Here is a 55,541-nt window from a genome sequence, read left to right on the forward strand (position 1 = left end):
GCCGCAGGCTGGATCTCATAACGGGTGATGACAGGGCCTGGGTGGATGGAGTCGACAGTGACCTCCACGCCAAATTCCTTGAGCTTGACTTCCAGCAAGTTGCCGACGCCGGCCAGGGATTCAGGCGAATACTCGATTTTCTTCTCTTCGGCCGGATCGAGAATCGAGATCGGCGGCAGCGTGCCTTGGACGGCGCTGTCGACGAACTGCTGAGCAGGCTTCTCCGCTACGTGCCGCTTGACCGGTTCAGGCGTCCTGGCCGGCTCTTTGGCGGCGGGCGGCATGATGACCGGCGCTGGCCGGGTTTCGCGCGGTGCGCTGGGTTCGGGCAAGACAACGGGCCTGGCAGGCGCGGCAAGCGGCGCGGGTGCGGCAACTGGCGCAGGTGCGGCGGATGCAGCGGCAGGCGCTGGCGCCGCAGGCGGCGAAACCAGTGCCGGCTCGCGCTCGACCACGCGCTCGCGGGCCTTCACCGGCTCGCGTTTGACCGGCGCGGCGGTCAGTACAGGTTCGTCGACTTCGCGCAACTGCGCGACCAGGCGTTTGCGCTCGTTGCGCGCCTCCCACCAGCTGCTGGCAGCGCCTTGCACCAGCTCGAAGAGGTCGAGGGTGAGCTTGCCAGTCATGTCCATCACCTTGAACCACGACAGGTCGGTGAACACGGTCAGGCCGAACAGGAACAGGGCGATGAACACCAAGGTGCTGCCCTGCACGTTAAGCAGGCTACGTGCCAGTTCGCCCAAGCCTTCGCCCAGCGCACCCCCGGCTGCGAACGGCAGGTTGGCCGAAGGATGGAAGTGGATGTGCGCGAGCGCCGCGCCCGACAGCACGAGAAACACCAAGCCGATCAGACGCCAGGACACCAGCCAGCCGCTCCACTGCCAGGGCTGGTGGCGCTCGCGGAAAATCTGCCAGGTCTTGATGGCCAGCAACAAGGGGAAGATGTAGGCGAAGTAGCCCAGAACCATGAACATCACGTCGGCCAGATACGCCCCGGCTCGGCCGGCGGCGTTCTGCACTTGATCGACGGTGCTGGTATGGGTGAAGCCCGGATCGGCCGCATCGAAGGTCAGCAGCGCCATCCATAGATAGAGGCACAGCGCGCCGACGGCGATCAGCGCACCTTCCTTGAGCCGGTAATGCATTTGCTGGCGCCACTCGGGCACGGGCAAGGGGGTCGGGGTTGCGGTGGTCTTTTTCAAAACGCCTGTATCCTGCGCGTACTGCGCGTCCGATAGTGTTCAGCCGGACACTGGCCAAGGGTCACTACGTTTAACGTTCAACATTACCGATCCGTGTCTGCCGTGGCAGGTGCCCCGGGAGCAGGCACGTGGGAACGGTTTCCAATGCGCCAATTTGAGCACGCATTGTCTTGCGTGACAAAGGCTTATGCTGTGTTTTTGCACAGGTGTGACAGCAAATGTGCCCAATGGTGCCAGTTGCCCCTGCTGTGTAGGAAAAAACCGCGTCACAGAGCCTTGCGCACAACCGTTGACCGCTTCGTCCGACCTCGCCATGCTGGGCTTTCCTCCCCTCCCCTGCCGTTGCGACCCCCATGCTGACCTGGCTCAACCGCGACACCCTGACCTTCCCAGCGCTGCCCAAGGCGCTGCGCGAACCCAACGGTTTATTGGCCGCCGGCGGCGATCTCAGCCCCGAGCGCCTTATCGCCGCCTACCGCCACGGCTGCTTCCCCTGGTACCAGGACGGTCAACCGATCCTCTGGTGGTCGCCGGACCCGCGCACCGTGCTGCTGCCCGATGAGTTACGGGTTTCGCGCTCGCTGGCCAAGCTGATGCGCCAGGGCCGCTACCGGGTCTCGTTCGACACCGACTTCGCTGCCGTCATCAGCGCGTGCGCCGCGCCCCGCACCTATGCCGACGGCACTTGGATCACCGAACCGATGCAAGCCGCCTACCGCGAGCTGCACGCGCGCGGCATCGCCCATTCAGTGGAAGTACGCGCAGAGGGCGAGCTGGTGGGCGGGCTTTATGGCCTGGCGATCGGCAAGCTGTTTTTTGGCGAATCGATGTTCAGCCGCGCCGACAATGCTTCCAAAGTAGGCTTCGCCACCTTGGTGCAGCAGTTGCGCGCAGCCGGTTTCGTGCTGATCGACTGCCAGATGCCGTCACAACACCTGCACAGCTTTGGCGCCCGCGCCATCACTCGGCAGCGATTCGCCGAATACCTCGAGCAATACCTCGACCAGCCCAACGGGATGCGCTGGCTTGACGCTGCGCAGGCTTGACGGCTGGCGTACACTTACAGGCAATACGCCATAACCGCAAGGGGTTGATCATGACCGAGCTGGCACGCCTGAGGTTCTATGCCACTCAGCCGCACACCTGCAGCTACCTGCCGGACGAACAGGCCACGACGCTGTTTCTCGACCCCAGCCAGCCGATGGACCTGGACGTCTACGCCGACCTTTCCGAGATGGGCTTCAGGCGCAGCGGCGATCACCTCTACCGCCCCCATTGCCAGCAGTGCAGCGCTTGCGTGCCAGCGCGCATTCCCGTGGCCCGCTTCATTCCCAACCGTCAGCAGCGCCGCATCCTGACGCGCAATCAGGATCTGCGTGTCACCGCCGTACGGCCTACCTTTAGCGAAGAATATTTCGATCTCTACCGGCGCTATATCGAACAGCGTCATGCCGATGGCGACATGTTCCCTCCCAGCCGCGAGCAGTTTTCCACGTTCCTGGTCCGCGACTTGCCGTTCTGCCGCTTCTACGAATTCCGCCTCGACGATCGCTTGCTGGCCATCGCCGTCTGCGACCTGCTGCCCAATGGCCTATCGGCCGTCTATACCTTTTACGAACCGAACGAAGAACGGCGCAGCCTGGGCCGCTACGCCATTCTTTGGCAAGTCGGCGAAACGCTGCGCCAGGGACTGGAGGCGGTTTACCTGGGCTACTGGATCAAGAACTGCAAGAAAATGAACTACAAGACGCAGTATCGGCCCATTGAACTGTTGATCAATCAGCGCTGGGTCACGCTGAATTGAAAGCAGTGGCCGCACCCACACTTTTCCGGCATAATCCACGCCACTTTTTTGCCCGCCGCCTGTGTGCGTCGAGCGTTTCACTGAATACCGAGGGCTTTACTGAATGTCGAAAGAAGACAGCTTCGAAATGGAAGGTACTGTCGTCGACACCCTGCCCAACACCATGTTCCGCGTGGAGTTGGAAAACGGGCACGTCGTGACCGCGCACATCTCCGGAAAGATGCGCAAAAACTACATCCGCATTCTGACGGGTGACAAAGTACGGGTCGAGCTGACCCCGTACGACCTGAGCAAGGGCCGCATCACCTACCGCGCCCGCTAAGCTTCAGGTAAAAAAAGCCCGGCCATTGCGCCGGGCTTTTTCGTACCTGGGCACCTGGGATCGAACTTCCGACCCCAGGTGACGACCTTACGCGACTTCCGCCGTGGTCTCGAAATCGAAGACCAATTCGCCGTCGCGCAGCTCGACATGCACCACACCCCCGTGCTCGGACAGCTCGCCGAACAGGATCTCCTCGGCCAACGGCCGCTTGATCTTGTCCTGAATGAGGCGGGCCATGGGGCGCGCACCCATTTGCACGTCGTAACCGGAGCTGGCCAGCCACCCGCGCGCCTCGTCGCTGACTTCCAGCAACACGCGCTTGTCTTCCAGTTGCGCCTGAAGCTCGATGAGGAACTTGTCGACGATGCTCTTGATCGTCTCGTGGGAGAGACGACCGAACTGGATGATGGTGTCCAGACGGTTGCGGAACTCGGGCGTGAAGCTCTTGCGGATCACTTCCATGGCATCCGAGGCGTGGTCCTGATGGGTGAAGCCGATCGAGGCACGCGCCGCCGTTTCGGCGCCAGCGTTGGTGGTCATGATCAGGATCACGTTGCGGAAATCCGCCTTACGCCCGTTGTTATCGGTCAAGGTGCCATGGTCCATGACCTGCAACAGCAGGTTGAAGACTTCCGGGTGCGCCTTTTCGATTTCGTCGAGGAGCAGTACACAATGCGGCTGCTTGGTGATGGCCTCGGTCAACAGGCCGCCCTGATCGAAGCCGACGTACCCTGGAGGCGCACCGATCAAGCGCGAGACGGTATGCCGCTCCATGTATTCGGACATGTCGAAGCGCACCAGGTCGACCCCGAGCGCTTTGGACAACTGGCGCGCCGCTTCGGTCTTGCCGACGCCGGTAGGACCGGCGAACAGGAAGGAACCGACCGGTTTGTCGGGCGCCTTGAGCCCCGCACGGGACAACTTGATCGCCGTTGCCAAGGCATCGATGGCCGCGTCCTGACCGAATACGGTGAGTTTGAGGTCGCGCTCCAGGTTACGCAGCAGCTCCTTGTCGGAACTGGTGACGTGTTTTGGCGGAATCCGCGCGATCTTGGCCACGATGTCTTCGACCTGCGGCACATCGATGCGCTTGACGCGATTGCCCTCAGGTTGCAGGCGCTGATAGGCACCTGCCTCGTCGATCACGTCGATGGCTTTGTCCGGCATGTGCCGATCGTTGATGTAACGAGCGGCCAGCTCGGCGGCGGCACGCAATGCCTCGTCGCTGTACTCGATGTTGTGATGACTTTCAAAACGCCCTTTCAAGCCGCGCAAGATGCCGACCGTGTCCTCGACCGAGGGCTCGGAGACATCGACCTTCTGAAAGCGTCGCGCCAAGGCACGGTCTTTCTCGAAGATGCCGCGAAACTCCTGGAACGTGGTCGAGCCGATGCAGCGGATCTCTCCCGAAGACAGTAACGGCTTGAGCAGGTTGGAGGCATCCATTACACCGCCAGACGCCGCACCGGCGCCGATGATGGTATGAATCTCGTCAATGAACAGGATCGCCTGCGGGCGCTTTTTCAACTCGCCCAGCAACGCCTTGAAGCGTTTTTCGAAGTCGCCACGGTACTTGGTGCCGGCCAGCAGCGCGCCCAGGTCGAGCGAGTACACCACGCTTTGCGCCAGCAGATCAGGCACCTGGCCGTCGACGATGCGCTTGGCCAGGCCTTCGGCGATGGCGGTCTTGCCGACACCCGCCTCACCCACCAGCAACGGGTTGTTCTTGCGTCTGCGCGCTAGGATCTGCGCCACGCGCTCGACTTCCGATTCGCGCCCGACCAGGGGGTCGATACGGCCCTGACGGGCTTGCTCGTTCAAGTTGCTGGCATAGGCGTCGAGCGGATTGCTCGAGCCACTGGTTTCGCCGCCCTCTTCGTCCGACATGTCTTGCTCGCCCTCGGTGCTCGGACCATGGCCCGGTACTTTGGAAATGCCATGGGCAATGAAGTTGACGACATCGATGCGCGCCACGCTTTGTTGCTTGAGCAGGAACACGGCTTGGCTTTCCTGCTCGCTGAAGATCGCGACCAGCACATTGGCGCCAGTGACTTCACGCTTGCCGGAGCTCTGCACGTGGAACACCGCGCGCTGCAGCACGCGCTGGAAACCCAGCGTCGGTTGCGTCTCGCGATCCTCATCGTGCACGGGAATCAGTGGGGTGGTGGAATCGATGAACTCTTGCAGGTCGTGCTTGAGTTTGTCGAGATTGGCGCCGCAGGCGCGCAGAACGGTTGCAGCGGCTTCATTGTCAAGCAACGCCAACAACAGGTGCTCGACGGTCATGAACTCATGACGCTTCGAACGAGCCTCCTTGAAGGCGAGGTTGAGGGTGACTTCGAGCTCGCGGTTTAACATAGCTTCACCTCATACCCAAGTGGTCGGCGATTAACCGTCCTTCTCGATTTCACAGAGTAGCGGATGCTGGCTTTCCCGAGCGTACTGGTTGACCTGCATGGCCTTGGTTTCGGCAATGTCGCGGGTAAACAGGCCGCAGACTGCCCGCCCTTCGGTGTGGACGGTCAGCATGATCTTGGTCGCCAACTCTCGGTTCAGATTGAAAAACGTCTCGAGCACCTCGACGACGAAATCCATGGGCGTGTAGTCATCGTTGAACAAAACCACCTTGTACATCGGTGGCGCCTGCAGAGCGGGCTTGGCTTCCTCGACGGCGACACCGGAAGCGTGGTCCTCCTGCTCGTGTGGGGGATCCTGATTGAATGTTAGACGAATCTGACTGTGTGCATGCATGGAAAGAAATTCATCACATCTGCAGGTTTAAATGGAGGGTCGACCGCCCGAACAGCCCGCTCGCGCGCCGCTGAAGCGTCCTTGACTAACGGCTAAACGGTGTTACAACCAATAGAGACCACCGTGTTCGATAAAGCTCCGCGCAGTCAACCAGATTTTTTCGCAAGATTTGGATGCGGATACCAGGAATGATACTCCAGTGATGGGGTCTTTGCAGAGGGACGTAGGTATGGCGACCGGGAAAGTCAAGTGGTTCAACAACGAAAAGGGCTACGGCTTCATCAATGAAGACGGCCGTGCCGAAGACCTGTTCGTTCACTACTCGAAGATTCAGATGGACGGTTTCAAGACGTTACGGGCAGGCCAGCAAGTAGTGTTCGACATCATTCAAGGCCCCAAGGGGCTGCATGCCGAAAACATTCGCCCAAGCGTCAGCGACGCCGGCGCAGCCGAGCGCTCGAACGCATCCATCCGGTTACATTTCCTCGAGGTGTGATGCCTTTTCGCCCTGCCTGATGGCAGGGCCGCCTCCGGCGATACGTTCGTGCCGCCCTCCCCTAGAGCCTTTTGCCCCATGCGGCAATCAACCACATTGCTCCTACGTCTTTGGTCTTATATGCGGGCTGATAACGCTCAGCCTTGCTGATTAGGTCGAAGGGTTTGGTATACTCCGGCGCTGACCGTAGGGTCACCGGGGCGAACCCTAGGAATATGCGGCTCGCTCCACCTCCAGGATCGGCCTGCAACGGCTGCGAACCTGGCACAAGCCTGGCGTGTTACCGCCCGCCAGCATTGACACTCGAATGATGCATCCACCATCACCGCTCGCAGCCGCTCGACCACGCCCTTGCAGGGCGCTGCGCCTACCCAGCGCATTTCGAGACACGGGCTCGCGCAGCAACACAGAGAGTTAACCCGCATGCCCACCCGTTCCAAGATCATCTATACCTTCACCGACGAAGCGCCAGCCTTGGCCACCTATTCCTTGCTGCCGGTCATCGAAGCGTTCACCGCTTGCGCCGACATCGCCGTCGAAACCCGCGACATCTCCCTGGCAGGCCGTATCCTCGCGGCATTCCCGGAGCAGTTGGGCGCCGAGAAACAGGTAGGCGATCACCTAGCGGAACTGGGCCAACTGGCGACCACTCCCGAAGCCAACATCATCAAGCTGCCGAACATCTCTGCTTCGGTGCCGCAGCTCAAGGCTGCGATCAAGGAATTGCAAACCCAGGGCTACGACATTCCCGACTATGCCGACGAGCCTGCCACCGACGCCGAGCAGGAATCGCGTGCGCGTTACGACCGCATCAAGGGCAGCGCCGTGAACCCGGTGCTGCGCGAAGGCAACTCCGACCGTCGCGCCCCGCTGTCGGTCAAGAACTACGCCCGCAAGCACCCGCACAAGATGGGCGCCTGGGCCGCCGACTCGAAATCCCACGTGGCCCACATGAGCACCGGCGATTTCTACGGCAGTGAAAAAGCCGCACTGATCGAGGCCGACGGCAGCCTGCGCATCGAGCTGGTGGGCAAAGACGGCAACACCACCGTGCTCAAGGACAAGACTTCGGTCAAAGCCAAGGAAGTGATCGACTGCGCCACCATGAGCCGCAAGGCGCTGCAGGCCTTCGTCGTCGAGCAGATCGCCGATGCCAAGGCCGCTGGCGTGCTGTTCTCGGTGCACCTCAAAGCCACCATGATGAAAGTCTCCGACCCGATCATGTTCGGCATCATCGTCGAAGCCTTCTACGGCGAAGTCCTGAAGAAGTACGCCTCGGCCTTGAGCGAAGCCGGTTTCAACCCGAACAACGGTATCGGCGACCTGTACGCCCGTATCAAGGACCTGCCGGCCGACCTGCAAGCGCAGATCGAAGCCGACATCCAGGCCCTGTACGCCGAGCGCCCGGCGCTGGCTATGGTCAATTCCGACAAAGGCATCACCAACCTGCACGTGCCGAGCGACGTCATCGTCGACGCCTCGATGCCGGCGATGATCCGTGACTCGGGCAAGATGTGGAACGCCGCTGGCGAGCTGCAAGACGCCAAGGCGATCATCCCGGACCGCTGCTACGCCGGCATCTACCAAGCCACCATCGACGACTGCAAGGCCAATGGCGCCTTCGACCCCACCACCATGGGCAGCGTGCCGAACGTCGGCCTGATGGCGCAGAAAGCCGAAGAGTACGGTTCCCACGACAAGACCTTCCAGATCAAGGCCGACGGCGTGGTCCGCGTGACCGACGGCAATGGCCAGGTGATCCTGGAGCAGAACGTCGAAGCCGGCGACATCTTCCGCATGTGCCAAACCAAAGACGCGCCGATTCAGGACTGGGTCAAGCTGGCCGTCAACCGTGCCCGCCTGAGCGACACCCCTGCGGTGTTCTGGCTCGATCCGGCCCGCGCCCACGACGCGGTGATGATCGAGAAGGTCGAGCAGTACCTGAAAGACCATGACACCAACGGCCTGGACATCCGCATCCTCGCCCCGGTCGACGCCATCAAGTTCTCTCTGGCCCGCATCCGCGAAGGCAAGGACACCATTTCGGTGACTGGCAACGTGCTGCGCGACTACCTGACCGACCTGTTCCCGATCATGGAGCTGGGCACCAGCGCCAAGATGCTGTCGATCGTGCCGCTGATGAGCGGTGGCGGCCTGTTCGAAACCGGTGCTGGCGGCTCGGCGCCCAAGCACGTGCAACAACTGGTGGAAGAAAACTTCCTGCGCTGGGATTCGCTGGGTGAGTTCCTCGCCCTCGCCGCCTCCCTGGAGCACCTGGGCAACACCTACGACAACGCCCAGGCCAAGGTACTGGCCGACACCCTCGACCAGGCGACCGGCAAGTTCCTCGACACCAACAAGTCGCCTTCGCGCAAGGTCGGCGGTATCGACAACCGCGGCAGCCACTTCTACCTGACCCTGTACTGGGCCGAAGCTCTGGCGGCGCAAACCCAGGACGCAGCGCTGCAAGCGCGCTTCGCGCCGCTGGCCAAGACCCTGGCCGACAACGAGGCGACCATCGTCGCCGAATTGAACGCCGTGCAGGGTAAACCGGCCGACATCGGCGGCTACTACGCGCCGAGCCCGGAGCTAACCGCCAAGGTGATGCGCCCGAGCCAGACCTTCAACGGCGCCATCGCCGCCCTGTAAGGTTTAGCGCAAGCGTTACCACGAACCCCGGCCACGCACCGGGGTTCGTGCTTTCCGGACGCCGCCGAGCGCCCGCGACGCCCCTTTACCGAGGAATGGAACATGACCTGGCAACCCCATATCACCGTCGCCACCGTCGTCGAACACGCTGGCAAGTTCCTGTTCGTCGAGGAATTCAAGGCCGGCAAGCACGTGTTCAATCAGCCTGCCGGCCACCTGGAGCCTAACGAGAGCCTGCGCCAAGCAGCGCTGCGCGAAACACTGGAAGAAACTGCCTGGGACGTGGAGCTGACCGGGGTGGTGGGCATCTACCTGTACACGGCTCCCAGCAACGGCGTGACCTACCAGCGCATCTGCTTCGCCGCCCGTCCGCTGCGCCACCACGCCGAGCGCCCACTGGACAGCGACATCCAGCGGGCATTGTGGCTCAGCCGTGACGAACTGCTGGCCGATCCTGCACGCTGGCGCAGCGAGCTGGTACCGCGCTGCCTCGACGATTATCTGGCCGGTCCTCTGCACAGCCTGGACCTGCTGCGCGACTGACGTGCGGCCGACAGCCTGATAGAATCGGCGTTTTTTCCCTGATACACGCCGGTAATCATGACCAACCCAGCACGTAAAGACCCCGCCCAGACCCGCGTCATCGTCGGCATGTCCGGCGGCGTGGACTCGTCCGTTTCCGCCGTCCTGCTCATGCAGCAGGGCTACCAGGTGGAAGGGCTGTTCATGAAGAACTGGGAAGAGGACGACGGCACCGAGTACTGCACCGCCCGCGAAGACCTGGCCGACGCCCAGGCCGTGTGCGACCGCATCGGCATCAAGCTGCACACCGCCAACTTCGCCGCCGAGTATTGGGACAATGTGTTCGAGCATTTCCTCGAAGAGTACAAGGCCGGGCGCACGCCTAACCCGGACATCCTCTGCAACCGGGAAATCAAGTTCAAGGCCTTCCTCGACTACGCACTGTCGCTGGGCGCCGACCTGATCGCCACCGGCCATTACGTACGCCGCCGCGACACCGGGGCCGCGACCGAGCTGCTCAAGGGCCTGGACCCGAACAAGGACCAGAGCTACTTCCTGCACGCGGTCGGCGGTAGCGAAATCGCCCGCACGCTGTTCCCGGTCGGTGAGCTGGAAAAGCCGGCGGTACGCACCATTGCCGAGGAGCATGGCCTGGCCACGGCAAAGAAAAAGGACTCCACTGGCATCTGCTTCATCGGCGAGCGACGTTTCAGCGATTTCCTGAAGCAATACCTGCCCGCCCAACCGGGAGAGATTCAGACCACCGAGGGCGAGGTGATCGGCCGCCACCATGGCTTGATGTACCACACCATCGGTCAGCGTCAGGGCCTGGGCATCGGCGGTCTGAAAGACGCCGGCGACGAACCCTGGTACGTGCTGGAAAAAGACTTGGCGCGCAACGTGCTGGTGGTCGGCCAAGGCAACGAGCATCCATGGCTCTTCTCCCGCGCGCTGTTGGCCTCGGAGATATTCTGGGTCAACCCGGTCGACCTCGCCGCGCCGCGCCGCTTGACGGCCAAGGTGCGCTACCGACAGGGCGACCAGAGCTGCACCCTCGAGCGCAGCGAAACCGGCTACCGCGCCGTGTTCGACGAACCGCAACGCGCCGTCACGCCTGGCCAGTCGGTGGTGTTCTACGACGGCGAAGTGTGTTTGGGCGGCGGCGTGATCGAAGCGGCCGAGCCGTGGAGCCCGCGCCCATGAGCACGCTCAAGGAGCAGTTGATCGCCTTGGGCGGTGTGTTCCAAGCGGCCGTCCTGGTCGACCAACTGGCCCGCACCGGTCAGGTGAGCGAAGCGAACCTGGGCTGCATGCTGGGCAGCCTGCTGGTGCGCGACCCCAAGGATACCCTGGAGGTGTTCGGGGGCGACGACCTCAACCTGCGCGAGGGGTACCGTGCGCTGGTCGGCGCCCTGGAGCGCGACCCGGCCATCCTGCAGCGTGAGCCGCTGCGCTACGCGCTGTCGATGCTGGGCCTGGAGCGGCAGTTGGCCAAGCGCGGCGACATGCTCGAACTGATCGGCAAGCGCTTGCCGCAGATCCAGTCACAAGCCGACCACTTCGGGCTGGTGCACGACAACGTCATCGCCTCAAGCGGTGCGCTATACCAGGACACCCTCAGTACTTTGCGCCAGCGCATCCAGGTGCAGGGCGACTCGCGCTTCCTGCAACAGGCCAACAATGCTTCGAAGATCCGCGCACTGCTGCTGGCCGGCATCCGCGCCGCGCGCTTGTGGCGGCAACTGGGCGGGCATCGCTGGCAGCTGGTGTTCAGCCGGCGCAAGCTGCTCAATGAGCTATACGACCTGATGCGCGCCTGAGTCGCCCCTCTGTCTTCAATGCCCTAGCGCTGTAGGTAGCCCTGCCCATCGCGGATCGCCCACAGCGCGGCTGCCTGCTTGCGTTCAGCCATTCACCTCCAGCGCCTCATAGGCCGCATCCGCGACCTTCGGTCCGCCACGAGACGCGAGGAGCAAATTCGTGTACGATGTGCGCCCTCCAAAAGCCCGACTGTCCGAGAACACCCCATGCAGCTCTCCTCGCTCACTGCGGTTTCCCCTGTAGACGGCCGCTACGCCGGCAAAACCCAGGCCTTGCGCCCCATCTTCAGCGAGTACGGCCTGATCCGTTTCCGCGCCCTGGTCGAGGTGCGCTGGCTTCAGCGCCTGGCCGCCCACCCGCAGATCGCTGAAGTCCCGGCTTTCTCCGCCGAAGCCAACGCCGTGCTCGACGCACTGGCCGACGATTTCCAGCTGGAGCACGCCGAGCGCGTCAAAGACATCGAGCGCACCACCAACCATGACGTCAAGGCCATCGAGTACCTGCTCAAGGAGCAGGCCGCGAAATTGCCGGAACTGGCCAAGGTCAGCGAGTTCATCCACTTCGCCTGCACCAGCGAAGACATCAACAACCTCTCCCATGCCCTGATGCTTCGCGCGGGCCGGGACGAGGTGCTGCTGCCGCTGATGCGCCAGATCGCCGACGCCATCCGCGCCCAGGCCCACGCCCACGCCGAAGTGCCGATGTTGTCGCGCACCCACGGCCAACCGGCCTCGCCCACTACCTTGGGCAAAGAGCTGGCCAACGTCGTCTACCGCCTGGAGCGACAGATCGCACAAGTGGCCGCCGTGCCGCTGCTGGGTAAGATCAACGGCGCCGTGGGCAACTACAACGCCCACCTCTCGGCCTACTCGCAGATCGACTGGGAAGCCAACGCCCGCGCCTTCATCGAGGACGAGCTGGGGCTGCAGTTCAACCCATATACCACGCAGATCGAGCCGCACGACTACATCGCCGAGCTGTTCGACGCCATCGCGCGCTTCAACACCATCCTCATCGACTTCGACCGTGACGTCTGGGGTTACATCTCGCTGGGCTACTTCAAGCAGAAGACCGTAGCCGGCGAAATCGGCTCCTCGACCATGCCGCACAAGGTCAACCCGATCGACTTCGAGAACTCCGAAGGCAACCTGGGCATCGCCAACGCGTTGTTCCAGCACCTGGCCAGCAAGCTGCCGATCTCGCGCTGGCAGCGCGACCTGACCGACTCCACCGTGCTGCGCAACCTGGGCGTGGGCTTCGCCCACAGCGTCATCGCCTACGAAGCCAGCCTCAAGGGCATCGGCAAGCTGGAAATCAACACCGCGCGCATCGCCGCCGACCTGGACGCCTGCTGGGAAGTGCTGGCCGAGCCGATCCAGACGGTCATGCGCCGCTTCAACATCGAAAACCCCTACGAGAAGCTCAAAGAGCTGACCCGTGGCAAAGGCATCACCCCCGAGGCCCTGCTGAACTTCATCGACGGGCTGGACATGCCTGCCGAAGCCAAGGCCGAGCTCAAGCAACTGACCCCGGCCAGCTATATCGGCAACGCCGTGGCCCAGGCCAAACGCATCTAAGCGACCCGTCGCGCCTAACGCCCGGCCTTGCCGGGCGTTTTTATTGGCGAGCGAAAATCTTCTTTTTTCAATAGGTTGAACATGAATTCTGATACTCCACTGCAGCTGCTGGGCGGCCTGACGGCGCGTGAATTTCTGCGTGATTACTGGCAGAAGAAGCCTCTGCTGGTGCGCCAGGCCTTCAGCGATTTCGAAAGCCCGATCGACCCGGACGAGTTGGCCGGCCTGGCGCTGGAAGAGGAAGTCGAATCGCGCCTGGTGCTCGAACACGGCGAGCGCCCCTGGGAATTGCGCCGCGGCCCGTTCGCCGAAGACGCCTTCGCCGATCTGCCCGAGCGCGACTGGACGCTGCTGGTGCAGGCAGTGGACCAGTTCGTGCCGGAAGTGGCCGAGCTGCTGGAGCACTTCCGCTTCCTGCCGAGCTGGCGCATCGACGACGTGATGATCAGCTATGCCGCCCCTGGCGGCAGCGTCGGCCCGCACTTCGACAATTACGATGTGTTCCTGCTGCAAGGCCATGGTAAGCGCAACTGGAAACTGGGGCAGATGTGCGACAGCGACAGCGCCCTGCTCGACCATGCCGACTTGCGCATCCTGGCCGATTTCGAACAGTCCGAAGAGATGGTGCTCGAACCGGGCGACATGCTCTACCTGCCGCCGCGCCTGGCCCACTACGGCGTGGCCGAAGACGCTTGCCTGACCTACTCGGTCGGCTTCCGCGCGCCGAGCGCCGCCGAAGTGCTGACCCATTTCACCGACTTCCTCAGCCAGTTCCTGCCTGATGAGGCGCGCTACAGTGACGCCGACGCACAGCCGGTGAGCGATCCGCACCAGATCCAGCACGATGCGCTGGACCGCCTCAAAGCGCTGCTGGCCGAGCACATGGGCGACGAGCGTCTGCTGCTGACCTGGTTCGGCCAGTTCATGACCGAGCCGCGCTACCCCGAGCAGGTCAGCGGTGAGGCGCTGAGCGATACCGACCTGTTCGCTGCTCTGGAGCAAGGCGCGCTATTGATCCGCAACCCCAGCGCCCGCATGGCCTGGTCGGAAATGGACGCCGACCTGGTGCTGTTCGCCAGCGGCCAGAGCCGACTGCTGTCGGGCCACCTGCGCGAACTGCTCAAGCTGATCTGCGCCGCCGATGCCCTGCACAGCGACAACCTGGAGCCATGGCTGCAAGACGAAGAAGCCACGCAGCTGCTGTGCCAGCTCGTCCAGCAAGGCAGCTTGGGGTTCGCCGATGAATAAGATCCGTGTGCGCACAGCCGACTGGCAACAGGACAACGCCGAGCTGCGCCGCATCCGTGAAGCGGTGTTCGTCGCCGAGCAACAGGTGCCGCCGGAGCTCGAATGGGACGCCGACGACCAGAGCGCCGTGCATTTCCTGGCGCTCGAAGGCGACTACCCAGTGGGCACGGCCCGCCTGCTGGCCGACGGCACCATCGGCCGCGTCGCGGTGCTCAAGGACTGGCGCGGCCTGAAGGTCGGCGACGCGCTGATGCAGGCGGTGATCCGGGAAGCCGAGACGCGCCAGCTGACGCCCCAGAAGCTCAGCGCCCAGGTACATGCCACGGCGTTCTACGAACGTTTGGGCTTTCGCGTGGTGAGCGAGGAGTTCCTCGAGGCCGGCATCCCGCATGTGGACATGATCCGCGAGGCAGCCGAGCAACTCGGCTGAACGACTCCAGGGGTGAGGGGCCGCCAAGCGGCCCCCTATTCACATGCACCCCATATTCCTGCCGCAACAAAAAGCTGTACATCCATCCAGATAAAACTTGCCTATGCGCTCTACCTTGCGCATCCTAGCAGCCATGATTTCCTGACGAAGCGTTTCCGGTCATGCGCGTGTTTCTGTGTGAAAAACCCTCCCAGGCCAAGGACATCGCCAAGGTTCTCGGCGCCCATCGTCGTGGCGATGGCTGCTGGCAAGGCACCGACGTGTGCGTCACCTGGTGCATTGGCCACCTGCTCGAAACCGCGCCGCCCGACACCTACGACGCCCGCTACAAACGCTGGGTGCTCGAAGACCTGCCGATCATCCCCGAACAATGGAAGATGCTGGTCAAGCCCAAGACCGCCAGCCAGTTCAAAGTGGTCAAGCAATTGCTCAAGCAGGCCCGGGAGCTGGTGATCGCGACCGACGCCGACCGCGAAGGCGAAATGATCGCCCGCGAACTGGTAGAGCACTGTCGCTACCGCGGTCCGATCAAGCGCCTGTGGCTGTCGGCGCTGGACGACGCCTCGATCCGCAAGGCCCTGGAGCGCCTGCTGCCCGGCGAGGAGACCTTCAACCTCTACCACTCGGCGCTGGGCCGCTCGCGCGCCGACTGGCTGATCGGCATGAACATGAGCCGCCTGTTCACGTTGCTGGGTCGCCAATCCGGTTACCAAGGCGTGCTTCCGGTGGGCCGGGTGCAAACCCCGACGCTGCGCATGGTGGTCGACCGCGACCGCAGCATTACGCAGTTCGTACCGGTGGAGTTCTGGGCCATCGAGGTGCAGCTGGGCCATGCCGGCCAGTTCTTCACCGCCCAGTGGCGTGCGCCGGAAGAGACCAGCGACGACCAGGGCCGCTGCCTGAACAAGGCAGTCGCCCAAGCCGCCGCGCACGCCATGCAAGCCGCCGGGATCGCCCATGTCAGCAAGATCGACACCGAACGGGTGCGCGAAGTGGCGCCCCTGCCCTTCGACCTCGGCACCTTGCAGGAGGTGTGCTCGAAAAAGCTCGGCCTCGGCGCCCAGGAAACCCTCGACATCGCCCAGGCACTGTACGAAACCCACAAGCTGATCACCTACCCGCGCAGCGACTGCGGCTACCTGCCACTCAGCCAGCACAGCGAAGCGGCCGGCATTCTCGCTGCACTGCAACGCGCCGACACCAGCCTCGCACCGCTGCGGCCATACCTGGACGCCACGCGGCGCTCGCGGGCTTGGAACGACGGCAAGGTCACCGCGCACCATGGCATCATCCCTACGGCGGTGGCCAGCGACCCTTCGCGCCTGCCGAGCAAGCACAAAGCGGTGTACACGCTGGTACGCGCCCGTTACCTGGCGCAGTTCCTGCCCAATCACGAATTCGACCGCACCCAGGCCGATTTCGATTGCGCAGGCCATTGCCTACGCGCGGTGGGCAAGCAGATCGTAGAGCTGGGCTGGCGTCGCGCCTTGCCCGAGGCGCTGACGCCGAGCAAAGGCCGCGAGCCGGCGCCTACCCAGGTGCTGCCGGTACTGCGCCAGGGGCAGGCGTGCAGCGTCGAGCAGGTGCAACTGAAGAACCTCTGGACGCAACCGCCCAAGCCCCTGACCGAAGGCGACCTGATCAAGGCGATGAAGAACGTCGCCAAGCTGGTCAGCGACCCTTTGCTCAAACAGAAGCTCAAGGACACCACCGGCATCGGCACCGAAGCGACGCGCGCCAGCATCATCCAGGGCCTGATCGACCGCGGCTATCTGAGCAAGCAAGGCAAGTCGCTGGCCGCCACACCCGCCGCCTATGGCCTGATCGATGCGGTTCCGCGCGCGATCGCCGACCCTGGCACCACCGCCATTTGGGAGCAGGCGCTGGAGATGGTGCAAAACGGCGAGATGACCCTGGATGCGTTCGTCGAACGGCAGTCGGCCTGGATGACCAAGTTGGTGCAGCGTTGCGCGGGGTTGCGCGTGGTGATCAACGGCCCGCCCCTGGGGGCGGCCGGTCAGAGCCCGCCGTGGAAGAAGAAGCGCGGCGCGAAGAGCAAAGGCGCTTCGACCGCCTCGCGCGGCGCCACGACACCTTCGCGACCGCGCAAGCGCAAGTCCAATGGCGACGCGTGAGGGCTGGAACCTTACAACCCAAGCTCTTCTGGGGTGAGCATGTCGCATTCGAAGGCGATCCAGCCGCCTTCCAATTCGGCATGGCCATTGACGATAGGGCCGTAATAGGCCAAGCCGTTTTCCAGCGTCACGCAGATGTGCGTCGGCGTTTCGGGAGCGGCCAGCGTATCGACGAAATGCACCTTTTTCAGAGTTTCGGTGACCGCTTCCAACCCTACGCGGACATTGGGGTTTTCCGAAGCCTCGACGTCACCGGCGTAGTTTTCGGTGCTGACGGTGATGGTGGCGATGTGGGGGTAGGTGCTCAAGCGGGTCGACCTCGGTGGCAATGGGAAAGCGCTACAGGGCGCGTAGGGTACGGCAGCGCCGCGCACTTGTCTCTAGCCCTCCGATGGTCTCGCCTGCCGCGATCTGGTAGGGTGCCCGCCGATCGATGCACCACCTACGAGGACACCCGAGTGAGTACCGAACAACCCATGACCGCCGACTTGTTCGAGACCGACAAGCGCCTGACGCTCAAGCCCGTGGTGGAATTCAACGGCTACCTGCGCAGTGCCTTCGGCGATGGCCCCTGCACCTGCCACCGCTGCGCCGAGAACGGCGGCGAGCAGCCCGATTTTATCCATCTGCACACCTTTACCTTCGACGGCAAGGCCGTGCACCGACGCTTCGCCAGCACGGCGGCCAGCGATGTACTCAATCGCCTGAAGAAAGCCTGGCTGTCCTATACCCAGAACGACCTGCAACCCTTGGGCGTGCTGGACTTGGACATACTCAAGACCTTCACGGAAAGCGAACTGCACGAGCGTTTGCTGACCCTGCTCAGCGCCAGCGGCCTGGCAATCGAAGCGCAAGGCCAGTGGCACTTGCAGGCCTTGGCGGACTGAGCCGTTCGCCTGCAGGGCGCCTTGTAGCGCGCCCTGCACCACAGTGATCAGTGTCGCTCGCCCGCACGGTGCAGCAGTTTTTTGCAGCGTTCGGACAAATGCACCACGCGCAAATGCTTACCGGCCTTGTCGTAGCGCTGGCGCAGGGTCTGCAATGCCGCCACGGCCGAATAGTCGACGAAACTCAGGTGCTGGCAGTCCAGCGTCACCTGGGCCGGATCGCCGGCCGGATCGAACTGATTGAGAAACGGCGTGGTGGAAGCGAAGAACAGCGTGCCCCGCACCTGGTAACGCTTGCTGCCGTCGGCCTCGACCTGGCTATCGGCGTACAACTCGCGCGCATGTTGCCAGGCGAAGTTGATGGCGGCGATGACGATGCCGAACAAGACGGCGGCGGCAAGGTCGGTCAGCACGGTCACCACCGTCACCGCAACGATGGCCAGCACATCGCTGGCCGGCACCTTGTGCAGGACGCGCAGCGAGGCCCAGGCGAAGGTCTGCTGGGCCACCACGAACATCACGCCGACCAAGGCCGCCAGCGGAATGCGCTCGATCAGTGGCGACAGGAACAGCACGAACAGCAGAATCATCACGCCCGCCACGACCCCGGACAGCCGTCCTCGCCCTCCCGAGCTCAAATTGATCACCGTTTGCCCGATCATGGCGCAGCCGCCCATGCCGCCAAAGAGCCCAGAGACCATGTTGGCCGCACCGAGCGCCATGCACTCGCGGTCCGGAAAGCCGCGGCTCTCGGTGATTTCGTCGGTCAGGTTGAGGGTCAGCAGGGTTTCCAGCAGGCCGACCATGGCCATCAATAGCGCATAAGGCGCGATGATCTGCAGCGTCGCCAGGCTCCACGGCACCTGCGGCCAGGCCAGCGCGGGCAGGCCGCCAGCGATCTGCGCCATGTCGCCCAGGGTGCGTGTGGGCAAGTCCAGCAGGTAGACCAGCAGGCCAACGCCAAGGATCGCCACCAATGCCGGCGGCACAGTGCGGGTCAGCTTGGGCAGTACGTATACCACCAGCATGGTCAGGGCGACCAGGCCGACCATCAGGTACAGCGGCGTACCCCTGAGCCACTGCTCGCCCGTCTTGAAATGCTCCAGCTGGGCCATGGCGATGACGATTGCCAGGCCATTGACGAAGCCGAGCATGACCGGATACGGCACCAGACGGATCAGCTTGCCCAGGCGCAGCAGGCCGAACAGCACCATCAGCGCGCCGCCCAGCAACACGGTGGCCAGGAAATACTGCACACCATGCTGCACCACCAAGGCGATGATCACCACCGCCATGGAGCCGGCGGCGCCCGAGATCATGCCCGGACGCCCGCCGAACAAGGCGGTCAGCGTACAGATGATGAACGCGCCATACAGGCCCATCAGAGGATTGAGGTGAGCCACCAGGGCGAAGGCGATGCACTCGGGCACCAGGGCGAAAGCAGTGGTCAAGCCGGCCAGCAGGTCGGCGCGAAGTCGGGCGGGTTTCATGTAGGTCCTGTAAGGGTGCGATGGCGGTCGATAGGCCTGAATGCCTAGACGCGAGTGCAACGAAGCGCCGCGATGTTACGGAATTTGTCAGCTGACCACCACCATACGCCGCCTTCAGGCGGGCGATGAGGGGTCGCGCACGCTGCCGATAAGTTTGCCATCATGCAGCATCGCTCCTGGAGACTTGCACCATGCCGCCACTGCCTCGCTTCGCCCTTCTGCTTCTGGCCGTCAGCCTGCCAAGCCAGGCCGCCACCGAAGTCGTACCGCTGCAATACCGCACCAGCGCGCAACTGCTGCCGACGGCGCAGGCCTTCATCGGCAACGAAGGCAGCGTCAGCGCTTTCGAAAACAAACTGGTGGTCAACGCCAGCCAGACTCGCATCGACGAACTGCGCGCCTTGCTGCAACAGCTGGACACCGCCCCCAAGCGCTTGCTGATCAGCGTCGACACCGACGACAGCAACTACCAGGACAATCGCGGCAACGGCCAGGTCATTCGCCATGCCACGCACAACCGCGAAGGTGGCCTGCAACAGATCCGCGCCAGCGAAGGGCAGCCGGCGCTGATCCAGGTAGGTCAGAGCATTCCGGTCACCAGCACCTCCAGCGACGCCTACGGGCGTGTGCAGAGCGACACCGAGTACCGCAACGTCACCCAGGGTTTCTACGTCACGCCTAACATCAGCGGTAACAGCGTTCATCTGCAAATCAGCAACAATCATGACCGCATCAGCCAGGAACGTGCCGATGTAGTGAAGGTGCAGAGCAGCGACACGACGGTCACCGGCAACTTGGGCGAATGGATCACGCTGGCCGGTTTCAATCAACAGAGCCAGGCCGACCAGCGTACTTCGTCGCGTACCTACAGCACCCAGCGGGGCGAAAACACGACGGTGCGGGTCAAGGTCGACTTGGTTGACTGAGTAGGGCGCTGCCTACACTCGACCGAAGGCCCTGAAACTGACCGACAAGTCGTATTAGACCAAAGATGTAGTGCCAACAAAAAACCACTACAAAATCGTTGACAGTGGGTTTTTGCCCTAGGCATGATGGCCCCGCTCCCGCTGATCAGGGGCCCCTCACCGGGCCCTCGCGGCGTGCTTCCAGCATCCGGAAGGCGTCGCGTGTCCATCCAGCCCACAAGGCGGTTCGACGAGATTGTGACTGCACCGAGGAAGTTGTCCCGAGGGACGGAAGCGCACCACCGCAGCCACTGGCACCCGCGTCGCGACCGCAGCACGGCATCCACGAGCCAACCTGCCCAGCACGCCCGCCAGCCGACCTGCCCTCCTTCCCGACCTCCGCTCAGTCAGCACAATGCCGCGAACGATGCGACCGCCACGCCCCTGAAATGCGCGCCGAGCCCAGCACCTATTTCACATGACCGATGCGACGAGGTTTTTTCCATGGCACTGACACGCGAACAGCAAATTGCAGCCCTCGAGAAAGACTGGGCCGAGAACCCGCGCTGGAAAGGCGTGACCCGTACCTACACCGCCGCCGATGTCGTGCGCTTGCGCGGTTCGCTGCAACCCGAACACACCCTGGCCCGCGCTGGCGCGGAAAAGCTCTGGAAACTGGTCACCCAAGGCGCCCACCCGTCCTTCCGCCCCGAGAAGGACTTCGTCAACTGCATGGGCGCGCTCACCGGCGGTCAAGCCGTGCAGCAGGTCAAGGCCGGCATCCAGGCCATCTACCTGTCGGGCTGGCAAGTGGCCGCCGACAACAACTCCGCCGAATCCATGTACCCAGACCAGTCGCTGTACCCAGTCGACTCGGTACCCACCGTGGTCAAGCGCATCAACAACTCGTTCCGCCGCGCCGACCAGATCCAGTGGAAGGCTGGCAAGAACCCAGGCGACGACGGCTACATCGACTACTTCGCGCCGATCGTCGCCGACGCCGAGGCCGGCTTCGGTGGTGTGCTCAACGCCTACGAGCTGATGAAGAGCATGATCGAAGCCGGCGCTGCCGGCGTGCACTTCGAAGACCAACTGGCTTCGGTGAAAAAATGCGGCCACATGGGCGGCAAAGTCCTGGTGCCCACCCAGGAAGCGGTACAGAAACTGGTGGCAGCGCGCCTGGCAGCGGACGTGGCCGGTGTGCCGACCATCATCCTGGCGCGTACCGACGCCAACGCCGCCGACTTGCTGACCAGCGATTGCGACCCCTACGACCAGCCTTTCGTGGTCGGCGAGCGGACCCGCGAAGGCTTCTATAAGGTGCGTGCCGGTCTCGACCAGGCCATTGCCCGTGGCCTGGCCTACGCGCCCTATGCCGATCTGATCTGGTGCGAGACGGCCAAGCCGGACCTGGACGAAGCCCGTCGCTTCGCCGAGGCGATCAAGAAGGAATACCCGGACCAACTGCTGTCGTACAACTGCTCGCCATCTTTCAACTGGAAGAAGAACCTCGACGACGCCACCATCGCCAAATTCCAGCGCGAGCTGTCGGCCATGGGCTACAAGCACCAGTTCATCACCCTGGCTGGCATCCACAACATGTGGCACGGCATGTTCAACCTGGCCCACGACTACGCCCGCAACGACATGACCGCATACGTCAAGCTGCAGGAGCAGGAGTTCGCCGACGCCAGCAAGGGCTACACCTTCGTAGCGCACCAGCAGGAAGTGGGCACCGGCTACTTCGATGACGTGACCACCGTGATCCAAGGTGGAGCCTCGTCGGTCACCGCCCTCACCGGCTCCACCGAGGAAGAGCAATTCCACTGAGCGCCTGCTCGACACAAGGCCCGGACCGCGCAAGCGCTCCGGGCTTTTCCATGTCTGAGCTGAGCGCGGCGTTGAAGGGCGAACCTGCAAACCCGTGCATGCGTGCCTTGGCAGGGCAGGCTTGCCAATAGCAGCTATGCTTGGCACAAGCCTGTCGGGCGCAACCGGTCGCCTTGGAAATGATCGGTTGATCGAGGCCTTGCGCTTCGACACCGTTTTGCAGCTCGTTTATTGATCTGAGGCGGGGTGCCACCGAGCGTTTTCCGCTAAAACGTGCGGTCGTTACACGAAACTGGGTTATTCGATGAAACGAACTTACCCCGGTAAAGACCAACTAAAACAATCAGGCTTGCGCAGATGATATTAATTATCATTACAAGTTAGAGAACATTACTAGCCCCAAGAAAGATAATTAACGAAAACGCGGCTAATGCCCGCCACACAAGGGCTGCAGCCAATCAAGAGCGATTTTTGTTCTTAATCCTACGAATAAATTTGCCGGGGTAAATTTACTTGCATGGGGTTTACCCATAAAATCAGCCGAATTGATCCAGCTGCGACATTTCGTCACTGCTTACGCGACACTAATTCGCCGCTCAACCGGTCGCCGCTCACACTATTTTCAGTTTGCAGGGCCAAGGGCTCTGTATAAGGATTCTCAGCATGCCCGATTCGACAGGACTGATCGCCCACAACTGGGGCCTGGCCATCTTCCTTCTCGGTGTCGTCGGTCTATGCGCCTTCATGCTGGGTCTGTCCAGCCTGCTGGGCAGCAAAGCCTGGGGCCGCGCCAAGAACGAGCCGTTCGAATCCGGCATGCTGCCCACCGGCAGCGCACGCCTGCGCCTGTCGGCGAAATTCTATCTGGTCGCGATGCTCTTCGTGATCTTCGACATCGAAGCCCTCTTTCTCTTTGCCTGGTCTGTGTCCGTCCGCGAAAGCGGCTGGACCGGATTCGTCGAAGCACTCGTTTTCATAGCAATTCTGTTGGCAGGCCTTGTCTACCTTTGGCGTGTGGGGGCTCTTGACTGGGCACCGGAAGCGCGCCGCAAGCGGCAAGCGAAGCTGAAACAATGAGGCTTTGGCAATGCAATACAATCTCACCAGAATCGACCCGGATGCGCCCAACGAGCAGTATCCGGTCGGCGATCGGGCAACCGTCACCGACCAACTGCTAGAGGACCAGGTCCACAAGAACATCTACATGGGGAAACTCGAAGATGTGCTGCGTGGTGCCGTCAACTGGGGTCGCAAGAACTCCCTCTGGCCGTACAACTTCGGCCTGTCCTGCTGCTACGTGGAAATGACCACGGCTTTCACGGCACCCCACGACATCGCCCGCTTCGGCGCCGAAGTCATCCGGGCCTCGCCGCGTCAGGCCGACTTCATGGTCATCGCCGGTACCTGCTTCATCAAGATGGCGCCGATCATCCAGCGCCTGTATGAGCAGATGCTCGAACCCAAGTGGGTCATCTCCATGGGTTCGTGCGCCAACTCCGGCGGCATGTATGACATCTACTCGGTCGTTCAGGGGGTCGACAAGTTCCTCCCCGTGGACGTCTACGTGCCGGGCTGCCCGCCTCGCCCCGAAGCGTTCCTGCAAGGCTTGATGCTGTTGCAGGAGTCGATCGGCCAGGAGCGACGCCCGCTGTCCTGGGTCGTGGGCGACCAAGGTATCTACCGTGCCGAGATGCCGGCGCAGAAAGACCTGCGCCGCGAGCAGCGTATCGCGGTAACCAACCTGCGCAGCCCCGACGAAGTCTGATCCAGCGACCTGCCGCCCGCTCCCCCGAGCAGGCGGCCTGGCTTCATTCTCTACGTTGAACCAAAGCGACCGAGACCATGACAGCGGACACCGCTATTTTCATTCCGCCTTACAAGGCTGACGACCAAGATGTGGTCGTCGAACTGCACAACCGTTTCGGCGCCGACGCCTTCGTCGCCCAGGAAACGCGCACCGGCATGCCGGTGCTCTGGGTCAAGCGCGCCCAGCTCAAGGAAATCCTGAGCTTCCTGCGCGGCGTGGCCAAGCCCTACAGCATGCTCTACGACCTGCACGGCGTGGACGAGCGCCTGCGCACCCAGCGCCGCGGCCTGCCCGCGGCCGACTTCAGCGTGTTCTACCACCTGCTGTCGATCGAGCGTAACAGCGACGTGATGATCAAGGTCTCGCTCAGCGAGGGCGATCTGAACTTGCCGTCGATCACCAGCATCTGGCCCAACGCCAACTGGTACGAGCGCGAAGTGTGGGACATGTTCGGCATCGACTTCGCCGGCCACCCGCACCTGAGCCGCATCATGATGCCGCCCACCTGGGAAGGTCACCCGCTGCGCAAGGACTACCCGGCCCGCGCCACCGAGTTCGATCCCTACAGCCTGACCCTCGCCAAGCAGCAGCTCGAAGAAGAGTCGGCGCGCTTCAACCCCGAAGCCTGGGGCATGAAGCGCCAAGGCGCCAACGAGGACTACATGTTTCTCAACTTGGGCCCGAACCACCCTTCGGCCCACGGCGCGTTCCGCATCGTGCTGCAACTGGACGGCGAAGAGATCGTCGACTGCGTGCCCGACATCGGCTACCACCACCGTGGCGCCGAGAAGATGGCCGAGCGCCAGTCGTGGCACAGCTTCATCCCCTACACCGACCGCATCGACTACCTGGGCGGGGTGATGAACAACCTGCCTTATGTGCTGGCGGTGGAGAAGCTGGCCGGCATCCAGGTGCCGCAGAAGGTCGACGTGATCCGCATCATGCTCGCCGAGTTCTTCCGCATCACCAGCCACCTGCTGTTCCTGGGCACCTACATCCAGGACGTCGGCGCCATGACCCCGGTGTTCTTCACCTTCACCGACCGCCAGCGCGCCTACACCGTGATCGAAGCCATCACCGGTTTCCGCCTGCACCCGGCCTGGTACCGCATCGGCGGCGTTGCGCACGACCTGCCGCGCGGCTGGGACAAGCTGGTCAAGGACTTCGTCGAGTGGCTGCCCAAGCGCCTCGACGAGTACACCAAGGCCGCGCTGCAGAACAGCATCCTCAAGGGCCGCACCATTGGCGTCGCGGCCTACAACACCAAGGAAGCGCTGGAGTGGGGCACCACCGGTGCCGGCCTGCGTTCCACCGGTTGCGACTTCGACCTGCGCAAGGCGCGCCCCTACTCGGGCTACGAGAACTTCGAGTTCGAAGTGCCGCTGGCGCACAACGGCGATGCCTACGACCGCTGCATGGTGCGTGTGGAAGAGATGCGCCAGAGCATCCGCATCATCGACCAGTGCCTGCGCAACATGCCGGAAGGCCCGTACAAGGCGGACCACCCGCTGACCACGCCGCCGCCCAAAGAGCGCACCCTGCAGCACATCGAGACCCTGATCACGCACTTCCTGCAAGTGTCGTGGGGCCCGGTCATGCCGGCCAACGAGTCGTTCCAGATGATCGAAGCGACCAAGGGCATCAACAGTTACTACCTGACGAGCGACGGCGGCACCATGAGCTACCGCACCCGTATCCGCACCCCGAGCTACCCGCACCTGCAGCAGATCCCTTCGGTGATCAAAGGCAGCATGGTCGCCGACCTCATCGCGTATCTGGGCAGTATCGACTTCGTTATGGCTGACGTGGACCGCTAAGCATGAACAGCACGCTTATCCAGACTGACCGCTTCGCCCTGAGCGAAGCCGAGCGCTCGGCCATCGAGCACGAGATGCACCACTACGAGGACTCGCGCGCGGCGTCCATCGAAGCCTTGAAGATCGTGCAGAAGGCCCGTGGCTGGGTGCCCGACGGCGCCATCTACGCCATCGGCGAGGTGCTCGGCATTCCGGCCAGCGACGTCGAGGGTGTGGCCACCTTCTACAGCCAGATCTTCCGCCAGCCGGTCGGCCGCCACATCATCCGCGTCTGCGACAGCATGGTCTGCTACATCGGCGGCCATGAATCGGTCGTCAGCCAGATCCAGAGCGAACTGGGCATCGGCCTGGGCCAGACCACCGAGGACGGGCGTTTCACCCTGCTGCCGGTGTGCTGCCTGGGCAACTGCGACAAGGCCCCGGCGCTGATGATCGACGACGACACCTTTGGCGACGTGCAGCCTGCTGGCGTTTCCAAGCTGCTGGAGGGTTACGCATGACCATCACTTCCTTCGGCCCGGCCAACCGCATCGCGCGCAGTGCCGAGACCCATCCGCTGACCTGGCGCCTGCGCGAAGACGGCGAGCCGGTCTGGCTCAGCGAATATCAGAGCAAGAACGGCTATGCCGCCGCGCGTACTGCGCTGGCGCAGCTGTCGCCCGACGAGATCGTGCAGAACGTCAAGGACTCGGGCCTCAAGGGCCGCGGCGGCGCCGGCTTCCCCACCGGGGTGAAGTGGGGCCTGATGCCCAAAGACGAATCCATGAACATCCGCTACCTGCTGTGCAACGCGGATGAGATGGAACCCAACACCTGGAAAGACCGCATGCTGATGGAGCAACAGCCCCATCTGCTGATCGAAGGCATGCTGATCAGTGCCCGCGCGCTCAAGGCATACCGCGGCTACATCTTCCTGCGCGGCGAATACACCACGGCGGCGAAGAACCTCAACCGCGCCATCGACGAGGCCAAGGCCGCCGGCCTGCTGGGCAAGAACATCCTCGGCTCGGGCTTCGACTTCGAGCTGTTCGTGCACACCGGCGCCGGTCGCTACATCTGTGGCGAAGAGACCGCGCTGATCAACTCCCTCGAAGGTCGCCGCGCCAACCCGCGCTCCAAGCCACCCTTCCCTGCCGCCGTCGGCGTATGGGGCAAGCCGACCTGCGTGAACAACGTCGAGACCCTGTGCAACGTGCCGGCCATCGTCGCCAACGGCAACGACTGGTACAAGGCGCTGGCACGCGCCGGCAGCGAAGACCACGGCACCAAGCTGATGGGCTTCTCCGGCAAGGTGAAGAACCCGGGCCTGTGGGAACTGCCGTTCGGCGTCACCGCCCGCGAGCTGTTCGAGGACTACGCCGGCGGCATGCGCGACGGCTTCACGCTCAAGTGCTGGCAGCCAGGCGGCGCCGGTACCGGGTTCCTGTTGCCCGAACACCTCGAAGCGCAGATGTACGCCGGCGGCATCGCCAAGGTCGGTACGCGCATGGGTACGGGCCTGGCCATGGCCGTGGACCACACCGTCAACATGGTGTCGCTGCTGCGCAACATGGAGGAGTTCTTCGCCCGCGAGTCGTGCGGCTGGTGCACCCCGTGCCGCGACGGCCTGCCCTGGAGCGTGAAGATGCTGCGTTCGCTGGAGCGCGGCCAAGGCCGCGCCGAAGACATCGAGACGCTGCTGGGGCTGGTCAACTTCCTCGGCCCGGGCCGCACCTTCTGCGCACACGCCCCCGGTGCCGTCGAGCCACTGGGCAGTGCCATCAAGTACTTCCGCGAAGAGTTCGAGGCCGGTGTCGCCCCTGCATCCTCAGGCGCCACCTTGAGCCCGAACCTGGCCCATCCTCTGCCGGCTGGGCCGGTGGTGGTCGGCGCATAACAAGATGAAGTGCGGGCGGCCCGTGCCGCCCGCCTGCCCGCTGGCCGACCCGAACGATTCGCGGCAGGCCGCGGGCAAACCGATTTCCATTAGCCACGCCTGCTCACGCGGGCCAACGAAGAACTTTGAACCATGGCCACTATCCACGTAGACGGCAAAGCGCTCGAAGTCAACGGTGCGGACAACCTGTTACAGGCTTGTCTGTCGCTTGGCCTCGACATCCCCTATTTCTGCTGGCACCCGGCGCTCGGTAGCGTCGGTGCCTGCCGGCAATGCGCGGTCAAGCAGTACACCGACGAGAACGACACCCGCGGTCGCATCGTCATGTCCTGCATGACCCCAGCCTCCGACGGCACCTGGATTTCCATCGAAGATGACGAATCCAAGGCGTTCCGCGCCAGCGTCGTCGAATGGCTGATGACCAACCACCCGCACGACTGCCCCGTGTGCGAGGAAGGCGGCCACTGCCACCTGCAGGATATGACCGTGATGACCGGTCATAACGAGCGCCGCTACCGCTTCACCAAGCGCACCCACCAGAACCAGGACCTCGGTCCGTTCATCGCCCACGAGATGAACCGCTGCATCGCCTGCTACCGCTGCGTGCGCTACTACAAGGACTACGCCGGCGGCACCGACCTGGGTGTGTACGGCGCCCACGACAACGTGTACTTCGGCCGGGTCGAAGACGGCGTGCTGGAAAGCGAGTTCTCCGGCAACCTGACCGAGGTCTGCCCGACCGGTGTGTTCACCGACAAGACCCACTCCGAGCGCTACAACCGCAAGTGGGACATGCAGTTCGCGCCCAGCATCTGCCACGGTTGCTCAAGCGGTTGCAACATCAGCCCCGGCGAGCGCTACGGCGAGCTGCGGCGCATCGAGAACCGCTTCAACGGTTCGGTGAACCAGTACTTCCTCTGCGACCGTGGCCGCTTCGGCTACGGCTACGTCAACCGCAAGGACCGTCCACGCCAGCCGCACCTGGCCGATGGCAGCAAGCTGTCGCTCGACGCGGCTCTGGACAAGGCCGCCGACCTGCTGCGCGGCCGCACCATCGTCGGCATCGGCTCGCCGCGGGCTAGCCTGGAAAGCAACTACGGCCTACGCGAACTGGTCGGGGCCGAGTACTTCTATTCCGGTATCGAAGCCGCCGAGCTCGAGCGCGTGCGCCTGGTGCTCGACGTGCTGAACAATAGCCCTCTGCCCGTGCCGACCCTGCGCGACATCGAAGACCACGACGCCGTGTTCGTGCTTGGCGAAGACCTGACCCAGACGGCCGCCCGTGTCGCGCTGTCGGTGCGCCAGGCGACCAAGGGCAAGGCCGAGGCCATGGCCGAAGGCATGAAAGTGCAGCCGTGGCTCGACGCTGCGGTGAAGAACATCGGACAGCACGCGCTGTACCCGCTGTTCATCGCGTCGCTGACCGACACCAAGCTGGACGACGTCGCCGAAGAATGCGTACACGCCGCCCCCGTGGACCTGGCCCGCCTCGGCTTCGCCGTGGCCCATGCCATCGACCCGAGCGCGCCTGCCGTCGCCAACCTCGACGAAGAAGCCACGGCCCTGGCGCAACGCATCGCCGATGCCCTGGTCGCCGCCCAGCGTCCGTTGGTCATCGCCGGCACCTCGCTGGCCGAGCCTGCCCTGATCGAAGCCGCCGCCAACATCGCCAAGGCGTTGAAGCAGCGCGAGAAGAACGGCTCGCTGAGCCTGGTGGTGCCCGAGGCCAACAGCCTGGGCATGGCCATGTTCGGTGGCGACAGCGCCGACGCTGCGCTGGACGCTGTGATCAACGGCCAGGCCGACGCCATCGTGGTGCTGGAAAACGACCTGTACGCCCGCCTGCCGGCCGCCAAGGTCGATGCCGCGCTGGCCGCCGCCAAGGTGGTGATCGTCGCCGACCACAGCAAGACCCCGACCACCGACCGCGCCCATCTGGTGCTGCCGGCCGCTTCCTTCGCCGAAGGCGACGGCACCCTGGTCAGTCTCGAAGGCCGCGCTCAGCGCTTCTTCCAGGTGTTCGACCCGCAGTATCTGGACAGCAGCATCAAGGTCCACGAAGGCTGGCGCTGGATGCACGCGCTGCGTGCCACCCTGCTGAACAAGCCCGTCGACTGGACGCAACTGGACCACGTCACCGAGGCGTGCGCCAAGGTCAGCCCACAACTGGCCGGCATCGTCGCCGCCGCGCCGAGCGCCGCCTTCCGCATCAAGGGCCTGAAACTGGCCCGCGAGCCGCTACGTTACTCCGGTCGCACCGCCATGCGCGCGGACATCAGCGTGCACGAGCCGCGTACTCCGCAAGACAAGGACACCGCCTTCGCCTTCTCCATGGAAGGCTATTCGGGTTCGGCCGAGCCGCGCCAGCAGGTGCCGTTCGCCTGGTCGCCGGGCTGGAACTCGCCGCAGGCCTGGAACAAGTTTCAGGACGAGGTCGGCGGTCACTTGCGCGCAGGCGATCCGGGCGTACGGCTGATCGAATCCCAAGGCGACGGCCTTAGCTGGTTCAGCGCCGTTCCGGGTGCCTACAACCCGGCACGCGGCACCTGGACCGCAGTGCCGCTGTTTCACCTGTTCGGCAGCGAAGAGAACTCCTCGCGCGCAGCTCCTGTGCAATCGCGCATTCCCGAGGCCTACGTGGCCCTGGCCAAGTCCGAAGCGGACCGCCTGGGCGTCAACGAAGGCGCCCTGCTCAGCCTGAGCGTGGGCGGTGTCGCGCTGCGCTTGCCGCTGCGTATCCATGAAGCGCTGGGCGCGGGCCTGGTCGCCTTGCCGAAAGGCCTGGCCGGCATTCCGCCGGCCATCTTCGGCGCCACCGTCGAAGGCCTGCAGGAGGCAGCACAATGAGTTGGTTCACCCCTGAAGTGATCGACGTGATCCTCACGGTCGTACGCGCCATCGTGGTGCTGCTGGCCGTGGTGGTCTGCGGCGCGCTGCTCAGCTTCGTCGAGCGCCGTCTGCTGGGCTGGTGGCAGGACCGCTACGGCCCGAACCGCGTGGGCCCGTTCGGCATGTTCCAGATCGCCGCCGACATGCTGAAGATGTTCTTCAAGGAAGACTGGAACCCGCCCTTCGTGGACCGTTTCATCTTCACCCTGGCGCCGGTCGTGGCCATGAGCGCGCTGCTGATAGCCTTCGCGGTGATCCCGATCACCCCGGTCTGGGGCGTGGCGGACCTGAACATCGGCTTGCTGTTCTTCTTCGCCATGGCGGGTCTGTCGGTGTACGCCGTGCTGTTCGCCGGCTGGTCGTCGAACAACAAGTACGCCCTGCTCGGCAGCCTGCGGGCCTCGGCGCAGACCGTATCGTACGAGGTGTTCCTGGGCCTGGCGCTGATGGGTGTGGTGGTGCAGGTCGGTTCGTTCAACATGCGCGACATCGTCGAGTACCAGGCGCAGAACCTGTGGTTCATCATTCCGCAGTTCTTCGGCTTCTGTACCTTCTTCATCGCCGGCGTTGCCGTGACGCACCGTCACCCGTTCGACCAACCCGAAGCCGAGCAGGAACTGGCCGATGGTTACCACATCGAATATGCCGGCATGAAATGGGGCATGTTCTTCGTCGGCGAGTACATCGGCATCATCCTGGTGTCGGCGCTGCTGGTGACGCTGTTCTTCGGCGGCTGGCACGGCCCGTTCGATCTGCTGCCGCAAGTGCCGTTCCTGTGGTTCGCGCTCAAGACCGCGTTCTTCATCATGCTGTTCATCCTGCTGCGCGCCTCGATTCCGCGCCCACGCTATGACCAGGTGATGGACTTCAGCTGGAAATTCTGCCTGCCGCTGACCCTGATCAATTTGCTGGTGACCGCTGCGATCGTGCTCTACAACACGCCAGCCGTCGCGGCCCAGTGAGGATTTGACCCATGTTCAAATATATCGGCCACATCGTGAAAGGCACCGGCACCCAGCTGCGCAGCCTGGCGATGGTGTTCTCCCACGGGTTTCGCAAGCGCGACACCCTGCAATACCCCGAAGAAGCCGTGTACCTGCCGCCGCGCTACCGCGGCCGCATCGTACTGACCCGCGATCCGGACGGCGAAGAGCGTTGCGTCGCCTGCAACCTGTGCGCCGTGGCCTGCCCGGTCGGCTGCATCTCGCTGCAGAAAGCCGAGACCGACGACGGCCGTTGGTACCCCGAGTTCTTCCGCATCAACTTCTCACGCTGCATCTTCTGCGGCCTGTGCGAGGAAGCGTGCCCGACCACCGCGATCCAGTTGACCCCGGATTTCGAGATGGCCGAGTTCAAACGTCAGGACCTGGTCTACGAAAAGGAAGATCTGCTGATCTCCGGCCCCGGCAAGAACCCTGACTACAACTTCTACCGTGTTGCCGGGATGGCGATCGCAGGCAAACCGAAAGGCGCCGCGCAGAACGAAGCCGAGCCGATCAACGTGAAGAGCTTGCTCCCATAAGGACAGAAAGATGGAATTCGCGTTCTACTTCGCATCCGGGATCGCCGTGGTCTCCACCCTTCGGGTGGTGACCGGGACCAACCCTGTGCATGCGCTTTTGTACCTGATCATCTCGCTGATCTCCGTGGCGATGATCTTCTTCTCCCTGGGTGCGCCGTTCGCCGGCGCCCTGGAAGTGATCGCTTACGCCGGTGCCATCATGGTGCTGTTCGTCTTCGTGGTGATGATGCTCAACCTCGGGCCGGCTTCGGTCGCCCAGGAGCGTGGCTGGCTCACCCCAGGCATCTGGGCAGGGCCCGTACTGCTGGGTGCATTGCTGCTGATCGAGCTGCTCTACGTGCTGTTCGCCGCGCCGAGTGGTGCCGGCATCAGTGGCGCGACGGTCGATGCCAAAGCCGTGGGCGTGAGCCTGTTCGGCCCTTACCTGCTGGTGGTCGAGCTGGCTTCGATGCTGCTGCTGGCCGCGGCGGTCACTGCCTTCCACCTGGGCCGCAACGAGGCGAAGGAGTAAACCATGGGTACTATCCCTCTCGAGCACGGCCTGGCGGTCGCCGGCGTGCTGTTCTGTCTAGGACTGGTCGGCCTCATGGTCCGGCGCAACATTCTCTTCGTGCTCATGAGTCTGGAAGTCATGATGAACGCGTCTGCCCTGGCGTTCATCGTCGCCGGGGCCCGTTGGGTACAGCCCGATGGCCAGATCATGTTCATCCTGGTGATCAGCCTGGCAGCCGCCGAGGCCAGCATTGGCCTGGCGATCCTGCTGCAGCTGTATCGCCGCTTCCACACCCTCGACATCGATGCTGCCAGTGAGATGCGCGGATGAACCTTCTCTTTCTGACTTTCGTCTTCCCCCTGATCGGCTTCCTGCTGCTGTCGTTCTCCCGCGGGCGGTTCTCCGAGAACCTGTCGGCACTGATCGGCGTCGGCTCGGTCGGTCTCTCGGCGGCCGTAGCCGCCTACGTGATCTGGCAGTTCAACGTCGCGCCGCCCGCAGGCGGCGCATACAGCCAACTGCTGTGGCAATGGATGTCGGTGGACGGCTTCGCGCCGAACTTCACCCTGTACCTGGACGGCCTGTCGGTCACCATGCTGGGCGTGGTCACCGGCGTGGGCTTCCTGATCCATCTGTTCGCTTCCTGGTACATGCGTGGCGATACCGGCTACTCGCGGTTCTTCTCCTACACCAACCTGTTCATCGCCAGCATGCTGTTCCTGATCCTGGGCGACAACCTGCTGTTCATCTACTTCGGTTGGGAAGGCGTGGGCCTCTGCTCGTATCTGTTGATCGGTTTCTACTACAGCAACCGCAACAACGGTAACGCCGCGCTCAAGGCGTTCATCGTCACCCGCATCGGCGACGTGTTCATGGCCATCGGCCTGTTCATCCTGTTCGTCCAGCTGGGCACCTTGAACGTGCAGGAACTGCTGGTGCTGGCACCGCAGAAGTTCCAGGCCGGCGACACCTGGATGGTGCTTGCCACGCTGATGCTGCTGGGCGGTGCGGTCGGCAAGTCCGCGCAGTTGCCGCTGCAGACCTGGTTGGCCGACGCCATGGCCGGCCCAACCCCGGTTTCGGCATTGATCCACGCCGCGACCATGGTCACGGCCGGTGTCTATCTGATCGCCCGTACCAACGGCCTGTTCCTGCTGGCCCCGGACATCCTCCACCTGGTGGGCGTGGTCGGCGGCGTGACCCTGGTGCTGGCCGGCTTCGCCGCGCTGGTGCAGATCGACATCAAGCGTATCCTCGCCTACTCGACCATGAGCCAGATCGGTTACATGTTCCTTGCCCTGGGCGTCGGCGCCTGGCAGGCGGCGATCTTCCACCTGATGACCCACGCCTTCTTCAAGGCCCTGCTGTTCCTCGCCTCGGGCTCGGTGATCAACGCCTGCCACCACGAGCAGAACATCTTCAAGATGGGCGGCCTGTGGAAGAAGCTGCCGCTGGCCTACGCCAGCTTCCTGGTCGGCGGCGCGGCCCTGGCGGCCTTGCCGATCATCACCGTGGGCTTCTATTCCAAGGACGAGATCCTCTGGGAAGCCTTCGCCAGCGGTAACGCCAACCTGCTGTACGCAGGCCTGGTCGGCGCCTTCATGACCTCGCTGTACACCTTCCGCCTGATCTTCATCGCCTTCCACGGCGAAGCCAAGACCGAAGCCCACGCCGGCCACGGCCTGGCCCACGGCCTGCCGCTGTGCGTGCTGATCGTGCTGTCGACTTTCATCGGTGCCTGGATCCATCCACCGCTGGCCGGTGTACTGCCGCAAAGCGCCGGTCACGAAGGTGGCGAAGCCCAGCACAGCCTGGAAATCGCCTCCGGTGCCATCGCCATCGCCGGCATCTTGCTGGCAGCCATGCTTTTCCTCGGCAAGCGCCGCCTGGTCACCGCCGTGGCCAACAGCGGCATCGGGCGCTTCCTCTCGGCCTGGTGGTACGCCGCCTGGGGCTTCGATTGGCTGTACGACAAGCTGTTCGTCAAACCGTACCTGTGGATCAGCCATGTCCTGCGCAAGGACCCGGTCGACCGCACCATCGGTCTGGTCCCGCGCCTGGCGCGTGGCGGACACGTTGCCATGAGCAAGACCGAGACCGGCCAGCTGCGCTGGTACACCGCCTCCATCGCCGTGGGCGCCGTCCTGGTGCTCGGCGCTATCGTAGTGGCGGCGGTATGACTCTGAATCTTGCGAACCTTGCGACTCTGCGAAAGGAAACGAACCCGTCATGATTCTGCCTTGGCTGATCCTGATCCCCTTCATCGGCGGCCTCCTGTGCTGGCTGGCTGAGCGCTTCGGCGCCACCCTGCCGCGCTGGATCGCGCTGCTGACCATGTCCCTGCTGCTCGGCATCGGCCTGTGGCTGTGGGCCCACGGCGACTACACGCTCGCCCCCGCCCCCGGCGCGGAACCGGCCTGGGCCCTGGAATTCAAGGTCCAGTGGATTCAGCGCTTCGGCATCAGCGTGCACCTGGCGCTCGATGGCCTGTCGCTGCTGATGATCCTGCTGACCGGCCTGCTCGGCCTGCTGTCGGTGCTGTGTTCCTGGAAAGAGATCCAGGCCCACGTCGGCTTCTTCCATCTCAACCTGATGTGGATCCTGGGCGGCGTGGTCGGGGTGTTCCTGGCTCTGGACCTGTTCCTGTTCTTCTTCTTCTGGGAAATGATGCTGGTGCCGATGTACTTCCTCATCGCGCTCTGGGGTCACAGCTCGGCGGACGGCAAGAAGACGCGCATCTACGCGGCGACCAAGTTCTTCATCTTCACCCAGGCCAGCGGCCTGATCATGCTGGTGGCGATCCTTGGTCTGGTGCTGGTCAACTACAACACCACCGGTGTGCTGACCTTCAACTACAGCGACCTGCTGAAGACGCAACTGCCGGCAGGCACCGAATACCTGCTGATGCTCGGCTTCTTCATCGCCTTCGCGGTGAAGCTGCCGGTGGTGCCGTTCCATTCCTGGCTGCCTGACGCCCATGCCCAGGCGCCGACCGCAGGCTCCGTGGACCTGGCCGGTATCCTGCTCAAGACTGCGGCCTACGGTCTGCTGCGCTTCGCGCTGCCGCTGTTCCCCAATGCTTCGGCCGAGTTCGCGCCGATCGCCATGACACTCGGCCTGATCGGCATCTTCTACGGGGCTTTCCTGGCCTTCGCGCAGACCGACATCAAGCGCCTGATCGCCTTCTCCAGCGTTTCGCACATGGGCTTCGTGCTGATCGGCATCTATTCGGGCAGCCAGCAAGCGCTGCAAGGGGCGGTGATCCAGATGCTCGCCCACGGTCTGTCGGCCGCGGCGCTGTTCATCCTGTCCGGCCAGCTGTACGAGCGTCTGCACACCCGTGACATGCGTCAGATGGGCGGTCTGTGGCACCGCATCGCCTACCTGCCGGCCATCAGCCTGTTCTTCGCCGCGGCCTCCCTGGGCTTGCCGGGCACCGGCAACTTCGTCGGCGAGTTCCTGATCCTGATCGGCAGCTTCGCCCACGTGCCCTGGATCACCGTGATCGCTACCACGGGCTTGGTGTTCGGTTCGGTGTACTCGCTGATCATGATCCACCGCGCCTACTTCGGTCCGTCCAAGGGCGACACCGTGCTGGCCGGCATGGATGGCCGCGAGCTGACCATGGTGCTGGGCCTGGCGGTCCTGCTGATCGTGCTTGGCGTGTATCCGCAGCCGTTCCTCGACACTTCTGCCGCCACCATGAGCGGTGTGCAGCAGTGGCTCGGTTCCGCTTTCACTCAACTCGCTTCGGCCCGGTAAGAGCGTTATGGAATTCACCACTCAACACTTCATCGCACTGGCGCCGATGCTGATCACCACCATCACCACCGTCGTGGTGATGCTGGCGATCGCCTGGAAGCGCAACCACTCACAAACCTTCCTGTTGTCCACCATCGGCCTGAACCTGGCGCTGCTGTCGATCATCCCGGCCATGAAGGTCGCGCCCCTGGCGGTGACCGGTCTCATCACCATCGACCATTTCGCCTGCCTGTACATGGCCTTGATGCTGGTGGCGACCCTGGCGTGCGTGACGCTGGCGCACGCTTACCTGGGCGAAGGCGCCACCGGCTACCCCGGCAACCGCGAAGAGCTGTACCTGCTGTTGCTGATGTCGGCCCTGGGTGGCCTGGTGCTGGTCAGCGCCAACCATTTGGCCGGGCTGTTCATCGGCCTGGAGCTGCTATCGGTGCCGGTCTATGGTCTGGTGGCCTATGCCTTCTTCAACAAACGCTCTCTGGAAGCGGGCATCAAGTACATGGTGCTGTCGGCGGCCGGATCTGCGTTTCTGCTGTTCGGCATGGCGCTGCTGTATGCCGATGCCGGCAGCCTGAGCTTCGCCGGGATCGGCAAGGCGCTGGCTAGTACCGGCATGCCGAGCCTGCTGGCGCAGCTGGGTCTGGGCATGATGCTGGTGGGCCTGGCCTTCAAGCTGTCGCTGGTGCCCTTCCACCTCTGGACCCCGGACGTCTACGAAGGCGCTCCTGCGCCGGTGGCAGCCTTCCTGGCAACCGCCAGCAAGGTGGCGGTGTTCGCCGTAGTGGTACGGCTGTTCATGCTGTCGCCAGCTGCCAGCAGCGGCGTGCTGAGCACGGTGCTGGCCGTTATCGCGGTGGCGTCGATCCTGGTCGGCAATCTGCTGGCTCTGACCCAGAGCAACCTCAAGCGTCTGCTCGGTTATTCGTCGATCGCCCACTTCGGCTATCTGCTGATCGCCCTGGTGGCGAGCAAGGGCTTGGCCGTCGAGGCGATGGGTGTGTATCTGGTCACCTACGTGATCACCAGCTTGGGTGCGTTCGGTGTCATCACGTTGATGTCTTCGCCCTACGCCGGCCGTGACGCCGATGCACTGTACGAGTACCGCGGCCTGTTCTGGCGCCGGCCGTACCTGACCGCCGTGCTGACCGTGATGATGCTGTCGCTGGCCGGTATTCCGCTCACAGCGGGCTTCATCGGCAAGTTCTACATCATCGCTACTGGCGTACAGTCGCAACTGTGGTGGTTAACCGGTGCCTTGGTAGTCGGCAGCGCCATCGGCGTTTACTACTACTTGCGGGTGATGGTGACCCTGTACCTGGCCGAACCCAACCTGCGTCGCCACGATGCGCCGCTCAAGTGGGAACAGCGCACTGGTGGCGTGATGCTGCTGGCTATCGCCATTCTGGCCTTCGTACTGGGCGTCTACCCGCAGCCGCTGCTGGACCTTGTCCAGCAGGCCGGGCTGCCGCTACTGGGCTGAGTATCTGACGCACTACGCAAAACACCCCGCCTCGGCGGGGTGTTTTTTTTTCGATCTCAACGGCCGCTGACAGCGCCATCCGTATCTTTGGTCAACGCCGCTTGGCGCAGGGCACGATCGGCTTTGGGCAGACTGACATCGGGATTGGGCATCCCGCTAGGGGACAGCTCGTGGGTCATCTCGAATTCGGCGCGCACCGACCAGCCACAGGCTTCTGCCGAGCATTGCAGATACGCGATACGCAAAAAGATATGTTTTCCCTCACTGGTGCGAATCCTCATGCGGCTGTGGCAGTGCGGGCACACCAGACGATACCCGCTCACGAATGGCTCCACCGACGGTCGGTCGATGCCATTGCATATAAGTTATTTCCGCAATTTATGTCAGTATTCATGAATAGTGCGAGTTTAATAGTCGGATTTTCGATACTCATAGCGGCGGTTCCCGATTCAATCGTGAGAGAAGTATTTGTAACGAGTAGTTTACGCTCAGGAAAAGCCGTTAACTAGTCATGGATATTCAAAATGAGTAACACCTCAGTAAGCCTCCTGCTCGCTCGATTGAAATTGCTGACCCAGTCAGAGAGCGACGCCCAACTCTCCAAAGCCTTGCACATCAGCCCGCAAACCCTGAGCAGCTGGAAGGTACGCGACAGCATTCCTTACGCATTTTGCGTAAAAATCGCCCGTATTTACGCCTGCTCCCTAGACTGGCTGCTGTTAGGCGAAGGAGAGCCGCAACGTGCGCCTGGCGGTCTTGACGAATGGGAAAGCGCGCTGCTGGCGCAATTGCGCACCCTCACTCAACCCGACCGCCAGGCGATTCTGGTTCAGGTTCAAGACAGGCAACGTTTGCAGCAGCTGGAGCTGCAAGTGCAGTCGCTGCATGCGCAGCTGAGCGAGTTACGGGCATGATCGACACGCTGGCGTCGTCCTGGCGTCGGTGCGCGGAACAGGCAACTGTACGGTGCCTCTCCTGGCTTCAGCCCCGACGCCGTAGCCGTTGCAACAGCTCGTGCAGATCCAGACCGTCAAGCCAAACCATGATCTTCAAACTGATCGGAATCACCACCACCGCCGCCGAAAACGCGGCCATGCCGCTGGACAGCATCGGTGCCAAACTCTGAATCAGTGGCTCGAACAAGCACCCCACCCCTGTGCTGAGCACCATCAGTACCAAGCTTTTACGTACGGAGCGCCGTGAGCCGGCACCGAGCATCAGCCACACCTTCATACGTCCTCTGGCCAGGCTGACCAGCAATGCGCCCAGCACAGCGCCGAAGATCACGCGCGGATCGACCTCCAGAAAGGCAACCGCCTGCTCACAGGCCTGGATCAGCGATTCGTCAGCCATGTTTTACCCTCGCACGGTGCCGGTTCACCTGGGGTACGGCGCACAAAGCGCGCTGCGTTTCGTATTCCAGATACTGTCGGTAGCAGCGCGACAACGTTTGGCCCGAAGCGTGCCCGGCCAGGTCTTCCAGGCGCTTGAAACCACGGGCGCGCAGTGCTCGACGCCATTGGGCAAACTCCTGGGCCGCAGTGATGGCCGCGCCGCACGCGGCCAGATACAGTTGCGCGTCGCTGACCGACGCGTGCAACGACAGCCGCTCGCGCAAGGTGGCCAGATCGACCCGTGGCCAGAACGGATCGTGGCAGTCGGCGTAGCGCTTGACATCATCGGAGTGTGGATCGGGCGGGCCTGCTTCAGCGCTCATCCCCCACCTCCCCGCCATCGTCCAGCAGCTTGTAGCGGATGGCTTTGATCACAGCCGCTACCCGCGTCTCCACCTCGAATTTGCGCAGGAGGTTGCCGACATGGAAGTTCACCGTCGATTCCTTGCAGCCCAGGATCTGGCCAATTTCCCAGGAGGTTTTACCGTAGGCGCACCAAAGCAGGACTTGCTGTTCGCGTGGCGTCAAACGGATGGTCGGTTCAGGCTGCCGGTTTAACGGGAGAGTAGATGCAGTGTGCATGATCGAGCTCCGCAAGCGTGAGGCCACCCCATAACGGGATAGCGAGGCGTCCACCTTACGAAGCCGATGGGTCCGGGCTCCATCGCCTGCACTTGTAGAGCGCGGGTTCACAATCACGGCTCACCGACACGGCGCGATCGCCGAAAAAAGCCGTGCTTCGACGGCGCTTTCGCGCGTCTCAACGCCACTGCCCGCTTGCCATCGCTTGGAGTTGCATGATGCGCCCCGCCCTACCCTGCTTCCTACTCGCCCTGTTTCCCGTTGCGGTCAGTGCCGCCGATACCGCGCCCTTGGAGCTGGACCAAGTGCTGATCGACGATGCCAGCACCGAGCAGGAACGCGCGGCCGCGCGTCTACAGGCTCAGCCCGGCGCCAGCAATCTGGTCGATCTGGAGCGAGTCGAACAGGGCCGCGTTTCCACTAATCAGGACGTGCTCGCCTACCAGCCAGGGGTATTTGCCCAATCGGCTGGCAACGAGGGGATCAAGCTGTCGATTCGCGGCTCTGGCATCAACCGCGCACCGGGCGCGCATGGTTCGGGTGTGTATGCGATGTTCGACGGCCTGCCACTGACCGGCCCCGGCGGCACGCCTTACGAACTGCTCGAGCCGCTGTGGCTGAACCGTGTGGAAGTGCTGCGCGGCGCCAACGGCATGCAACGCGGTGCGCTGGCGCTGGGGGGCGCGGTGAACTACATCACCCACACCGGCTACGATGCCGCGCCTTTGCAGGTGCGTTACGAGGTCGGCAGCCGCGGCTACAGCCATCGCCAGATCAGCTCGGGGCAGGTGCTGGGCGATCTCGACTACTATGTGGCGTTGACCGACATGCACTATGACGGCTACCAGACCCACAGCGAGGGCCGCGCCAAAGGAGTAGCCGCCAACCTCGGCTATCGTTTCAACGCCCACCTGGAAACGCGCTTCTACCTGCGCTACCGCGAGACCGACAACCAGCTGGCCGGGCGCCTGACTCAAGCACAGATCAAGCACGACCCACGCGCTGCCAACCCGGTCTACCTGCGCCGCGACGCCAGCCGCCCGCAACCGGGCAGCACCTGGCTGGCGAACAAGACCACCTACACCTTCGACGACGACTCGAGCCTGGTGGCGGGGCTGGTCTATCACGATTTCCCGATGGACCTGCGCGAAGGCCCCAACCGCCTGAAGGTGGCCTACAGCGATGTCAGCGGCACCCTGGACTACCACCGCCGCGACACCCTGGCCGGGCATCAGAGCAACACCACCCTGGGCTGGCGCACCAGCAAGCACCTGCCCAACACCGGCGCTTCGGAATTCGTGCGCGTGCCGGAAGCGTCCAACGGCTTGCGCCCGATAGGCACACGCACGCGCGACTTCAGCTATCAGGGCTCGGACACCGTCCTGCACCTGAGCAACGACCTCGAGCTGCGCCCCGACCTGTGGCTGACCACGGGCCTGGCCATGATCTACACCCGGCGTGAAAGCGCCGTCAGCTACCCGACCGCAGGCGGCAAGGTCAGCCAGCATGACTGGGACTACGCCCCACGGATCGGCCTGCGCTACGACATCGATCCCGCCTTGCAAGTGTTCGGCAACCTCAGCCGCTCGGTCGAGCCGCCGCATCCATGGTCGCTGATCTGGAGCTCGCCGCCAGTGACCGGTGGGCAGATCCAGCCCATCGAAATGCGCAACCAGACGGCCACCACCTTCGAGCTGGGCGCGCGTGGCGACGCGGCCATAGGCCGCTGGGACCTGGCCTGGTACTACGCCCAGGTGCGGCACGAGCTGCTTGCGGTGGAGCTGGTGCCCAACATCAGCACGGCCGAGTTCAACGCCAGCCCCACCGTGCACCAAGGCCTGGAGGCCGGGCTGGACAGCACGCTCTGGCAGCGCGCCGACGGTGGCCGCCTGGGCCTGCGCCAGGCCTACACCTACAGCGACTTCCATTACCGCAACGACACACGCTTTGGCAGCAACCGCCTGCCAGGGCTGCCGGTGCACTACTACCAGGGCGAGTTACGCTACGACTGGCCGAGCGGTTTCTACGCAGCCGCCAACACGCAGCTGGCTTCCAAGGTCCAGGTGGACTATGCCAACAGCCGGCACGCCGATGCCTATGCCGTGTTCGGCGCACGCCTGGGCTGGAATTCGCCCAAGCAGGACTGGCAGACCTGGCTCGACCTGCGCAACCTGGGCGGCGAACGCTACGCGGCTACGGTGACGCCAGGCTTCGATGACAACGGCCAGGACGTGGCGCGCTCGACGCCAGGTGAGGGTCGAGCGGCCTATGTGGGGATGTCTTACAGTTTCAAATGAACATAGGAATGGCCCGGCAATCTCGGGCCGGGCCGCTTGCGAGGAGGGTCAGTCGGGCAGGTTCACCTTGGGCTTGCTGGACGAGAAGATCGCCCAGCTGGAAATGAACAGCGCAGCGATCAATGGCCCGATCACGAAACCGTTGAGGCCGAACACCGACATGCCGCCCAGGGTCGAGACCAGAATCAGGTAATCCGGCATGCGCGTATCTTTGCCCACTAGAATGGGCCGCAGTATGTTGTCGACCAGGCCGATCACCAGCACACAGAAGGCCGTCAGTATGATGGCCTGCCAGTACATGCCCGTGGCCAGGAAATACAAGGCCACCGGCCCCCAGACGATGCCTGCGCCCACGGCGGGCAGCAGCGACAGGAAGGCCATGAGTACGGCCCAGACCAGCGCGCTGGGTATGTCGAGCAGCCAGAAGATGACGCCGCCCAAAGCGCCCTGGGTGATGGCCACCACCAGGTTGCCTTTGACGGTGGCACGCACCACGCGATTGAACTTCAGTTGCAGGCGACGCTTCTGGTCTTCAGGCAGCGGTACGGCCTGACGAATCTTGCGCGCGGTGTCGGGTCCTTCGCGCAGGAAGAAGAACAGCACGTAGAGCATGATGCCGAAGCTTACGATGAAGTCGAACGTGCCCTGGCCGAAGCTGAAGGCCTGAGTCGCGAAGTACTGGCTGCCCTGGCTGGCGAACTGGGTGATCTTCTGGCGCAGGCCGTCTAGGTTGCCCACGCCGAGCCGGTCCAGACCGTTCTGGGCGAACGTGGGCAGCATATGCTTGCCCTGTTCCACGTAACCGGCAATGTCCAGGTTGCCGCTCTGGATGCGCTGGTACAGCGAGGCCCCTTCCTGCACCAGCAGGCCGCTGATGACGATCACCGGCAGGATGGCGATGGTCAGGCATACCGCCAACGTCGCCCCGGCCGCCAGGTTGCGGCGCTTGTTGAAGCGCATGAGCATCTTGCGCTGCATCGGGGCGAAAATGACCGCCAGGACCACGGCCCAGAACATCGCTCCGTAGTAGGGCAGCAAGATCCAAATGAAGGCGATGGTGACTCCGGCCAGCAGCACGGTCAGCGCCTTGTTCTGCAACAGGGTTTCGTTCATGAAGATTCCTCGAGAATTCACCCCATTAGTGCACGGCGCCCCGGCAAAAGTGCCGTTGATGCAGATCAATACTCTGGCACCTTGCCAGCTTTAGCATTCGCGCCTTTTGCCAGGTGCGCCATGACCCTCCCCAACAAGCCCGAATTGCTGGCACCGGCCGGTAGCTTGCAGACCTTGCGCTATGCCTTCGCCTACGGCGCAGACGCGGTGTACGCCGGTCAGCCGCGCTACAGCCTGCGGGTGCGCAACAACGATTTCGACCACCACACCTTGGCCCAAGGCATCGCCGAGGCCCACGCGTTGGGCAAGCGGCTGTACGTGGTGGTGAACATCGCGCCGCACAACGCCAAGCTCAAGACCTTCCTCAAGGACCTGGCGCCGGTGATCGCCATGGGGCCGGACGCGCTGATCATGTCCGATCCCGGCCTGATCATGCTGGTGCGCGAGCACTATCCGCAGATGCCGGTGCATTTGTCGGTGCAAGCCAATACGGTGAACTGGGCCAGCGTGCGGTTCTGGCAGAGCCTGGGGCTGACGCGGGTGATCCTGTCGCGCGAGCTGTCGCTGGAGGAGATCGAAGAGATTCGCCAGCAGGTGCCGAACATGGAACTGGAAGTGTTCGTGCACGGCGCCTTGTGCATGGCTTATTCCGGCCGTTGCCTGCTGTCCGGCTACCTCAACCGGCGCGACGCCAACCAGGGCAGCTGCACCAATGCCTGTCGCTGGAAGTATCAGGCCAGCGCCGCGAGCGAAAACGTCACCGGCGAGATCGTCCGTCAGGTCGAGCCCACCCTGGGCCTGGGCGCCCCTACCGAGCAGGTGTTCCTGCTGCAGGAAAGCAATCGTCCCGACGAGGCCATGCCCGCCTTCGAGGACGAACATGGCACCTACATTATGAATGCCAAGGACCTGCGCGCCGTACACCATGTGGCTCGCCTGGCCGCGATGGGTGTGCATTCGCTGAAGATCGAAGGCCGTACCAAGTCGCACTTCTACTGCGCCCGTACCGTGCAGGCCTACCGCCAGGCCATCGACGACGCGGCCGCCGGCAGGCCGTTCGACCGCAGCCTGATGGACAACCTCGAATCGCTCGCCCAGCGCGGTTACACCGAAGGCTTTCTGCGCCGCCATGTGCATGACGAATATCAGAACTACCAGCGCGGCAACTCTGTGTCCGAACGTCAGCAATTCGTCGGCGAGCTGACCGGCTTGCGGGTCGAAGGCTTGGCCGAGGTCCGGGTGAAGAACCGCTTCGCCCTGGGTGATCATCTGGAGCTGATGACGCCGGGCGGCAACTACCATTTCGACCTGCATTGCCTGCGCGACAAGCAACAGCACGCCATCGAAGTCGCGCCCGGGGACGGCCATGTGGTGTACCTGCCGATTCCGGAGCAGGTGCCGCTGGCGTTCGGCCTGTTGCTGCGCGATTTACGCACCTGACGATTCGGTCATGTGGCTGTCAGCAGGCTGACAGCCCGGTGCAGTGACAATGCCCGAACAGGGCCCTATGCTCGCCACCGGCTCGATGAACCCTATGACCTGCGCCGGGAGGCACTTCGAACATGCAGCGTAAATACCTGCTCACCCTTGCCCTGCTCGCCATTGCCGGAATCGCTCAGGCGGCGCAGACGATCGATGTCTACCGCGACCCCAACTGTGGCTGTTGCAAACAGTGGATCGGCCATCTGCGCGCCAACGGCTTCACCGTCAACGACCATGTAGAGCCGCAGATGAGCGCGGTCAAGCAACGCCTGGGCGTGGCGCCGCGCCTGGCTTCATGTCACACGGCAGTGATCGACGGCAAATTCGTCGAAGGCCACGTGCCGGCCGAGCAGATTCACGCGTTGCTGGCCCGCGACGACCTCAAGGGCATCGCCGTACCCGGCATGCCGATGGGCTCGCCGGGCATGGAGATGGGCGACCGCCAGGACGCCTATAAAGTGATCGGCCTGACCCACGACGGTAAGGACGTGACGGTCGCCGAATACTGATGCTGGCGTGGGCCGCCCTGTTCTTCAGCGCTTTCGGTGCCGCCACGCTGCTGCCCTTGCAGTCCGAAGCCGTGCTGGCCAGCCTGCTCCTGCGCGAGCCGCAGGCCTGGCTAGGGCTGCTGCTGGTGGCCACGCTCGGCAATGTGCTGGGGTCATTGGTGAACTGGTGGCTGGGGCGGATCGTCGAGCAGCTGCGCCATCGCCGCTGGTTTCCGTTCAACGCCGGCCAGCTCGCACGCGCACAACGGCGCTATCGACGCTGGGGCGCCTGGTCGCTGCTGTTGAGCTGGGTACCCGTGATCGGTGATCCGCTGACCTTGATCGCCGGTATCCTGCGCGAACCGCTCTGGCGCTTCGTGATGCTGGTGACGCTAGCCAAGGGCGGCCGTTACCTGGTAGTCGTTCTGCTGACCTTGGGGGTGTTCAAGGCAGGTTGACGGCGCAGGGGAAGCGTTGCAGTTGCATCTCGCATAGGCGGCTCAACGTGCGCTGGTAGGGAAAGGCCAGGTAGCCCTCGGTGTAGAGCTGGTCCAATGGCACGGCGGCTTCTAGGTACAGCGCCACGCGGCGGTCGTAGCACTCGTCCACCAGGGCGATGAAGCGGCGCACGCTGTCGTCCTTGGGCGCCAGGGCGGGCAGATGGCGGTCGCCCGCCGCGATCCGCTCGGCGCCGTCCTCGGTGCCGCGGGCAATGCGCCCGCTCCGCTGAGTGCCGCTCAGGCAGGGCACACCTTCCAGCAGGAGCGCCGCGAACTGGTCGCACAAGGCCATGAACTCGGTCGCGGCCAGGGGTTGCGCGCACAAGGCGTCGAAGTGGCACCAGAGCACCCTGCCGCTGCGCTGGAGCACTTCGATGCGTCGGGTGCCGATGCTCAATGGCGCGCTACTCACGCCCTGGCCTGCGCTCAAGCGCTCGAACACAGGCTGCAAGGCCCCGCCTTCGCCAGGCTCGGCAACCCAGTAACGCTGGCAATGGAGACCGGGATGCAAGCGGTGGTCCTGCCCTCCTGCCACCTCTACCACCTGCATGTGCCCTTGCATGGCGGTAATCGCAGGCACGAATCGCTGGCGATTGAAACCGTCGCTGTACAGCTGTGCGGGTGGCTGATTCGACGTGGCGACGATCGCCACGCCCTGGTCGAACAGCGCCTGGAACAACCGCCCCAGCAACATGGCATCGCCAATATCGCTGACGAACAGTTCGTCGAAGCACAGGACGCGAATGTCTTGGGCCAGGGCCTCGGCCAGTGCCCCCAAGGGGTCGGGCGTGCCGCTGAGCTGGAACAGTCGCCGATGCACCCAGGCCATGAAATGGTGGAAGTGCTGGCGCCGCGCGGGTACGCGCAAGGTGCGGTGGAACAGGTCCATCAGCCAGGTCTTGCCGCGCCCCACAGGGCCCCACAGGTATACGCCCTGGGTTTGACGACCCTGGTGCAGCGCTTCGAAGCAGGTCTGCAGCGATTCCACAGCGCTCGCTTGGGCCGCGTCCGCTACGATCTCGCCCCGCATCAGCGCGCTGCGGTACTGCGTGAGCGGACTCTCTTGGGACATGCCAGGGGCCTTGGGTAAAAGCGCTCAGTGTACCTGCGCTTGCACCCCAGTTGCGGAAGCAAAAACGGCAGACGCGAAAAAACCCACCATCAGCGACTGCTGTGGCGAGTGAGAATTCTTTGGAATAAATGGCAGGGGCGGCTGGATTCGAACCAACGCATGGCAGGATCAAAACCTGCTGCCTTACCGCTTGGCGACGCCCCTGTATCGATTCGACGATGCTGCACTGTCGGATTGATGTTCCTGCTGGATGACAACCCTTGTTGTCGAGGAATGCGTGGCACTTTAACAGCGACCTTTCGATCTGTGAAGCCTCAATCGCAAAAATATTTCAGAAAAACAGCGAGTTACCGGATCTGCAAACACACCGCATCCAGCATAGTACCGCTCGTCGGTTTTTTTGCCCGCTTCGCTTAACAACGGCGTGTTTGCTCATTCCAAGACTGTGAATGACTTCAGTGCTCATCAGGAGGATGCCATGCCCGTTTCACACGACCTGTACCAGGATCTGCAATACCCCCGCGAAATCGTCCAGCAGCGCCGTCAGCAGGACGCCAAGCTGGACCGTCTGCTGGACGAATACGTGGACATCGACAATCAGGTGCTGGCTGCCGAGTCCATCTCGGCCGGCAACTTCGTCGACGAGGATCTGCGCCATCTCAAGGAGCGCCGCCTCGCGGTCAAGTACATGATCGAAAGCCAATTGGAACGTAAAGACCTTCACGCGCGCGGCTGACCCCGCACGCTGGAAACTGACGTCTCCTGAGCACGTTTCGCCCGGCTGCTTGGCCGTCGCGGTAGGCCCCCGGTATCATGCCGGCCCTACCGCGATCTGGCTCACGGCTCATGCACACCCTCGACGATCTCTACGCTGGCCGCCTGCACGGTGCCACGCGCCTAGACCTCAGCGCCCAGCTGCGCGAGTTCCCGCCCGAAATCTTCGATCTGGCCGATAGCTTGGAAGTGTTGAACCTCACGGGCAACCAGCTGAGCGAGCTGCCCCACGACCTGCATCGCCTGACAAGGCTCAAGGTGCTGTTCTGTTCGCACAACCTGTTTACCGAACTGCCCCCTGGGCTGGACAAATGCACCCAGTTGCACACTGTAGGTTTCAGAAACAACCGCATCGTTCGCGTCGATGAGCAGGCCCTGCCCCCAGGCTTACGCGCCTTGATCCTTACCGACAATGCGCTGGTCACCTTGCCCGACGCCCTGGGCAATTGCCGGCACTTGCAAAAGCTGATGCTCACCGGCAATCGTCTGCAGGCGCTGCCCGAAAGCCTCGAGCAGTGTCAGGGCCTGGAGCTGCTGCGCATCGCCAACAACCGCCTGCCTGCCCTACCCGACTGGTTGCTGCGCATGCCCCGCCTGGCCTGGCTGGCCTACGCCGGCAACCCGCTGCCGATGCGCTTGCAGGCCCCCACCGCGCCCCAGGACTATCCGCAGATCCCATGGTCGGCGCTGACCCTGCAAGCGGAAGTGGGACGGGGCGCGTCCGGCGTCGTTTACCAAGCCAGCTGGCAAGGCCGAACCGCTCCCGTGGCGGTGAAGGTCTACAAAGGCGCGCTCACCAGCGATGGCTCACCACAGGCGGAGATGAGCGCGTGCCTGGCCGCCGCCGACCATCCGCACCTGGTCGAGGTGCTGGGCCGTGTCGACGATCACCCTGAACACATGCCGGCCCTGGTCATGCACCGTATCGACAGCCACTGGCGCAACCTGGCCGGCCCTCCAAGCCTGGACAGCTGCACCCGCGACCGTTACGACACGGCGCTGCGCCTGGGCTTGCCCGCGCTGCTGCGGCTGCTTGCGGGCGTAGCCTCTGCCGCGGCCCATCTGCATGCCACAGGTCTGCTGCACGGTGACCTGTATGCCCACAACATTCTGTTCGCGCCGAACGGCCAGTGCCTGCTCACCGACTTCGGCGCCGCCTCGTTCCACCCGGCAAGCGAAGCGTCGGGCCAAGCGCTGGAAGCGTTGGAAGTGCGCGCGTTCGGCATTCTCATGCACGAGTTGCTTGACCTCGATCAGCACGTGGACGCCGAGTTGCAGGCCTTGGCCGAGCATTGCATGCAGGCTGCGGTCGAACAGCGCCCACGCTTTGCGCAACTGGCCAATGCGTTGCGCCAGCGCGCGGCCAGCACCGCACATTGATCTGCACACGAGCACCCCATGGACATCGAACAGGCGCGAACATTTCTGGAAATCATCCGCTGCGGCAGCCTGGTGGCTGCTGCCGAGCGTCTGTTCGTGTCGCAAACGGCGATCACCGCACGGGTGCAACGCCTGGAGCGGCATCTGGGCTGCACGCTGTTCCGACGCAGCCGCAACGGCGTGAGCCTGACGCCCGATGGCGAGGCCTTCGTACCGTACGCCAACCAACTGCTGCAAACTTGGGAAGCCGCGCGACGCGACCTGCCCTTGCCAAAGGGGCGCCGGCAACTGTTGCAGGTGGGGGCCGAAATCAGCCTGGGCAACCCGTTGCTGCTGGAATGGGTCGGTGCCTTGCACGATGCGTTGCCCGAACACGCCATCCGCAGCGAAGTCGGTGACGACGAGGCACTGCTGCGCAAGGTCGAGGTGGGCCTGCTCGACGCTGTGCTGGTATACCGGCCCCATTACGGGCCTGGATTGCAGGTCGAGCAGGTGCTGGAAGAAAAATTGGTGCGGGTACGCCGCGTCGATCGCCACGAGCCCTATCTGTACATCGACTGGGGCGAAACCTTCCGTCGCCAACATGACGCCGCACTGCCGGATTGCGCCCGCGCTGAACTGTCGTTCAACCTGGGGCCGCTGGCCCTGCAGTTCATCTTGCAACGCGGCGGCAGCGGCTACTTCCGCACCCGTGTGGTGCAGAGCTACCTCGATAGCGGTGTACTGGAGCGCGTGCCACAGGCGCCCGAGTTCACCTACCCCACTTTCCTGGTCTATCCGCGCAGAGAAGACGCAGCCTTGCAGCAAGCGCTGGCGGTATTGCGCCGTCTGCTGAGCGACGCCAACAGCGACTGGTCACAGCGCTGGGACCCGTTGATCTGAGGGTGCCGAGCTGTGGCTGATCCAGTGCCGAGCGAGGCCGGCGATCAGGTCGGTCTGGGTGATCACGCCCACCAAGGTCTGCCCTTCCAGCACCGGCAGGCAGTGCAAACCCTGCTCGCAAAGAAGCGGCAGCACTTCGTGCAGGGGCTCGTCGCTGGCCACGCTGACCACACGGCGGCTCATGATCTGCGCCAGACGTACAGGCTGTCGGGCCAAGGGTGCACGCCAACTGAAACGCGCGCGCGCCATGGCGGGCGCCACCAGGTCGCTAAGGCTGACGATGCCGACCAGCTGGCCGGCGTCGAGCACCGGAAGCGTCTTGAGGTGGTGCGAGGACAGCAGTTTCCAGGCCTGTTCAAGCGTGGTGTCAGGGCTGGCGAACTGCACGTCCCGCGCCATGACCGAACTTGCGCGGATGCCGCCCAGGCTGCGCCGCAGCGCCTGCCGTTCGGTCGCCTGAATGATGCGTTCGAGTTCGTCGCGGGTCACGTCGACGTACTCGCCCAGTGCCTCCAGAGCCTGGTCCAAGTCGTCGGTGGTCGCGCCGATCCGTTCACTGGGCAAGGGGTCACGGGTGTGGTGCAGGTCTTTGCGCGGCGCCCCAGCCTTGGGGTAGCGCACGCCGGTCAAGGCGTTGTAGGCCACGCCCACGGCCAGTAGCACCAGAACGTTGAGCAGCACAGGTTCGAGCAGGTGGTCTCCAAGCGCGACCAGCCCGGGGTCGGCCAGGACCGCGGTGACCGCCACCGCCGCGCCGGGCGGATGCAGGCAGCGCAACAGGCACATCAGCGCCAGCGAGCCGCCGAGCGCGAGGGCGGCCACCCACAGTTCGCTGCCCAGCCCATGGCGCAGCAACAGGCCAAGCAGGCACGCCGAGGCATAACTGCCCAACACCGGCCAAGGCTGCGCCAAGGGGCCGGAATGCACGGCGAATATCAGCACCGCCGAAGCGGCCAACGGTCCGAGCAGATGCAGGGCGATTTGCGTGCCGAACGCCTGGCTGCACAGATGACCGGCGATGAGAAGCGCCAACGCGGTGCCGAGTGCGGCGCGCAGCCATTGCCAAGGGGGGATATGCAGCGAAGGGGGTATGAGACGGCGCAGAACGCGGAGCACTGTGGTCATGGGCGTGGGAAATCTGATATCCGGGCAATTGTAAAGGCCTGGGCAGGCGAGCAGCGCGTGTCCAGGCGATCGCCTTTAGGGCGACGACATCGTACGAGTAACGGCTAGTCTGACCGATCGAGCCATGCGCGGCCAATTCAAACGGTTGCAGGCTCGGTGCAATATTTTTGCATTCGGCCATGCTCGGCACACGGGTCGGCGGCGCCCTAATGCGCTCTACGCGGCAGCACGATCTCGACCCGCAGCCCGCCCAAGGGGCTTTGCAGCAGGGCGATACGCCCATTCCAGGCCTCGACGATGTCGCGGACGATCCCCAGGCCCAGACCATGACCGGCCACCTGCTCGTCCAGGCGCGAGCCGCGCTCGAGCACGTGCTGGCGGGCCGTCTCCGGAATGCCCGGTCCGTCGTCGTCTACCCACAGCCGATAGCCTGTGGCGTTTTCGACGATGTTCAAGCGCACTTCGCTGTCGGCCCATTTACAGGCGTTGTCGAGCAGATTGCCCAACAGCTCCAGCATGTCTTCGCGGTCCCATGGCAATAACAGCCCAGGCGCGAGGTCGCAGTGCAACTGCAAGCCATCGCCATGCACCATGCCCAGAGTCGCCACCAGCTCTGACAGTTCGGCGTCGCAATCGAAATGCACACCCGGCAACGCATCGCCGGCCAGCCGTGCGCGGTTGAGTTCGCGGCTCAGACGCTGGTGGATCTGCTCCAACTGCGCCTGCATCTGCGCACTGACTTCGGGCGCATCGCGCAGCCGCTCGCTGCTGGCCAGGCTGACCAACACCGCCAGCGGCGTTTTCAGCGCATGCCCCAGATTGCCGAGGGCATTGCGCGAACGCCGCAGGCTGTCCTCGGTGTGCGCCAGCAAGTGGTTGATCTGCGCCACCAAAGGCTCCAGCTCCACCGGCACCTGGCTGTCCAACTGCGAGCGCTGGCCCTGCTGCAATTGGGCGATCTGCCGACGCGCACGCTCCAACGGCCGCAGCGAACGAGTCACGGTGATGCGTTGCAGGACCAGAATTAGGGTCAGGGCGACCAGGCCCAGGCCGAGACCGATCTGCTGCATATGCCGGAATCCTTGGCGCACCGGCGTGTAGTCTTGAGCCACGCTAATGGAAATATCCCGCCCGAGGCGCCGGTAGTCGGCACGGTAGACCAGCAACTGCTGACCTTCAGGCCCCAGCTCCTGCTTGTCTTCCAGGCCCACCTGGCTGGGTTGGAGCATGTCCAGGTCCCATAGCGAGCGGGAACGCCAGCTGCCTTCGGGAAAGTCGATGCGGAAGTAGTAGCCTGAAAAAGGCCGGTGGTAGGCGGCGGAAATGCGTCGTTCGTCCAGTTGCAGGCCGGTCGAACCCCGCACCAGCGCGGCCAGCAGGTTTTCGCTTTCCTTGCGCAGGCCTGCTTCCAGGTAACGTTGCAGGCCCGCTTCGAACAACCACAGGGTCGACTGCGCCAACACCAGGCCGACCGTGACCAGCACCGCGATCAGCCCCAGGCTCAGGCGCCCTTGGATCGACTTCAATCGCCGCTCCCGGCATATAAGTACCCCTGGCCACGCCGCGTTTCGATGACGCTGCGCCCCAGCTTGCGCCGAAGGTGGTTCACATGCACTTCAAGCACGTTGGAGTCGCGCTCGGTCTCGCCGTCGTACAAGTGTTCGGCCAGATGGCTTTTCGAGAGGATCTGTTTGGGATGCAGCATGAAGTAACGCAACAGGCGAAACTCCGCAGCGGTCAGGGCGATGTCGACGCCGTCGCGGCTGACGCACTGACGACGCTCGTCCAGTTGCAAGCCTGCCGCCTCCAGGCTCGGCTGGTTGGCCAGGCCACGGGCACGGCGCAGCAGCGACTGGATACGCAGTTGCAATTCTTCGGGATGGAACGGTTTGCTCAGATAATCGTCGGCGCCGGCCTTCAGGCCTTCGATGCGCTCGGCCCACGAACCGCGGGCGGTCAGGACCAGCACCGGCGTGGCCAAGCTGGCGGCACGCCATTGCGCCAATACCTCAAGCCCCGGCAAGCCGGGCAAACCCAGGTCGAGGATGATCAGATCGTAGGGCTCGCTCTGCCCTTGGTAGACCGCGTCGCGGCCATCGGCCAGCCAATCGACGGCATAGCCTTGGCGCTGCAACGCGGCGGTCAACTCATCGGCCAGGGGAACGTTGTCTTCGACCAGCAACAGACGCATTCAGTCGTCTTCCTCATCTTTGAGCAGCTCACCTGTCGCGGCGTCGAACTTGATTTCACGCACGACTCCCTGCGGGGTCAGGATTTCCACTTCGTATTCGTAACGGCCGTGTTCCTGCTCGAGTTCGGCTTCCAACAAGCGCGCCCCGGGGTAACGCCCCAAGGCGGCTTCGAGCAATCGCTCGAGGGGCACGATGATGCCCCGGTGCCGCAGTTCGAGCGCTTCGTCCTGGTCGAGGTCGCGGCCGACCGCCAGCGAACTGGCGGCCAGCAGGCACAGGGCCAGGTAGCGGACGGGCCGGGCCAGGGGTCGCATCAGCGGTCCTGTTCGTCCTTCAGGACTTCGCCGGTCTTAGCGTCGAGGGCTACGTCCCACTCGACGTTGTTGGTGTCGCGCAGTTCGACCTTGTAGATGTAGCGGCCGTACTCGTCTTCCAGCTCGCTGTCGGTCACGGTCGAGCCGGGGTGCTTGGCGACGGCGGCGGCTTTAAGCTCGTCGAGGGACTTGATGGTCTTGTTGCCGACCAGCTTGACCACTTCGTCGGGTTGAACATCTTTGGCGAAGGCGGCGGCGCTGGCGAAGGTCAAGGTGGCGGCAGTGAACAGGGCAGTCAAAGTTTTCATGGTGTACTCCATTGAGGTCTAGAAGTTGTCTACGCAATCAAGACTACTGCCGGGGGCTTAACTGAACCTGAAAAGCGCGGACGCCATCTTAACCCAGCGCTGCCCCCGAACTGGGACTCTGACCTTCGCCCCGCGCGAACGACTCGGTTTTTGTCGATCGGGACGCTGGGGCGGAAATCGAAGCCCACCGACGCCCGTCGCACAATGCGCAGGTTGTGGAATGGAAACAGGGTAAGATGCGGCCTTTCGCAGCTATACAGGTCCACCCGTGGAAATCTTCAAGGAATTTACCTTCGAATCGGCTCACCGCCTGCCCAACGTGCCCGCTGGCCACAAATGCGGTCGTCTGCACGGCCATTCGTTCAAGGTCGCCCTGCACCTGACTGGCCCGCTCGACCCGCACACTGGCTGGATCCGCGACTTCAGCGAGATCAAAGCGGTGTTCAAGCCGATCTACGACCGGCTCGACCACAACTATCTCAACGACATTCCCGGCCTAGAAAACCCTACCAGCGAAGTGATCGCGCAGTGGATCTGGAATCAGGTCAAACCGCTGTTGCCCGAGTTGTCCAAAGTTCGGATCCATGAAACCTGCACCAGCGGGTGCGAATATACCGGCGATTAAAACCACCTCGACCTCAATGCCCCGGCAACCATTGTGCTTGCCAGGGCATGCGTTCAAGGTCGCGCGACGCCCATTTCCATGATCTCTATCAACAACCAGCCCTCTTCACCCATGTCTTCATTGAGGTAAGGATGGCTGCTTTTATTGACGAAATAACGGGTGTCTTCTTTGATGCGTTTGACCGCTTTGCCATGCAGGCTGATCAACTGCATCGGCCCCACCATCATGCCTCGCGATAGCCCCTCGGTTGGAAAACCTTCTAGGTGCCATATCATGGACCTTGCAGCGAAGGCGTCATGCCCGGGTTCATCGGAGGTCGAGTAGAGCCCCAGATACCCATTGTTGTTTATGTCCAGTCGATAATTTGAGTACTCCCAACTCCGGGTGTTCTCATCCGAACCGGCAGCACGGATTTCGTAATCGTGTTCCCCGTCCGTTTCGTAGCAGCCGAACCAGAATTGCGTTTTGAACTTACGCTTGTTCACGCCCCATGAATTCACCGCTTTTTTAGTGAAGGTGTCGACACCGGCATGCAACCAACCCTCCGATTCCGTTATGGCATCATTAGTTGTCGTACCGATCCGTAGCTCGCGGGCGGCTTCAAAGGAGCCGGGTGCCGAATCGGTAGTACTCCAGTACAGTTTGGCCCGGAAGCTCTTTTCCGGCATGAATTGGTAATAGCCCATGGTCGTTCTCCTTGGTGGAATGGCAAAGGTGAACGTAAACGAGCGGGTCCGGCGTTATCAGCGGGAAATGCACCATGGAGCACGCGGTTGCCGCGCGGGCCCGGCAGGCTAATCAGCGCCCGTCTGTCGCGGCGCTCAGCGCGGGATGGGGCGGCACTGTCGCATTGATCACTTGAATGGCCATGCGACCACGCTGGCCGCGCTGGTCGTTGAGGTAAGCCCTGCCTTTTTCGATCAGGCGGCGTGTCACACGTCCGGTCGGGCCGAACAACTCGAGCCCCGTTCGAATGTCGCCATCCTGCAGATCCTTTGGATCGAGCCCCTCTAGGGTCCACAGCGGCGTAACCTTGCCCTTGCGGTAACGGAACAGCAATCCCTGGCTGTCGAAGGGTGCGTCGCCTCCCGGTAGATCGAGATGCAGAGAAGGTACTGGATCGGGCATGCCCACTTCCACGCGCGGCGGCATGTGCAGGGGTGAACTGCCCGCCGGGGTATCGGTCGGGTACATCCCTAGGTATCCGCCGCGGCTAACGTCCAGCACATATTCCAGTTCCGGCCAGCGATACACGTTGATGCCTGCGTAGGCAGGGCGTATTTCGTAGGCGTACAGCTCGC

The 55,541-nt window shown here is 63.4% G+C and carries 55 protein-coding genes and 1 tRNA gene (2 of these 56 running past the window's edge); 37 read left to right on the forward strand and 19 right to left on the reverse strand.

Features of this window, described 5'->3' with window-relative positions:
* Positions 1-1,202, reverse strand: partial view of a DNA translocase FtsK gene (locus ACSMEV_RS16085; RefSeq protein ID WP_459206043.1) — the 5' end (the start) only. It extends 1,309 nt beyond the left edge of the window; 1,202 of the gene's 2,511 nt are visible here — the first part of the coding sequence; the start codon lies at positions 1,200-1,202; its stop codon lies off the left edge, out of view.
* Between the two features lie 353 nt (positions 1,203-1,555).
* Here ACSMEV_RS16085 and aat point away from each other — a divergent pair, with 353 nt between their 5' ends.
* From aat to infA, 3 genes are all read left to right on the forward strand, one after another.
* Positions 1,556-2,248 (forward strand): leucyl/phenylalanyl-tRNA--protein transferase, encoded by a 693-nt coding sequence (gene aat, locus ACSMEV_RS16090; protein WP_459206044.1) that lies wholly within the window; start codon positions 1,556-1,558, stop codon positions 2,246-2,248.
* A 50-nt stretch (positions 2,249-2,298) separates the two neighbouring features.
* On the forward strand, positions 2,299-3,006 hold the full coding sequence (locus tag ACSMEV_RS16095) for an arginyltransferase (RefSeq protein ID WP_459206045.1): 708 nt from the start codon (positions 2,299-2,301) through the stop codon (positions 3,004-3,006).
* 103 nt (positions 3,007-3,109) lie between these two features.
* Positions 3,110-3,328 (forward strand): translation initiation factor IF-1, encoded by a 219-nt coding sequence (gene infA, locus ACSMEV_RS16100; protein WP_002553999.1) that lies wholly within the window; start codon positions 3,110-3,112, stop codon positions 3,326-3,328.
* 87 nt (positions 3,329-3,415) lie between these two features.
* On the opposite strand, the gene clpA is transcribed toward infA, so the two are convergent.
* Positions 3,416-5,686, reverse strand: coding sequence for an ATP-dependent Clp protease ATP-binding subunit ClpA (gene clpA, locus ACSMEV_RS16105; protein WP_459206046.1), 2,271 nt, complete (start codon positions 5,684-5,686; stop codon positions 3,416-3,418).
* Positions 5,687-5,716: 30 nt separating this feature from the next.
* Positions 5,717-6,079, reverse strand: a complete 363-nt coding sequence (gene clpS / locus ACSMEV_RS16110; protein ID WP_413047078.1) for an ATP-dependent Clp protease adapter ClpS — start codon at positions 6,077-6,079, stop codon at positions 5,717-5,719.
* Between the two features lie 229 nt (positions 6,080-6,308).
* Between clpS and cspD the strand changes: the two genes are divergently transcribed.
* From cspD to ACSMEV_RS16155, 9 genes are all read left to right on the forward strand, one after another.
* Entirely contained in the window at positions 6,309-6,575 is a 267-nt protein-coding gene (cspD, locus tag ACSMEV_RS16115) for a cold shock domain-containing protein CspD (RefSeq protein ID WP_459206047.1), read from the forward strand.
* Positions 6,576-6,998: 423 nt separating this feature from the next.
* Entirely contained in the window at positions 6,999-9,224 is a 2,226-nt protein-coding gene (locus ACSMEV_RS16120) for an NADP-dependent isocitrate dehydrogenase (RefSeq protein WP_459206048.1), read from the forward strand.
* Between the two features lie 102 nt (positions 9,225-9,326).
* Entirely contained in the window at positions 9,327-9,767 is a 441-nt protein-coding gene (locus ACSMEV_RS16125) for an NUDIX hydrolase (RefSeq protein ID WP_459206049.1), read from the forward strand.
* A gap of 57 nt (positions 9,768-9,824) precedes the next feature.
* The gene (mnmA, locus tag ACSMEV_RS16130) at positions 9,825-10,949 is read left to right on the forward strand and encodes a tRNA 2-thiouridine(34) synthase MnmA (RefSeq protein WP_459206050.1); all 1,125 of its coding nucleotides are present in this window, start codon (positions 9,825-9,827) and stop codon (positions 10,947-10,949) included.
* Complete coding sequence (hflD, locus tag ACSMEV_RS16135; RefSeq protein ID WP_459206051.1) at positions 10,946-11,566, forward strand: high frequency lysogenization protein HflD; 621 nt, start codon at positions 10,946-10,948, stop codon at positions 11,564-11,566. The genes mnmA and hflD overlap by 4 nt, the downstream gene beginning before the upstream one ends.
* A gap of 207 nt (positions 11,567-11,773) precedes the next feature.
* Positions 11,774-13,144 carry an adenylosuccinate lyase gene (gene purB / locus ACSMEV_RS16140; protein WP_459206052.1) on the forward strand — a complete coding sequence of 457 codons (1,371 nt, stop codon included), beginning with the start codon at positions 11,774-11,776 and terminating at the stop codon, positions 13,142-13,144.
* 81 nt (positions 13,145-13,225) lie between these two features.
* Complete coding sequence (locus tag ACSMEV_RS16145; protein WP_459206053.1) at positions 13,226-14,392, forward strand: ribosomal protein uL16 3-hydroxylase; 1,167 nt, start codon at positions 13,226-13,228, stop codon at positions 14,390-14,392.
* Positions 14,385-14,822 carry a GNAT family N-acetyltransferase gene (locus ACSMEV_RS16150; RefSeq protein WP_459206054.1) on the forward strand — a complete coding sequence of 146 codons (438 nt, stop codon included), beginning with the start codon at positions 14,385-14,387 and terminating at the stop codon, positions 14,820-14,822. Before ACSMEV_RS16145 ends, ACSMEV_RS16150 begins: the two co-directional genes overlap by 8 nt.
* Positions 14,823-14,983: 161 nt before the next feature.
* Positions 14,984-16,957, forward strand: a complete 1,974-nt coding sequence (locus tag ACSMEV_RS16155) for a DNA topoisomerase III (protein WP_459206055.1) — start codon at positions 14,984-14,986, stop codon at positions 16,955-16,957.
* 11 nt (positions 16,958-16,968) lie between these two features.
* Here ACSMEV_RS16155 and ACSMEV_RS16160 read toward each other — a convergent pair whose 3' ends face one another.
* Positions 16,969-17,265 (reverse strand): hypothetical protein, encoded by a 297-nt coding sequence (locus tag ACSMEV_RS16160; protein ID WP_459206056.1) that lies wholly within the window; start codon positions 17,263-17,265, stop codon positions 16,969-16,971.
* Between the two features lie 150 nt (positions 17,266-17,415).
* Here ACSMEV_RS16160 and ACSMEV_RS16165 point away from each other — a divergent pair, with 150 nt between their 5' ends.
* On the forward strand, positions 17,416-17,844 hold the full coding sequence (locus tag ACSMEV_RS16165; RefSeq protein ID WP_459206057.1) for a hypothetical protein: 429 nt from the start codon (positions 17,416-17,418) through the stop codon (positions 17,842-17,844).
* 47 nt (positions 17,845-17,891) lie between these two features.
* On the opposite strand, the gene ACSMEV_RS16170 is transcribed toward ACSMEV_RS16165, so the two are convergent.
* Entirely contained in the window at positions 17,892-19,334 is a 1,443-nt protein-coding gene (locus ACSMEV_RS16170) for a SulP family inorganic anion transporter (protein WP_459206058.1), read from the reverse strand.
* Positions 19,335-19,525: 191 nt separating this feature from the next.
* Here ACSMEV_RS16170 and ACSMEV_RS16175 point away from each other — a divergent pair, with 191 nt between their 5' ends.
* From ACSMEV_RS16175 to nuoN, 15 genes are all read left to right on the forward strand, one after another.
* Positions 19,526-20,260 carry a secretin N-terminal domain-containing protein gene (locus tag ACSMEV_RS16175; protein ID WP_459206059.1) on the forward strand — a complete coding sequence of 245 codons (735 nt, stop codon included), beginning with the start codon at positions 19,526-19,528 and terminating at the stop codon, positions 20,258-20,260.
* 483 nt (positions 20,261-20,743) lie between these two features.
* Positions 20,744-22,069 carry an isocitrate lyase gene (gene aceA, locus ACSMEV_RS16180; RefSeq protein ID WP_296268571.1) on the forward strand — a complete coding sequence of 442 codons (1,326 nt, stop codon included), beginning with the start codon at positions 20,744-20,746 and terminating at the stop codon, positions 22,067-22,069.
* A 663-nt stretch (positions 22,070-22,732) separates the two neighbouring features.
* On the forward strand, positions 22,733-23,146 hold the full coding sequence (locus tag ACSMEV_RS16185) for an NADH-quinone oxidoreductase subunit A (protein ID WP_028693710.1): 414 nt from the start codon (positions 22,733-22,735) through the stop codon (positions 23,144-23,146).
* A 10-nt stretch (positions 23,147-23,156) separates the two neighbouring features.
* Entirely contained in the window at positions 23,157-23,834 is a 678-nt protein-coding gene (locus ACSMEV_RS16190) for an NADH-quinone oxidoreductase subunit B (RefSeq protein WP_296268572.1), read from the forward strand.
* A 77-nt stretch (positions 23,835-23,911) separates the two neighbouring features.
* Positions 23,912-25,693: an NADH-quinone oxidoreductase subunit C/D gene (gene nuoC, locus ACSMEV_RS16195; protein WP_459206060.1), complete on the forward strand. Its 1,782-nt coding sequence runs from the start codon at positions 23,912-23,914 to the stop codon at positions 25,691-25,693.
* 2 nt (positions 25,694-25,695) lie between these two features.
* Positions 25,696-26,193: an NADH-quinone oxidoreductase subunit NuoE gene (nuoE, locus tag ACSMEV_RS16200; protein WP_459206061.1), complete on the forward strand. Its 498-nt coding sequence runs from the start codon at positions 25,696-25,698 to the stop codon at positions 26,191-26,193.
* Entirely contained in the window at positions 26,190-27,569 is a 1,380-nt protein-coding gene (gene nuoF / locus ACSMEV_RS16205) for an NADH-quinone oxidoreductase subunit NuoF (RefSeq protein WP_459206062.1), read from the forward strand. The genes nuoE and nuoF overlap by 4 nt, the downstream gene beginning before the upstream one ends.
* A gap of 132 nt (positions 27,570-27,701) precedes the next feature.
* Entirely contained in the window at positions 27,702-30,416 is a 2,715-nt protein-coding gene (nuoG, locus tag ACSMEV_RS16210; RefSeq protein ID WP_459206063.1) for an NADH-quinone oxidoreductase subunit NuoG, read from the forward strand.
* Positions 30,413-31,420 carry an NADH-quinone oxidoreductase subunit NuoH gene (gene nuoH / locus ACSMEV_RS16215; RefSeq protein ID WP_459206064.1) on the forward strand — a complete coding sequence of 336 codons (1,008 nt, stop codon included), beginning with the start codon at positions 30,413-30,415 and terminating at the stop codon, positions 31,418-31,420. The genes nuoG and nuoH overlap by 4 nt, the downstream gene beginning before the upstream one ends.
* A gap of 11 nt (positions 31,421-31,431) precedes the next feature.
* Positions 31,432-31,980 carry an NADH-quinone oxidoreductase subunit NuoI gene (gene nuoI / locus ACSMEV_RS16220; RefSeq protein ID WP_296268578.1) on the forward strand — a complete coding sequence of 183 codons (549 nt, stop codon included), beginning with the start codon at positions 31,432-31,434 and terminating at the stop codon, positions 31,978-31,980.
* Between the two features lie 10 nt (positions 31,981-31,990).
* Complete coding sequence (nuoJ, locus tag ACSMEV_RS16225; protein ID WP_413047051.1) at positions 31,991-32,491, forward strand: NADH-quinone oxidoreductase subunit J; 501 nt, start codon at positions 31,991-31,993, stop codon at positions 32,489-32,491.
* Positions 32,492-32,494: 3 nt separating this feature from the next.
* Positions 32,495-32,803 (forward strand): NADH-quinone oxidoreductase subunit NuoK, encoded by a 309-nt coding sequence (nuoK, locus tag ACSMEV_RS16230; protein WP_459206065.1) that lies wholly within the window; start codon positions 32,495-32,497, stop codon positions 32,801-32,803.
* Positions 32,800-34,653, forward strand: a complete 1,854-nt coding sequence (nuoL, locus tag ACSMEV_RS16235; protein WP_459206066.1) for an NADH-quinone oxidoreductase subunit L — start codon at positions 32,800-32,802, stop codon at positions 34,651-34,653. The genes nuoK and nuoL overlap by 4 nt, the downstream gene beginning before the upstream one ends.
* 49 nt (positions 34,654-34,702) lie before the next feature.
* Entirely contained in the window at positions 34,703-36,235 is a 1,533-nt protein-coding gene (gene nuoM / locus ACSMEV_RS16240; protein ID WP_459206067.1) for an NADH-quinone oxidoreductase subunit M, read from the forward strand.
* Between the two features lie 7 nt (positions 36,236-36,242).
* Positions 36,243-37,712 (forward strand): NADH-quinone oxidoreductase subunit NuoN, encoded by a 1,470-nt coding sequence (gene nuoN / locus ACSMEV_RS16245; protein WP_459206068.1) that lies wholly within the window; start codon positions 36,243-36,245, stop codon positions 37,710-37,712.
* A gap of 56 nt (positions 37,713-37,768) precedes the next feature.
* Here the strand turns inward: nuoN and ACSMEV_RS16250 are convergent, their stop codons facing one another.
* Entirely contained in the window at positions 37,769-38,035 is a 267-nt protein-coding gene (locus ACSMEV_RS16250) for an Ogr/Delta-like zinc finger protein (RefSeq protein ID WP_459206069.1), read from the reverse strand.
* 201 nt (positions 38,036-38,236) lie between these two features.
* Between ACSMEV_RS16250 and ACSMEV_RS16255 the strand changes: the two genes are divergently transcribed.
* The gene (locus ACSMEV_RS16255; RefSeq protein ID WP_459206070.1) at positions 38,237-38,626 is read left to right on the forward strand and encodes a helix-turn-helix domain-containing protein; all 390 of its coding nucleotides are present in this window, start codon (positions 38,237-38,239) and stop codon (positions 38,624-38,626) included.
* 67 nt (positions 38,627-38,693) lie between these two features.
* On the opposite strand, the gene ACSMEV_RS16260 is transcribed toward ACSMEV_RS16255, so the two are convergent.
* Genes ACSMEV_RS16260 through ACSMEV_RS16270 form a run of 3 tightly spaced genes read right to left on the reverse strand, consistent with a single transcriptional unit; the run spans position 38,694 to position 39,688 of the window.
* Entirely contained in the window at positions 38,694-39,065 is a 372-nt protein-coding gene (locus ACSMEV_RS16260; RefSeq protein WP_459206071.1) for a hypothetical protein, read from the reverse strand.
* Positions 39,058-39,429 (reverse strand): head completion/stabilization protein, encoded by a 372-nt coding sequence (locus ACSMEV_RS16265; protein ID WP_459206072.1) that lies wholly within the window; start codon positions 39,427-39,429, stop codon positions 39,058-39,060. The genes ACSMEV_RS16260 and ACSMEV_RS16265 overlap by 8 nt, the downstream gene beginning before the upstream one ends.
* Positions 39,419-39,688, reverse strand: coding sequence for a helix-turn-helix domain-containing protein (locus ACSMEV_RS16270; RefSeq protein ID WP_459206073.1), 270 nt, complete (start codon positions 39,686-39,688; stop codon positions 39,419-39,421). The genes ACSMEV_RS16265 and ACSMEV_RS16270 overlap by 11 nt, the downstream gene beginning before the upstream one ends.
* A 218-nt stretch (positions 39,689-39,906) precedes the next feature.
* On the opposite strand from ACSMEV_RS16270, the gene ACSMEV_RS16275 reads away from it, so the two are divergent.
* Complete coding sequence (locus ACSMEV_RS16275; protein ID WP_459208366.1) at positions 39,907-41,985, forward strand: TonB-dependent receptor family protein; 2,079 nt, start codon at positions 39,907-39,909, stop codon at positions 41,983-41,985.
* A gap of 48 nt (positions 41,986-42,033) precedes the next feature.
* Here the strand turns inward: ACSMEV_RS16275 and ACSMEV_RS16280 are convergent, their stop codons facing one another.
* A complete protein-coding gene (locus tag ACSMEV_RS16280) occupies positions 42,034-43,098 on the reverse strand; it encodes an AI-2E family transporter (RefSeq protein WP_459206074.1) in 1,065 nt (354 codons plus the stop codon).
* A 120-nt stretch (positions 43,099-43,218) separates the two neighbouring features.
* On the opposite strand from ACSMEV_RS16280, the gene trhP reads away from it, so the two are divergent.
* From trhP to ACSMEV_RS16295, 3 genes are all read left to right on the forward strand, one after another.
* Entirely contained in the window at positions 43,219-44,538 is a 1,320-nt protein-coding gene (gene trhP, locus ACSMEV_RS16285; protein ID WP_459206075.1) for a prephenate-dependent tRNA uridine(34) hydroxylase TrhP, read from the forward strand.
* A gap of 122 nt (positions 44,539-44,660) precedes the next feature.
* Positions 44,661-45,089, forward strand: a complete 429-nt coding sequence (locus ACSMEV_RS16290) for a DUF411 domain-containing protein (RefSeq protein WP_459206076.1) — start codon at positions 44,661-44,663, stop codon at positions 45,087-45,089.
* Positions 45,089-45,526 (forward strand): YqaA family protein, encoded by a 438-nt coding sequence (locus ACSMEV_RS16295; protein WP_459206077.1) that lies wholly within the window; start codon positions 45,089-45,091, stop codon positions 45,524-45,526. The genes ACSMEV_RS16290 and ACSMEV_RS16295 overlap by 1 nt, the downstream gene beginning before the upstream one ends.
* Here ACSMEV_RS16295 and zapE read toward each other — a convergent pair.
* Both zapE and ACSMEV_RS16305 read right to left on the reverse strand, forming a co-directional pair.
* Positions 45,513-46,640: a cell division protein ZapE gene (gene zapE, locus ACSMEV_RS16300; RefSeq protein ID WP_459206078.1), complete on the reverse strand. Its 1,128-nt coding sequence runs from the start codon at positions 46,638-46,640 to the stop codon at positions 45,513-45,515. The genes ACSMEV_RS16295 and zapE overlap by 14 nt on opposite strands.
* Positions 46,641-46,769: 129 nt before the next feature.
* Positions 46,770-46,844, reverse strand: a tRNA-Gln gene (locus ACSMEV_RS16305).
* 274 nt (positions 46,845-47,118) lie between these two features.
* Between ACSMEV_RS16305 and ACSMEV_RS16310 the strand changes: the two genes are divergently transcribed.
* The 3 genes from ACSMEV_RS16310 to ACSMEV_RS16320 all read left to right on the forward strand — a co-directional run bounded on the left by ACSMEV_RS16310 (position 47,119) and on the right by ACSMEV_RS16320 (position 49,676).
* Entirely contained in the window at positions 47,119-47,376 is a 258-nt protein-coding gene (locus tag ACSMEV_RS16310) for a hypothetical protein (protein ID WP_459206079.1), read from the forward strand.
* A gap of 110 nt (positions 47,377-47,486) precedes the next feature.
* Positions 47,487-48,794 carry a leucine-rich repeat-containing protein kinase family protein gene (locus ACSMEV_RS16315; RefSeq protein WP_459206080.1) on the forward strand — a complete coding sequence of 436 codons (1,308 nt, stop codon included), beginning with the start codon at positions 47,487-47,489 and terminating at the stop codon, positions 48,792-48,794.
* 18 nt (positions 48,795-48,812) lie between these two features.
* Entirely contained in the window at positions 48,813-49,676 is an 864-nt protein-coding gene (locus tag ACSMEV_RS16320) for a LysR family transcriptional regulator (RefSeq protein WP_459206081.1), read from the forward strand.
* On the opposite strand, the gene ACSMEV_RS16325 is transcribed toward ACSMEV_RS16320, so the two are convergent.
* From ACSMEV_RS16325 to ACSMEV_RS16345, 5 genes are all read right to left on the reverse strand, one after another.
* Positions 49,650-50,801 carry an HPP family protein gene (locus tag ACSMEV_RS16325; RefSeq protein ID WP_459206082.1) on the reverse strand — a complete coding sequence of 384 codons (1,152 nt, stop codon included), beginning with the start codon at positions 50,799-50,801 and terminating at the stop codon, positions 49,650-49,652. The genes ACSMEV_RS16320 and ACSMEV_RS16325 overlap by 27 nt on opposite strands.
* A 206-nt stretch (positions 50,802-51,007) precedes the next feature.
* Entirely contained in the window at positions 51,008-52,327 is a 1,320-nt protein-coding gene (locus ACSMEV_RS16330) for an ATP-binding protein (protein WP_459206083.1), read from the reverse strand.
* The gene (locus tag ACSMEV_RS16335) at positions 52,324-52,992 is read right to left on the reverse strand and encodes a response regulator transcription factor (protein WP_459206084.1); all 669 of its coding nucleotides are present in this window, start codon (positions 52,990-52,992) and stop codon (positions 52,324-52,326) included. The genes ACSMEV_RS16330 and ACSMEV_RS16335 overlap by 4 nt, the downstream gene beginning before the upstream one ends.
* On the reverse strand, positions 52,993-53,307 hold the full coding sequence (locus tag ACSMEV_RS16340) for a PepSY domain-containing protein (RefSeq protein ID WP_459206085.1): 315 nt from the start codon (positions 53,305-53,307) through the stop codon (positions 52,993-52,995).
* The gene (locus tag ACSMEV_RS16345; protein WP_459206086.1) at positions 53,307-53,615 is read right to left on the reverse strand and encodes a PepSY domain-containing protein; all 309 of its coding nucleotides are present in this window, start codon (positions 53,613-53,615) and stop codon (positions 53,307-53,309) included. The genes ACSMEV_RS16340 and ACSMEV_RS16345 overlap by 1 nt, the downstream gene beginning before the upstream one ends.
* 268 nt (positions 53,616-53,883) lie before the next feature.
* Between ACSMEV_RS16345 and queD the strand changes: the two genes are divergently transcribed.
* Positions 53,884-54,240, forward strand: coding sequence for a 6-carboxytetrahydropterin synthase QueD (gene queD / locus ACSMEV_RS16350; protein ID WP_459206087.1), 357 nt, complete (start codon positions 53,884-53,886; stop codon positions 54,238-54,240).
* A gap of 53 nt (positions 54,241-54,293) precedes the next feature.
* Here the strand turns inward: queD and ACSMEV_RS16355 are convergent, their stop codons facing one another.
* Positions 54,294-54,926, reverse strand: a complete 633-nt coding sequence (locus tag ACSMEV_RS16355) for a hypothetical protein (RefSeq protein WP_459206088.1) — start codon at positions 54,924-54,926, stop codon at positions 54,294-54,296.
* A gap of 112 nt (positions 54,927-55,038) precedes the next feature.
* On the reverse strand, positions 55,039-55,541 hold the 3' portion of the coding sequence (locus tag ACSMEV_RS16360) for a hypothetical protein (protein ID WP_459206089.1). 292 nt of this gene lie beyond the right edge of the window; only the last 503 of its 795 coding nucleotides appear in the window; its start codon lies off the right edge, out of view — the gene reads right to left on this strand; the stop codon is at positions 55,039-55,041.

The sequence above is a fragment of the Pseudomonas sp. MLB6B genome, assembly GCF_054508135.1.

Excerpts from the sequence above, each read along its gene's own strand:
- ACSMEV_RS16355 (WP_459206088.1), bottom strand. The coding sequence starts at position 54,926 with ATGGGCTATTACCAATTCATGCCGGAAAAGAGCTTCCGGGCCAAACTG.
- aceA (WP_296268571.1), top strand. The coding sequence starts at position 20,744 with ATGGCACTGACACGCGAACAGCAAATTGCAGCCCTCGAGAAAGACTGG.
- ACSMEV_RS16185 (WP_028693710.1), top strand. The coding sequence starts at position 22,733 with ATGCCCGATTCGACAGGACTGATCGCCCACAACTGGGGCCTGGCCATC.
- ACSMEV_RS16095 (WP_459206045.1), top strand. The coding sequence starts at position 2,299 with ATGACCGAGCTGGCACGCCTGAGGTTCTATGCCACTCAGCCGCACACC.
- ACSMEV_RS16155 (WP_459206055.1), top strand. The coding sequence starts at position 14,984 with ATGCGCGTGTTTCTGTGTGAAAAACCCTCCCAGGCCAAGGACATCGCC.
- clpA (WP_459206046.1), bottom strand. The coding sequence starts at position 5,686 with ATGTTAAACCGCGAGCTCGAAGTCACCCTCAACCTCGCCTTCAAGGAG.
- purB (WP_459206052.1), top strand. The coding sequence starts at position 11,774 with ATGCAGCTCTCCTCGCTCACTGCGGTTTCCCCTGTAGACGGCCGCTAC.
- nuoG (WP_459206063.1), top strand. The coding sequence starts at position 27,702 with ATGGCCACTATCCACGTAGACGGCAAAGCGCTCGAAGTCAACGGTGCG.
- nuoM (WP_459206067.1), top strand. The coding sequence starts at position 34,703 with ATGATTCTGCCTTGGCTGATCCTGATCCCCTTCATCGGCGGCCTCCTG.
- ACSMEV_RS16270 (WP_459206073.1), bottom strand. The coding sequence starts at position 39,688 with ATGCACACTGCATCTACTCTCCCGTTAAACCGGCAGCCTGAACCGACC.
- ACSMEV_RS16290 (WP_459206076.1), top strand. The coding sequence starts at position 44,661 with ATGCAGCGTAAATACCTGCTCACCCTTGCCCTGCTCGCCATTGCCGGA.
- zapE (WP_459206078.1), bottom strand. The coding sequence starts at position 46,640 with ATGTCCCAAGAGAGTCCGCTCACGCAGTACCGCAGCGCGCTGATGCGG.
- infA (WP_002553999.1), top strand. The coding sequence starts at position 3,110 with ATGTCGAAAGAAGACAGCTTCGAAATGGAAGGTACTGTCGTCGACACC.
- ACSMEV_RS16335 (WP_459206084.1), bottom strand. The coding sequence starts at position 52,992 with ATGCGTCTGTTGCTGGTCGAAGACAACGTTCCCCTGGCCGATGAGTTG.
- cspD (WP_459206047.1), top strand. The coding sequence starts at position 6,309 with ATGGCGACCGGGAAAGTCAAGTGGTTCAACAACGAAAAGGGCTACGGC.
- ACSMEV_RS16170 (WP_459206058.1), bottom strand. The coding sequence starts at position 19,334 with ATGAAACCCGCCCGACTTCGCGCCGACCTGCTGGCCGGCTTGACCACT.
- hflD (WP_459206051.1), top strand. The coding sequence starts at position 10,946 with ATGAGCACGCTCAAGGAGCAGTTGATCGCCTTGGGCGGTGTGTTCCAA.
- ACSMEV_RS16310 (WP_459206079.1), top strand. The coding sequence starts at position 47,119 with ATGCCCGTTTCACACGACCTGTACCAGGATCTGCAATACCCCCGCGAA.
- ACSMEV_RS16280 (WP_459206074.1), bottom strand. The coding sequence starts at position 43,098 with ATGAACGAAACCCTGTTGCAGAACAAGGCGCTGACCGTGCTGCTGGCC.
- nuoF (WP_459206062.1), top strand. The coding sequence starts at position 26,190 with ATGACCATCACTTCCTTCGGCCCGGCCAACCGCATCGCGCGCAGTGCC.
- ACSMEV_RS16125 (WP_459206049.1), top strand. The coding sequence starts at position 9,327 with ATGACCTGGCAACCCCATATCACCGTCGCCACCGTCGTCGAACACGCT.
- trhP (WP_459206075.1), top strand. The coding sequence starts at position 43,219 with ATGACCCTCCCCAACAAGCCCGAATTGCTGGCACCGGCCGGTAGCTTG.
- ACSMEV_RS16190 (WP_296268572.1), top strand. The coding sequence starts at position 23,157 with ATGCAATACAATCTCACCAGAATCGACCCGGATGCGCCCAACGAGCAG.
- ACSMEV_RS16175 (WP_459206059.1), top strand. The coding sequence starts at position 19,526 with ATGCCGCCACTGCCTCGCTTCGCCCTTCTGCTTCTGGCCGTCAGCCTG.
- mnmA (WP_459206050.1), top strand. The coding sequence starts at position 9,825 with ATGACCAACCCAGCACGTAAAGACCCCGCCCAGACCCGCGTCATCGTC.
- nuoE (WP_459206061.1), top strand. The coding sequence starts at position 25,696 with ATGAACAGCACGCTTATCCAGACTGACCGCTTCGCCCTGAGCGAAGCC.
- nuoJ (WP_413047051.1), top strand. The coding sequence starts at position 31,991 with ATGGAATTCGCGTTCTACTTCGCATCCGGGATCGCCGTGGTCTCCACC.
- ACSMEV_RS16345 (WP_459206086.1), bottom strand. The coding sequence starts at position 53,615 with ATGAAAACTTTGACTGCCCTGTTCACTGCCGCCACCTTGACCTTCGCC.
- ACSMEV_RS16265 (WP_459206072.1), bottom strand. The coding sequence starts at position 39,429 with ATGAGCGCTGAAGCAGGCCCGCCCGATCCACACTCCGATGATGTCAAG.
- nuoI (WP_296268578.1), top strand. The coding sequence starts at position 31,432 with ATGTTCAAATATATCGGCCACATCGTGAAAGGCACCGGCACCCAGCTG.
- ACSMEV_RS16120 (WP_459206048.1), top strand. The coding sequence starts at position 6,999 with ATGCCCACCCGTTCCAAGATCATCTATACCTTCACCGACGAAGCGCCA.
- ACSMEV_RS16255 (WP_459206070.1), top strand. The coding sequence starts at position 38,237 with ATGAGTAACACCTCAGTAAGCCTCCTGCTCGCTCGATTGAAATTGCTG.
- nuoC (WP_459206060.1), top strand. The coding sequence starts at position 23,912 with ATGACAGCGGACACCGCTATTTTCATTCCGCCTTACAAGGCTGACGAC.
- ACSMEV_RS16315 (WP_459206080.1), top strand. The coding sequence starts at position 47,487 with ATGCACACCCTCGACGATCTCTACGCTGGCCGCCTGCACGGTGCCACG.
- nuoL (WP_459206066.1), top strand. The coding sequence starts at position 32,800 with ATGAACCTTCTCTTTCTGACTTTCGTCTTCCCCCTGATCGGCTTCCTG.
- nuoN (WP_459206068.1), top strand. The coding sequence starts at position 36,243 with ATGGAATTCACCACTCAACACTTCATCGCACTGGCGCCGATGCTGATC.
- nuoH (WP_459206064.1), top strand. The coding sequence starts at position 30,413 with ATGAGTTGGTTCACCCCTGAAGTGATCGACGTGATCCTCACGGTCGTA.
- ACSMEV_RS16150 (WP_459206054.1), top strand. The coding sequence starts at position 14,385 with ATGAATAAGATCCGTGTGCGCACAGCCGACTGGCAACAGGACAACGCC.
- ACSMEV_RS16275 (WP_459208366.1), top strand. The coding sequence starts at position 39,907 with ATGCGCCCCGCCCTACCCTGCTTCCTACTCGCCCTGTTTCCCGTTGCG.
- ACSMEV_RS16320 (WP_459206081.1), top strand. The coding sequence starts at position 48,813 with ATGGACATCGAACAGGCGCGAACATTTCTGGAAATCATCCGCTGCGGC.
- ACSMEV_RS16325 (WP_459206082.1), bottom strand. The coding sequence starts at position 50,801 with ATGACCACAGTGCTCCGCGTTCTGCGCCGTCTCATACCCCCTTCGCTG.
- clpS (WP_413047078.1), bottom strand. The coding sequence starts at position 6,079 with ATGCATGCACACAGTCAGATTCGTCTAACATTCAATCAGGATCCCCCA.
- ACSMEV_RS16295 (WP_459206077.1), top strand. The coding sequence starts at position 45,089 with ATGCTGGCGTGGGCCGCCCTGTTCTTCAGCGCTTTCGGTGCCGCCACG.
- ACSMEV_RS16260 (WP_459206071.1), bottom strand. The coding sequence starts at position 39,065 with ATGGCTGACGAATCGCTGATCCAGGCCTGTGAGCAGGCGGTTGCCTTT.
- ACSMEV_RS16145 (WP_459206053.1), top strand. The coding sequence starts at position 13,226 with ATGAATTCTGATACTCCACTGCAGCTGCTGGGCGGCCTGACGGCGCGT.
- aat (WP_459206044.1), top strand. The coding sequence starts at position 1,556 with ATGCTGACCTGGCTCAACCGCGACACCCTGACCTTCCCAGCGCTGCCC.
- ACSMEV_RS16340 (WP_459206085.1), bottom strand. The coding sequence starts at position 53,307 with ATGCGACCCCTGGCCCGGCCCGTCCGCTACCTGGCCCTGTGCCTGCTG.
- nuoK (WP_459206065.1), top strand. The coding sequence starts at position 32,495 with ATGGGTACTATCCCTCTCGAGCACGGCCTGGCGGTCGCCGGCGTGCTG.